Origin of the sequence: Streptomyces scopuliridis RB72, from assembly GCF_000718095.1 — a bacterium.
Taxonomy (GTDB): Bacteria; Actinomycetota; Actinomycetes; order Streptomycetales; family Streptomycetaceae; genus Streptomyces; species Streptomyces scopuliridis.
This window is the reverse complement of sequence record NZ_JOEI01000013.1, coordinates 226473-279341: the sequence shown is the minus strand read 5'-3', so window position 1 is coordinate 279341 and position 52869 is coordinate 226473. Positions and strand designations below refer to the sequence as shown.

The following is a 52869-nucleotide window of genomic DNA, read 5'->3' as shown; positions in this document are numbered from 1 at the left end:
CGTGTCCGGACGTAAAGCGTCGCAGCTCGCGCGAAGCGCGGTGAGGAAAGCAGTCCGGACACGGACCTCCGGAGGCCCCGGCCCCCGGCACCAGCGACGCACCCGCACACGAAAACCGGCCCGGACACCCGCCCCACGCACACGCACCCGCACCCGCACCCGGAAACCGGCCCCAGGCCAAAGACGACCGCTCCCCGCCGGACGGTACTGTCAGCGAATGAGCTCGCTTAATCTCGATGACTTCTCCGATCTGATCGAGCGCCCCGACAGCGGTACGCGGCGGGACGCCGAGGAGCGGCGGGAGCGGCTGGTCGTGCCGAGTGGGGCGCTGGGGCGCCTGGATGAGCTCGGTGAGTGGCTCTCCGCCGCGCAGGGGTCCGTACCCGTCAAGGCCGTCCGGCAGCCCCGCGTCGTGCTGTTCGCGGGTGATCACGGCGTCGCCGCGCTCGACGTCTCGGGGCGGCCCGCCGGCAGCGCGCACGTGCTGGTGCGCGCGGTGCTGGAGGGCGAGAGCCCCGTCGCCGTGCTGGCCCGGCTCGCGGAGGTGCCGGTGCGGATCGTGGACGCCGGGCTCGACTGCGATCCCGCGCTGCTGCCCGACGAGGTCGTACGGCACCGGGTGCGGCGGGGCAGCGGCCGGATCGATATTGAGGACGCGCTGACCGTCGAGGAGGCCGAGCGGGCCGTACGGCTCGGGATGGCGATCGCGGACGAGGAGGCGGACTCGGGCACGGATCTCGTCGTGCTGGGCGATCTGAGCGTCGGCGGTACGACACCCGCGGCCACGTTGATCGCCGCGCTGTGCGGTACGGACGCGTCCGTGGTGACCGGGCGCGGTGGCGCCGGGATCGATGATCTGGCGTGGATGCGCAAGTGCGCGGCGGTCCGGGACGCGCTGCGCCGGGCGCGGCCGGTGCTCGGGGATCAGCTGGAGCTGCTGGCGACGGTCGGGGGCGCGGATCTGGCCGCGACGACCGGGTTCCTGTTGCAGAGCGCGGTACGGCGGATGCCGGTGATCCTGGACGGTGTGGTCTCGGCGGCCTGCGCGCTGGTCGGGCAGCGGGCGGCGTTCCGCGCCCCCGACTGGTGGCTGGCGGGCCAGTTGAGCGGGGAGCCCGCGCAGGCGAAGGCGCTGGACAGGATGGCGCTCAACCCGCTGCTGGACCAGGGCGTCACCGTAGGGGAAGGATCCGGGGCGCTGCTCGCGCTGCCGCTCGTCCGGGCCGCTGCCGCACTCGCGGCGGAGCTGCCGGAGCGGGCCGCGGCGGAGCCGGCGGAGGACGCCGCGGAGTACGTCACCGGGTGAGGCATCGGTGCGGTCGCTACCACGGGCGGCCGTATCAGTCGGCATGAAGCACGATGCCCCATATGATCGTGTTTTATGGGAGAAGTCCGCATGGCTGTCTATCCATTGGGCCGGGCGACCGGGGCGAGCCGGGCCACCGAACGTTCGCGGCGCGGCGCGGCGTTCGCGGTCTGGTATCTGCGCGCCGTCACCTTCGTCAATTTCCTGAGCGCCGTGTGGGTCTCGCTCGGACAGGATCTGCGCCGGCACAACGTCGACAATTACTTCACCCCGTATCTGCTCACCGCGGGCTTCGCGTCCGGTGTCTTCACGCTCTTCCTGGCGATCACCATGCGCCGCCGCAAGCGGGCCGCCTGGATTCTCAATCTCGTGCTCGCCGGGTCCTTCCTGCTGCTGTTCGCGTTCGTGATGGTCTTTCCGGAGATCAGGCGGTATCCGCAGAACTGGGTCTCGCTGGGGCTGACCGGCGCCTTCGTCGGCGCACTGCTGCTGGGGCGGCGGGAGTTCTACGCGAAGGGCGACCGCTCCAACCCGAAGCTGGCGGCGGCCGTGGCGGTCGGCGGGCTGCTGGCCGCCTCGCTGCTGGCGGCGCTGCTCGTCACCGTCACCAACACCGCCGGGGGGACCTCGTCCTTCAGCGAGCGCTGGCGGTACGGCACGGCGCGGCTCGTCTCGCTGATGGCCGACGACTCCCGTTTCCCCGGGATCGCGACGCCCGGCTGGGTCAATGTCACCATCAACGTGCTGTCCACGCTGCTGCTGCTCGCCGTGCTGTACGCGGCGTTCCGCTCGCGCCGCGCCGTCGATCCGATCACCGAGGACGACGAGGCGAGGCTGCGGGTGCTCCTGGACAAGTTCGGGGAGCGCGATTCGCTCGGCTACTTCGCGCTGCGCCGTGAGAAGAGCGTGATGTGGTCGCCGACCGGCAAGGCCGCCATCACGTATCGCGTGGTGGGCGGGGTGTCGCTGGCCTCCGGCGATCCGATCGGTGATCCGGAGGCATGGCCCGGGGCGATCGAACCCTGGCTGGCCGAGGCGCGGGAGCACGGCTGGCTGCCGGCGGTGATGGGCGCGAGCGAGGAGGCCGGCACGATCTACGCCCGGCATGGTCTGGACGCGCTGGAACTGGGTGACGAGGCGCTGGTCGAGACCGCCGACTTCACCCTGGAGGGGCGGGCCATGCGGACCGTGCGCCAGGCGTACAACCGGGTCGCGCGGGCCGGCTACCGGGTCACGGTCAGACGCCACGAGGACATCCCGGCCGACGAGATGGCCGAGCTGCTGCGCCGCGCGGACGACTGGCGCGACGGCGCGACCGAGCGCGGCTTCTCGATGGCGCTCGGCCGGCTGGGCGACCCGGGCGACGGCCGGTGCGTGATGCTCGAATGCCATGACGGGAACGGCGAGCTGAGGGCGGTGCTCAGCTTTGTGCCCTGGGGGCCCAAGGGACTCTCGCTCGATCTGATGCGCCGTGACCGGGACAGCGAGAACGGACTGATGGAGTTCATGGTCATCGAACTCCTCCGGCGTGCGGGGGAGATCGGGATCACACAGGTCTCGCTGAACTTCGCGATGTTCCGGTCGGTCTTCGAGCGGGGAGCGAAGCTGGGCGCGGGGCCCGTGCTCCGGCTGTGGCGCTCGCTGCTCAGCTTCTTCTCGCGCTGGTGGCAGATCGAGTCGCTGTACCGCGCCAACGCCAAGTACCGGCCCATCTGGGAGCCGCGTTTCATGCTCTTCGAGAAGAGCGCCGATCTGCTGCGCATCGGTATCGCGGCGGGCCGCGCCGAAGGCTTCCTGGAGGCGCCGGGGCTGCCGGGGTGGCTGCACCGCAGAAGGCTGGCGACGCGTCGCTGACCGTCGGGGGCTAGTCTCGCGCGATGACCCCCATGGACGGCGAACGCGTGGACGCCGCACGCGCCCCGGTGGCCGACGGCATACGGTTCGCCTTCGGCACCCTCACCGTGCTCCCGGTCCGGCTGACACGCTGGGACCGCGGCGCGGCCCGTACCGGAATGCTGAGCGCGCCGGCCGCCGGGCTGGTCGTGGGGGCGGCCGCGGCGGGCGCCGGCGCGCTACTGCTGCTCGCGGGCGCGCCCCCGCTGCTCGCGGCGGTGGCGGCGGTGGCCGTACCCGCCGTCCTCACCCGCGCTCTCCATCTTGACGGTCTCGCCGACACCGCGGACGGCCTCGGCAGCGGCAGGCCCGCCGAGGACGCGCTGCGGATCATGAAGCGGTCGGACATCGGCCCGTTCGGGGTGGTCACGCTGGTGCTGGTGCTGCTGGGGCAGGTCGCGGCGGTGGCCGGGCTGTACGCGGGGAGCGCGGCGCGCGGCGCGGTGGCGGTGGTCGTCGCCGGGGTGACGGCGCGGCTCGCGCTCACCCTGGCCTGCCGTACGGGCGTGCCGCCGGCCCGGCCCGACGGTCTGGGCGCGGCGGTGGCTGGGGCGGTGCCGGTACGGTCCGCCGCGGTCGCCGCGCTGCTCGTCATGGCGGCCTGCGCGGCGGCGGGCGCGCTGTTCGGTCCCTACGGCGCCGTACAGCACGCGCTGGCGGCCGTGGCCGGGCTGATCGCGGCCCAACTGCTGCTGCGGCACTGCGTACGGCGCTTCGGCGGGGTCACCGGCGATGTCTTCGGCGCCCTCGCGGAGACGGCCGCGACCGTGGCGCTGGTCGCGCTGACGCTGGGCTCGTGACGCCCGCGGTCCTGGACGCGTTCCGGCCCGTCGCAAAGGTGGGAAAGCCGCCCACAGCCGAAGGAACCGCCGCCCCCGTGAGCGACGGATATCACTGAGCGTAGGCTCGTTCCCGCCGTGCCCAGGGCCTGTCGCCCGCTTACGATGCGGCGGGCACGGTCGGCCCACCCCTCGACCGCCAACGAACCTAACGAAAGCGAGATTTCACCACCGTGACTGCTCTCACTCTCAGCACTGCCGGGGCGGCGACGCTGCGCGCCGACGCGATTGTCGTCGGTGTCGCGAAGGGCGCCAAGGGGCCGGTCGTGGCGCCGGGCGCCGAGGCCGTGGACAAGGCGTTCGACGGAAAGCTCGCCTCCGTCCTGGAGACCCTCGGCGCCTCGGGTGCCGAGGGTGAGGTGACCAAGCTGCCCGTGCTGTCGGGCCTGAAGGCGCCGGTCCTCCTCGCGGTCGGGCTCGGCCCCGTCCCGGAGAAGGACGCGACGTACGGCGCCGAGCCGCTGCGCCGTGCCGCCGGGGTCGCCGCGCGCGCTCTGTCCGGCGTGAAGAAGGCCGCGTTCGCGCTGCCCGTCGAGGCGTCCGAGGACGTCGAGGCCATCGCCGAGGGCGCGCTGCTCGGCGCGTACGCCTTCACCGCGTACCAGGGCGGCGAGAAGAACGCCAAGAAGGGCGACGGCCCGAAGCAGCCGCTCGGCGAGGTCGCCCTGCTGGGCGCCAAGCCGCGCGACAAGGCGCACAAGGCCGCGGCCGAGCGTGCGATCGCGCTGACCGAAGAGGTCAACCGCGCCCGCGATCTGGTGAACACCCCGCCGAACGACCTCACCCCCGAGTCCTTCGCCGCCGTGGCCACCGCCGCCGGCAAGGAGAACGGCATCAAGGTGCAGGTCCTCGACGAGAAGGCGCTCGCCAAGGGCGGCTACGGCGGCATCCTCGGGGTCGGCCAGGGTTCGGCCAACCCGCCGCGGCTGGTGAAGCTCGCCTACACGCACCCCGACGCGGAGAAGACCCTCGCGCTCGTCGGCAAGGGCATCACGTACGACTCGGGCGGCATCTCGCTGAAGCCGGCCGGTCACAACGAGACCATGAAGTGCGACATGAGCGGCGCCGCCGCCGTGTTCGCCGCCGTCGTCACGGCCGCCCGGCTCGGTCTCGCCGTCAACGTCACCGGCTGGCTCGCCCTCGCGGAGAACATGCCGTCCGGCACCGCCACCCGCCCGGGTGACGTGCTGCGCATGTACAGCGGCAAGACCGTCGAGGTCCTCAACACCGACGCCGAGGGCCGGCTCGTGCTGGCCGACGCGCTGACCCGGGCCTCCGAGGAGAGCCCGGACGCGATCGTCGACGTGGCGACGCTGACCGGCGCGATGGTGCTGGCGCTGGGCAACCGGACGTTCGGGATCATGGCGAACGACGAGGCGTTCCGTACCTCGATCCACGAGATCGCTGAGGAGGCGGGCGAGGCGTCCTGGCCGATGCCGCTCCCCGCGGACCTGCGCAAGGGCATGGACTCCCCCACCGCCGACATCGCGAACATGGGCGAGCGCATGGGCGGCGGCCTGGTCGCCGGGCTCTTCCTGAAGGAGTTCGTCGGCGAGGGCATCACCTGGGCCCACCTGGACATCGCGGGCCCGGCGTTCCACGAGGGGGCACCGTACGGCTACACGCCCAAGGGCGGTACGGGCGCCTCGATCCGTACGCTCGTGAAGCTGGCGGAGCGCACCGCCGCGGGCGACCTGGGCTGAGTCACGGTCCACGCGCGGAGGCCGGCGGACCGGGGCTCCGGAGGCGGGCGGGGGCGGCAGAACTATGTCGCCCGTCTCACCTCCGGGGCCCCGCGTCCCGTCTTGCTTCGACAAGTGCGAAGATGGGTTCTCGGCAGGACAGGGCCCCCACCACAGGGCCGAAGACATAGCGGCCGAAGACCAGCCGCCGCCCGGTCACCGGACCGCGCCCGGCGCACATGCATGGAGGACGTGACGTGGCGAACGACGCCAGCACCGTTTTCGACCTAGTGATCCTCGGCGGCGGTAGCGGCGGTTACGCCGCGGCGCTGCGCGGAGCGCAGCTGGGCCTGGACGTCGCACTGATCGAGAAGAACAAGCTGGGCGGCACCTGCCTGCACAACGGCTGCATCCCCACGAAGGCTCTGCTGCACGCCGGCGAGATCGCCGACCAGGCGCGCGAGAGCGAGCAGTTCGGTATCAAGACCACCTTCGACGGTGTCGACATCGCGGGTGTACACAAGTACAAGGACGAGGTCGTCTCGGGCCTGTACAAGGGCCTTCAGGGTCTGGTCGCCTCCCGCAAGGTGACCTACATCGAGGGCGCGGGCCGGCTCTCCTCCCCCACCTCCGTCGATGTGAACGGGCAGCGCGTCCAGGGCCGTCATGTCCTCCTCGCGACCGGTTCCGTACCGAAGTCGCTGCCGGGTCTGGTGATCGACGGCGACCGCATCATCTCCTCGGACCACGCGCTGACGCTGGACCGCGTCCCGAAGTCCGCGATCATCCTGGGCGGCGGCGTCATCGGCGTCGAGTTCGCCTCCGCGTGGAAGTCCTTCGGCACGGACGTCACGGTCGTCGAGGGCCTCAAGCACCTCGTCCCGGTCGAGGACGAGAACAGCTCCAAGCTGCTGGAGCGCGCCTTCCGCAAGCGCGGCATCAAGTTCAACCTCGGTACGTTCTTCGAGAAGGCCGAGTACACCCCGGACGGTGTCCGGGTGACGCTGGCCGACGGCAAGACCTTCGAGGCGGAGATACTGCTCGTCGCGATCGGCCGCGGTCCGGTCTCCGAGGGTCTCGGCTACGAGGAGCAGGGCGTCGCGACCGACCGCGGCTATGTCGTCGTCGACGAGTACATGCGCACGAACGTGGAGACCATCTCGGCGGTCGGCGACCTCGTCCCGACCCTCCAGCTCGCGCATGTCGGCTTCGCCGAGGGCATCCTGGTGGCCGAGCGGCTGGCCGGTCTGAAGACCGTTCCGATCGACTACGACGGCGTGCCGCGGGTGACGTACTGCCACCCCGAGGTCGCCTCCGTCGGTATCACCGAGGCCAAGGCCAAGGAGATCTACGGCGCGGACAAGGTCGTCGCTCTCAAGTACAACCTCGCGGGCAACGGAAAGAGCAAGATCCTCAAGACCGCGGGCGAGATCAAGCTCGTCCAGGTCAAGGACGGCGCCGTGGTCGGCGTCCACATGGTCGGTGACCGTATGGGCGAGCAGGTCGGCGAAGCTCAGCTGATCTACAACTGGGAGGCCCTGCCGGCCGAGGTCGCGCAGCTCATCCACGCGCACCCGACCCAGAACGAGGCTCTCGGCGAGGCCCACCTCGCCCTGGCCGGCAAGCCCCTCCACTCCCACGACTGATGCTTCAGTCCGGGCGCGACGACCACCACCGCACCTCCCCTCGCTCGGCGCTGCGCGCCAGCTGGGGAGACCCCACCGTTAGGAGCAACTGAAACCATGGCGGTTTCCGTAACCCTGCCGGCGCTCGGCGAGAGCGTCACCGAGGGCACTGTCACCCGCTGGCTGAAGGCCGAGGGCGAGCGCGTCGAGGCCGACGAGCCTTTGCTTGAGGTCTCCACCGACAAGGTCGACACCGAGATCCCGGCTCCGGCCGGCGGTGTGCTGGCCTCCATCAAGGTGGCCGAGGACGAGACCGTGGAGGTCGGCGCCGAGCTGGCCATCATCGACGACGGTACGGGCGGCCTCGCGGCGGCCCAGCCGACGGAGACTGTCCCCGCTCCGCCCGCCGAGCCCGCCCCGGCCCCGGTGGCCGAGGCTCCCGCGGTCCCCGCTCCGGCTCCGGCCGCCGCGCCCGCGCCCGCCGCCGCCCCGGCCGGTGGCGCCTCCGGCACCGACGTCACGCTGCCCGCCCTGGGCGAGTCGGTCACCGAGGGCACCGTCACCCGCTGGCTGAAGGAGGTCGGCGAGGAGGTCGCGGAGGACGAGCCGCTGCTTGAGGTCTCCACCGACAAGGTCGACACCGAGATCCCCGCCCCGGTCGCCGGTGTGCTGCTGGAGATCGTGGTCGGCGAGGACGAGACCGCCGAGGTCGGCGCCAAGCTCGCCGTGATCGGTGCTCCGGGGGCTGCCCCGGCCGCCGCTCCGGCTCCGGCCGCTCCGGCGCCGGCACCGGTCCAGGAGGCTCCGGCCCCCGCGCCGGCCCCCGCCCCCGTCGCTCCTCCGGCTCCGGCCGCTGTCCCGGCTCCGGTGCCCGCGCCGGTCCAGGCCGCCCCCGCGGCTCCGGCTCCGGCCGCCCCGGCACCCGTGGCCCCGGCCCCGGTCACCCCGGCGCCCGCCACGACCACCGGCGACGACGGCGCGTATGTCACCCCGCTGGTGCGCAAGCTCGCCGCCGAGAACGGTGTCGACCTGGGCGCGGTCAAGGGCACCGGCGTCGGTGGCCGTATCCGCAAGCAGGACGTCATCGCCGCCGCGGAGGCCGCCAAGGCCGCCGCACTGGCTGCCGCGAAGGCCCCGGCCGCCGCTCCCGCCGCCGCGTCGAAGGCGCCCACGCTGGAGGTATCCCCGCTGCGTGGTCAGACCGTCAAGATGCCCCGCATGCGCAAGGTCATCGGCGACAACCTGTGGAAGGCGCTGCACACGCAGGCCCAGCTGACCTCCGTGGTCGAGGTGGACATCACCAAGCTGATGCGCCTGCGCGCCCAGGCCAAGGACGCGTTCGCGGCCCGCGAGGGCGTCAAGCTCTCCCCGATGCCGTTCTTCGTCAAGGCGGCGGCCCAGGCGCTGAAGGCCCACCCGGTCATCAACGCCCGGATCAACGAGGACGAGGGCACGATCACGTACTTCGACTCGGAGAACATCGGCATCGCCGTGGACTCCGAGAAGGGTCTGATGACCCCGGTCATCAAGGGTGCGGGCGATCTGAACATCGCCGGTATCTCCAAGAAGACCGCGGAGCTGGCGGCGGCGGTCCGGGCGAGCAAGATCACCCCGGACGACCTGGCCGGCGCGACCTTCACCGTCAGCAACACCGGTTCGCGCGGTGCGCTGTTCGACACGATCATCGTGCCGCCGAGCCAGGTCGCCATCCTGGGCATCGGCGCCACCGTCCGGCGTCCCGTGGTCATCAACCACCCGGACCTCGGCGAGACGATCGCGGTGCGCGACATGACCTACGTCGCGCTCTCCTACGACCACCGGCTGGTGGACGGCGCCGACGCCGCCCGCTACCTGACGGCGGTCAAGGCGATTCTGGAAGCCGGCGAGTTCGAGGTCGAGCTCGGCCTGTAGGCCCGAGGCACATCCAAAAACACGTACGGCAACGGCGCCCCCGCCCGGATCTTTCTCCGGGCGGGGGCGCCGCCGTATGGTGCACGCCGCCGTATCGTTCATCCATCGACCGCTGCCCCCAGGAGCGCTTCATGACCCCGCCCGTCATCCACTCGCTGCGCGAACAGATCCGCGAGCACATCGTGGAGGGGATCGTCAGCGGCCGCTGGAAGCCGGGTGAGCGGATCGTGGAGCGGCGCATCGCGACCGAGCTGCGGGTCAGCCAGACCCCCGTACGCGAGGCGCTGCGCGAGCTGGAGAGTCTGCGGCTGATCGAGTCGGCGCCCAACAAGGGCGTACGGGTGCGCAATCTGACCGCGGCCGATCTGGAGGAGAGCTACCCGGTACGGGCGGGGCTTGAGCAGATCGCCGCGGAGCTGGCCGCCGAGCGCCTCGCGCGGGACTGCTCGGCGCTGGAGCCGCACGTACTGGCGCTGTACGAGGCGGACCGAAGAGCCGACGGGACCGCGCAGGTGCGGCACACCGTGGCCTTCCACCGGGAGCTGGTGCGGGCCGCCGGTAACAGTGTGTTGCTGCACACCTGGGAGGGGCTGGGCATCGAGGTCTTCACCGCGCTGTCGATCCGCTGGCTGGGGACGGTGCAGAAGTCGTACGCCGAGGAGCACGAGGAGCTGGTCGAGGCGTTCCGCAGAAGGGATCCGGGCATTGGCGCACTGGTGAAGGACCATGTGCTCGGATGTGCGCCGCGCGCCTGATACGCCCCTTCTGCCATGACTTACTCTCCGTCACTCGGTGCCCCCTTCTATGGCACGGAATGCCAATTCCTCCAGATCGAGAAGTTTTGCCCTTCAACCCTTTGATCGATCATCGATCAGCGACTTACAGTCTTAGACGGACTGCACCCAGTCCTCCGCCCTGTCCTGCCAGACAAGGCTTTCTCCACCCCCCTCCTGTCCGGAAGGCGGCGACCATGCCCGACCCCGTAGGCAAACTTCCGAGCGAGCTTGACCAGCTCCCGGACCGTGATGCCGAGGAGACCGCCGAGTGGGCGGCCTCGCTCGATGCCGTGACCGAGCACGCCGGCCCGCACCGCGCCGCGTATCTGATGCGGCGCACCCTCCAGCACGCGGGAACGGCCGGGGTCCCGGTGCCCGCCCTGCTGGAGACCGATTATGTGAACACCATCCCCACCGCCTCCGAGCCCGCCTTCGACGGCGACGAGGCGATGGAGTCCCGGATCACCGCCTGGAACCGCTGGAACGCGGCGGCCATGGTCACCCGCGGCGCCCGCTTCGGCGTCGGCGGCCATATCGCCACCTTCGCGTCCGCGGCCTGGCTGTACGAGACCGGCTTCAACCACTTCTTCCGCGGCAAGGAGGGGGACGGCTCCGGCGACCAGCTCTACATCCAGGGCCACGCCTCCCCCGGCATATACGCCCGCGCCTTCCTCGACGGCCGGCTGACCGAGGAGCACCTGGACAACTTCCGCCAGGAGGCGGGCGGCCAGGGCCTGCCCTCGTACCCGCATCCGCGCCGGCTGCCCTGGCTGTGGGAGTTCCCCACCGTCTCGATGGGCCTCGGCCCGCTCTCCGCGATCTACCAGGCGCGTTTCAACCGCTATCTGACCAACCGCGGTATCAAGGACACCTCCGCCTCGCACGTCTGGGCGTTCCTCGGCGACGGCGAGATGGACGAGCCCGAGTCGACGGCGGCCCTGGCGCTCGCGTCCCGTGAGCAGCTGGACAATCTGACCTTCGTCATCAACTGCAACCTCCAGCGGCTCGACGGCCCCGTCCGCGCCAACTTCAAGATCGTGCAGGAGCTGGAGGCCCAGTTCCGCGGCGCCGGCTGGAATGTCATCAAGTCGCTGTGGGGCTCGGCCTGGGACGAGCTGTTCGCCCTGGACACCACGGGCGCGCTGGTACGCCGGCTGCGCCAGGTGCCGGACGCGCAGTTCCAGACGTACGCGACCCGCGATGTGGCGTACATCCGCGAGCACTTCTTCGGCGTGGACCCGGCCCTCATCGCGCTCTCGAAGCTGCTGCCCGACGCGAAGATCGCCGAGTGCTTCTACACCTCGCGCGGTGGCCACGAGGCCCGGAAGGTGTACGCGGCCTACCGCGCCGCCCTGGCGCACAAGGGCGCTCCGACCGTGATCCTGGCGCAGACCGTGAAGGGCTACACGCTCGGCGCCGGCTTCGAGTCGCGCAACGCCAACCACCAGATGAAGAAGCTCTCGGGCGACCAGTTCCGCGCCATGCGCGACCTGCTCGACCTACCCATCCCGGACGCGAAGCTGGACGACAGCCTCGTACCGTACGGCCACCCCGGCGCCGACTCCCCCGAGGTGCGCTACCTCCAGGAGCGCCGCGCGGAGCTGGGCGGCCCCGCCCCGGCCCGCCGGGTGCACACCGTGGCCCTTCCCGAGCCGTCCGAGAAGCCGTTCCAGGCGGTCTACAAGGGCTCGGGCAAGCAGTCGGTGGCGACCACCATGGCGTTCGTCCGGCTGATGAAGGACCTGATGCGGGACAAGGAGACCGGCAAACGCTGGGTCCCGATCGTCCCGGACGAGGCCCGCACCTTCGGTATGGAGGCGCTGTTCCCGTCGGCCGGCATCTACTCGCCGCTGGGCCAGACGTACGACCCGGTCGACCGCGACCAGATCATGTACTACAAGGAAGCCAAGGACGGCCAGATCCTCAACGAGGGGATCACCGAGGCCGGTTCGATGGCGGACTTCATCGCCGCTGCGACGTCGTACGCGACGCACGGCGAGACGATGATCCCGTTCTACATCTTCTACTCGATGTTCGGCTGGCAGCGCACGGGCGACCAGATGTGGCAGCTCGCCGACCAGTTGGGCAAGGGCTTCATCGTCGGCGCCACGGCGGGCCGTACGACCCTGACCGGCGAGGGCCTCCAGCACGCCGACGGCCACTCGCATCTGATCGCGTCCACCAACCCGGCCGCGCTCAACTACGACCCGGCGTTCGCGTACGAGATCGCCGTGATCGTCAAGGAGGGCCTGCGGCGGATGTACGGCCCCGAGGCCGAGAACGTCTTCTACTACCTGACGGTCTACAACGAGCCGATGCCGCAGCCCGCGATGCCGGAAGGCGTCGAGGAGGGCATCCTCAAGGGCCTGTACCGCTTCAAGGAGGGCACCCCGGCCGCGGCCGACGCCCCCCGTACCCAGCTGCTGGCGTCCGGTACGGCGATCCACTGGGCCCTGGAGGCACAGGAACTGCTCGCCGCCGACTGGGGCGTCACCGCCGATGTCTGGTCCGCCACGTCCTGGGGCGAGCTGCGCCGGGACGCGATGGAGGCCGACGAGGCCCTGCTGCTGCACGGCGAGGAGCGGGTGCCGTATGTGACGCGCGCGCTGTCCGGCGCGCCGGGTCCGGTCCTCGCGGTCAGCGACTGGATGCGTCAGGTCCCCGACCAGATCAGCCAGTGGGTCGAGCAGGACTACACCTCGCTCGGTACGGACGGCTTCGGGCTCTCCGACACCCGCGAGGCGGCCCGCCGCCACTTCGGTGTGGACGCCCGGTCGATCGTGGTCGCGGCGCTGGCGCAGCTGGCCCGCCGGGGCGAGGTCAAGCCGGAGCGGGTCGTGGAGGCCCGCGAGCGCTACGGGCTCTGAAGTCCGGTCACGCCCTGGGAGCCCCTGTCACTTTGTGGCGGGGGCTCCCTGCATCATGGATCCATGCGCGCTGCTCGGCTGATCAAGATGGTGCTCCTGCTCCAGTCCCGGCCCTCCATGACCGCGGGCGAACTGGCCCGCGAGCTCGAAGTATCCGAGCGGACCATCACCCGGGACGCCCAGGCGCTCTCCGAGGCCGGGGTCCCGGTCTACGCGGACCGGGGCAGAAGCGGCGGCTACCGGCTGGTCGGCGGCTATCGCACCCGGCTGACCGGACTGGCGCGCGGCGAGGCCGAGGCGCTGTTCCTCTCCGGAGTGCCGGGCGCGCTGCGGGAGATGGGGCTCGACGACGTCTCGTCGGCGGCCCGGCTGAAGGTATCGGCGGCGCTGCTGCCGTCCCTGCGGGACGCCTCGGACTCGGCGGCGCAGCGTTTCCATCTGGACGCGCCGGGCTGGTACCAGGAGCCGGAGACGCCCGAGCTGCTGCCGGTCCTCGCCGAGGCGGTCTGGGGCGACCGGCTGGTCGCGGCGCGCTACCGGCGCCAGGACACCGAGGTGGAGCGGGAGCTGGCGCCGTACGGTCTCGTGCTCAAGGCCGGTGTCTGGTACGTCTGCGCCTGTTCCCAGGGGGCGTTCCGCGTCTACCGGGTGGACCGGTTCGCTTCGGTGGAGACCTTGCAGGAACGTTTTTCCAGGGATGAGTCCTTCGATCTGCCCGGGTTCTGGGAGGAGCGCGCCGCGGAGTTCGCGCGCTCGCTGCTGCGTACGGAGGTCGTGATCCGGCTCTCGCCGGACGGCGCCCGCCTGCTGCCGTACGCCGTCGACCGCGCGGCCGCCCGCGAGGCGCTCGCCACGGCGGACCCGCCGGACGACCGGGGCCTGCTCACGCTCGCGCTGCCGGTGGAGTCGGAGGACGTGGCGTACTCCCAACTGCTCACGCTCGGCCCGGACGTGGAGGTCCTGCGACCGGCCACCCTGCGCGACCGCTTCGCCGAGGCTTCGCGGCGGATGCGGACGCTGTACGAGTGACCGGGCCGCCGCCCTGCGCCGGCCCACCCGAACACCCGGCAACGAAACGGCTCACAAACCGTGGCTCCGCGTGCGCCGCCCTCCCGTAAGCACGATGCTTGACCCGTGATGGACGAGACGGAGTTCTGGGAGATCGTCGACAGCACCCGCGAGGCCGCCGAGGGCGACCCCGAGGACCAGGCCGATCAGCTGGTCGAGCGGCTGCTACAGCTCGACCCCGACTCCGTACTGGACTTCTCGCGCCACTTCGAGTCGCGTTACAACCGCGCGTACCGCTGGGACCTGTGGGGCGCCGCCGCCGTGCTGCTCGGCGGCGTCAGCGACGACGCCTTCGACTACTTCCGCTGCTGGCTCATCGGCCAGGGCCGCGAGATCTTCGAGGGCGCGCTGCACGAACCGGACGCGCTGGCCGAGCTGCTGGACGAGTTCGACCCGGACATCGACGGGGACGGCGAGGAGCTGGGATACGCGGCGGACGAGGCGTACGAACAGCTGACCGGCGTGGTGGCCCCTGCCCTGGGCATCGCCTCGCAGCCGGCCGAGCCGGAGGGCACCCCCCTGGACTTCGAGGACGAGACGGCGCTCGCGGAGCGCTTCCCCCGGCTCTCGGAGCGCTTCGGCGGCGAGTAGCCGCGCTCAGTCCGTCAGCGAGATCCCCATCAGCACGTCGTCCACGTACACGCCGTCGAGAAGGAACTCCCCGGGCAGGACCCCCTCGACGGCATAGCCCTCCGCCTCGTACAGCGCGCGGGCCGGCGCGTTGTGCCCCAGCACGCGCAGCGTCAGCCGCCGTGCGCCCTGGTTGCGCGCGTGCAGCGCCGCCGCGCGCAGCAGTGCGCGGCCCACACCGCGCCCGCGCGCCCACTCATGGACCGCGAGCCCCTGGATCTGCCGTACATGCCCGTTGCTGGCGAGCGGCGTGGGCCGCGCCACCCGTATGTAGCCGGCGATCCGCTCGTCATCGACCTCGGCGACCAGAAAATCCTCGGGCCGGTGCCGCTCGTCGAAGAACGGACCGTACGGCGGCTCAGGCCGCGGCGACACGGCGTGCAGCGACGACCAGGTCGCCCGGTCGAGCTCGCCCAGGACTCCGTCGTCGGAAGGGAGTGCGGGACGTATCTGTGCGTCGGACATGGCGCAACTGTGCCATGGGGCGTTCCGGGGGCAGGATGGGGCCCATGAGGATCGCGATCACCGGTTCCACCGGGCTCATCGGTACGGCACTCGCACGCTCCCTGCGCGCCGACGGCCACGAGGTGGTCCGCCTGGTGCGGCGCCCCGCCCGGACGGCCGACGAGGTCGAGTGGGACCCGCTGCGGCAACGGGTCGACGGCCACCGCCTCAACGGCTGCGAGGCCGTCGTCCATCTCGCCGGAGCCGGCATCGGCGACCGCCGCTGGACCGAGGCGTACAAGAAGGAACTCCGCGACAGCCGGATCCTCGGCACCGCCGCGATCGCGGAGGCCGTCGCCACGCTCGACCGGCCGCCCCGGGTTCTGGTGTGCGGCTCCGCCATCGGCTTCTACGGCGACACCGGCGACCGGAAGGTGGACGAGAGCGCGCCGCCGGGCGACGGGTTCCTGCCCTCGCTCTGCGTCGACTGGGAGGAAGCGGCCCTGGCGGCGGAAGAGGCGGGCGTACGAACGGTGTTCGCGCGCACGGGCCTCGTGGTCGCACGCGCGGGCGGGTCCTGGGGCCGGCTCTTCCCGCTGTTCCGCGCGGGCCTGGGCGGCCGGCTCGGCTCGGGGCGCCAGTACTGGAGCTTCATCGCGCTCCACGACGAGGTGGCGGCGCTGCGGCATCTGATCGACACGGAATCCCTGGAGGGCCCGGTGAACCTCACCGCGCCGGAACCGGTCACGAACCGCGAGATCACGGCGGCGATGGGCCGAGTCCTGCACCGCCCGACACCGTTCCCGGTCCCGGCGGTGGCGCTGCGGGTGGCGCTGGGCGAGCTGTCGGCGGAGGTCCTGGGCAGCCAACGGGTTCTGCCGAAGCGGCTGCTGGAGTCGGGCTTCAGGTTCGCGTTCCCGACGATCGAGGAAGCGATTCGTGTGGCGTAGTGGCAGGGGCCGCTGGACGGGTGCGGTGCGCCTCCGGCGGGGGCCTTGTCCGGGGTGCGTTCGTCTTTGCCCGGGGCCGGTGGACGGGTGCGGTGCGCCTCCGGCGGGGGGCGTTGTCCGGGTGCGTTTCGGCTGGGGCCGGTGGTCGGGTGCGGGTTGTCGCCGGGCGGCGCTCCGGGGCGGTGCGCCTCCGGCGGACGCTTTAGTGTCCCGGACACGACCCCTGCGCGCCCCCCTTCACCGCCCGCACAAGCAACGGGTCCGTGCGCGAGGGCGGGCGGGGGAGGCGGCGGCACCCTCCCGCACCCACCGGGTCGCACCCGCCCCCGATCCCCTGCGTGTCCGGACGTAAAGCGTCGCAGCTCGCGCGAAGCGCGGTGAGGAAAGCAGTCCGGACACGCACCTCCGGAGACCCCGGCACCCGGCACCACGACCACGCACCCGCACCCCCGCCGGACGGCGCACCGCCCCGGCACCCGGCACGAGACACCACGACCCCCCGCCGGGAGGCGCACCGCACCCCCCGACCGCCCCCCATGCACCCGTGACCCCCAACACGCGCGGACACCCCCCGCCCCCTCCCTCCCTACTCTCAACCCAACCGCGCCGACCTCGGGGAGGGGCACGTGCTCAGCACCGCACTCAGCACCGCGCACCACGCAGACGTCGTCATCATCGGAGCCGGCCTCGCGGGTCTGGCCGCGGCTCATCATCTGACCAGTGCCGGGGTGAGAGTCAGCGTCCTGGAGGCCGCCCCCCACGTCGGCGGTCGCATGGCCACCGACCGGGTCGACGGCTTCCGGCTCGACCGGGGCGGACGGCTGCTCACCACCTCGTATCCGGAGCTGCTCCGCACACCCGGCCTGGAGGGCGCCGCGTTGCGGATGTTCTCGCCGGGGGTGGTCGTGCACAGCGACGGGCGGAACTACCGGACCGGGGCCGTAGGGAGCGCGCGGAGCGCACTGACAGTGGCACGCGCCCTGGCAAGCGCCCCCCGCCCACCGCTCGGCGGCGCGGTCGACCAGGCCCGGCTGGGCGCGGCCCTCGGCCGCCTCGCGGCGACGCCGACCTCCCGGCTGCTCGCCCGCCCCGAACGCACCGCGCTGGAGGCCCTGTCGGTCCGCGGTCTGCCCGTACGTACGGTCAACGGCTTTGTCCGCCCGCTGCTGTCCGCGCTGCTCTGCGACCCGGAGCTGACCACGTCGAGCCGCTGCGCGGACCTCGCGCTGCGCGCGTTCGCCCGGGGCCGGCTGTGTGTCACCGCGGGCGGCGCCTCCGTACTGCCCGAACTGCTGGCGCGGACGCTGCCGGAGGGCACGGTCCGTACGGATGTGTGTGTGACGGACGCGTCGATCTCCTGTGTCACCACCAAGGAGCACGGCGAGATCACCTGCCGCTCGCTCGTGCTGGCGACCGGCGCGCGGGCCGCGGCCGAGCTGCTGCCGGGGCTGCGGGTGCCGGACTTCCACGCGGTGACGGTGCTGCACCACACCGCGCCTGCCGCCCCGTTGACCGATCCGACGCTGCTGCTGGACGCCGACCGGAGCGGACCAGTGGCGCATACGGCCGTGATGAGCGCGGTCGATCCCTCGCGCGCGCCGGAGGGTCGTGTGCTGATCTCGTCGACGGTGCTCGGGACCCCTCCCCCGGCCGCCGTGCTCGACCGTACGGTCCGCGCGCAGCTCGCGCGGCTCTACGGGACGCCGACCGACGACTGGGAGCTGCTGGCCGTCCATCACGACCCGGAGGCGGTGCCCGCGATGCCCCCGCCGCACGATCTGCGGCGCCCGGTCCGGCTGTTGTCGGGGCTGTACGTGTGCGGCGACCACCGCGATACGAACACGGTCCAGGGCGCGCTGTTCTCGGGCCGCCGCGCCGCCCACGCGATCCTGCGCGACCTGGGCGTACGCCCCGCTTACGGGCCGGCGCAGCTGCCGGCGGTGGCGTAGCCCCACACGAACCGCCGCACAGACTCCGGTCCCGTCCGGGCGTCGACTCACCTCGGACGGGACCGGCTCAACTCCCGGCGGACGCGGACCTGTTCAGCCCAGCGCCGCGACCCGGTCGCGGTAGTTCCGTACGGCCGCCGCGTCCCGGTACGGCTCCAGCCGACGTTCGAAGTCGCGTACGTACTCCACCGCCCGCGCCGACCGCATCTCGGTGGCCTGCTGCGCCGCCTCCGCGCCCAGCAGGCACGCCTGGTCCAGCTCACCGAGGCCCAGACGTCCGCAGGCGAGCACGACACGGCAGAAGAGACGGCTGCGCGCGAACGCCGGCGAGCGCAGCTGGAGCGAGCGTTCGGCGTGCTGCACGGCGGCGCGGTACTGCTGGAGATCGCGGTGGCAGTGCCCGAACTCGTCGGCGAGCTGCGCCTCGTCGAAGAAGCGGGCCCAGTGCGGTACGTCGTCGCCGGGGCGTGCCGCCTCCAGGGCGCGTTCGGCCCGTACGAGCGAGGCCGTACAGGCCCGTACCTCACCGAGGCCGCCGTGTCCGCGGGCCTCGGCGGAGTGCAGCAGCGCCTGGACGACCGGGGGCGCGGACGCGCCGATGCCCTGCTGGGCGACGCGGGCCAGCTGGACGGCTTCCCGGCCGTGGCCGAGATAGACCGCCTGGCGGCTCATGGTGGTCAGTACGTACGAACCGTACGCCCGGTCGCCCGCCGCCTGGGAGAGCCGCAGCGCCTGGACGAAGTAGCGCTGGGCGAGGCCGTGCGCGGCGATGTCGTACGAGGTCCAGCCCGCGAGCCGGGTCAGATCGGCCGCCGCGGCGAAGAGCCTGCGCCCGGTGGTCTCCCCGTACTGCCCGCGCAGCATCGGCTCTGCCTCGTGCTCCAGATAGCGGACGAGCGCCTGCCGGGCGTGGCCGCCGCCGTAGGCGTGGTCGAGGGTGCGGAAGAGGTCACCGACCGAGCGCAGGGCCTCGATGTCGCCGACGGTGACCCGCTGGCCGACCGCGCGTTCGGTGCGCTGCCGGGGGACGGCGGGGGACGCGGGTCTCCCCTGGGTGGGCACGCGGGCGCCGTTCTGCGGGGCGGCGGGCGGGTGGGCGACCCGCTCGTCGGGGCGTCCGATGAGCCAGTCGCGGCTGGGGACGACCAGCCCGGCCGGGGTGAACGCGATCTTGCGCAGTTCGCTGTGGCTGCCGGAGTCCTTGCGCCAGAGTCCGCCGACGATATCGACGGCTTCCTCGGGAGTGGACGCGAATTCGAGGCCCGCGTAGACGGGAGCGCAGGCGTCCAGGCCGAGATCCTGGGCGGAGAGCCGGCGGCCGAGACGGCGGGTGAAGACCTCGGCGATCAGTGCGGGGGTGGTGCCGCGTGGTTGCTGTCCGCGCAGCCAGCGCGTCACCGACGTCTTGTCGTACCGCAGATCGAGGCCGTGCTCCAGACCGAGCTGATCCACCCGGCGGGCGAGACCTGCGTGGGAGAACCCGGCTTCTGAGATGAGCGCGGCGAGCTGGCGGTTGGGGATGCGCTGCGGAGGTCGTTCCGACATCAGCTGTACGGTCTCCTGCCTTCCGGGCCCGGGGAGCAGCCCTCATGGAACGGCGCGAATTTAGTAGCAGTGACCGGTTTCACCGGCACGTTCGCCCCATATTCATCCGTTCGTGTGAGGATCGATGGCGTTGCTGACAGGCGGGCGGCGGCTGTGTGGCAGTGGCCCGGCGGGAGGTGCCCGGAAGCACCTGCCCGGCTCGCCGCCGAGGGCCCGCCGTACAGTGGCGAGGGCGCGATACGTGCACGGTGAAGGTTCTGAAGGAGGCACTGCCGTGAGTGAGCTGCGGTACATCCGCCTGGGGTTCGGCGCGGAGTCCGTCGAGTACCAGGAGGCATGGCAGGAGCAGCGCCGGGTACACGCGGCCCGCTTCGCGGACGAGATCCCCGACACCTGTCTGCTGCTGGAGCACCCGCCGGTCTATACGGCCGGACGGCGTACGACGGACAGTGAACGCCCGCTGGACGGCACCCCCGTCGTCGATGTGGACCGCGGCGGGAAGATCACCTGGCACGGCCCCGGCCAGCTGGTGGGCTACCCGATCCTGAAGCTGCCGCGCCCGGTGGATGTCGTGGCGCATGTCCGCCGGCTCGAAGAGGCCCTGATCCGTACGGCCGCCGAATTCGGTCTGGAGACCTCGCGGGTCGAGGGCCGCAGCGGAGTGTGGGTGCTCGGGGATCCGGTGGCGGAGCGGCCGGCGGTGGGCGGGCTCTCGCTGGACTTCGATCCCCGGGTGGCGGACGAGGAGTTCGACCCGCGGCTGAACGGCCCGGAGTACGCGCCGTCCAACGCGGGCCAGCGCCGGGAGGACCGCAAGCTCGCGGCGATCGGTATCCGGGTCGCCAAGGGCGTGACCATGCACGGCTTCTCGTTCAATGTGAACCCGGACAACACCTGGTTCGACCGGATCGTGCCGTGCGGGATCCGGGACGCGGGCGTCACCTCGCTGGCGTACGAGCTGGGCCGGGAGATCACGGTCGAGGAGGTCGTCCCGGTCGTGGAGAGGCATCTGCGGGACGTACTGGAGCACGCGGAGCCGCAGCCGCGCGAGATCGAGCGCGCGACCGCTTAAGGGCCGCGAGCGCCTGGGGGTTGGTCTCGCTCCTGGGCCGACCGGGGGGAATGTGTCCCTCTGGCCACGGGTTGGCCAGACGTAATGCCACGCAAATATCGGGCGTAACCTGGTGTTCGCCGAAGAATCGAATGCCGCGCCAGCAGAGAGAGGTGCCGGACGTGTCCGCTGTCGCACCCGACGGACGCAAGATGCTGCGCCTGGAGGTCCGGAACAGCCAGACCCCCATCGAGCGCAAGCCCGAGTGGATCAAGACCCGGGCGAAAATGGGTCCCGAGTACAAGCAGCTGCAGAACCTCGTGAAGAGCGAGGGGCTGCACACGGTCTGCCAGGAGGCGGGCTGTCCGAACATCTTCGAGTGCTGGGAGGACCGCGAGGCGACCTTCCTCATCGGCGGTGACCAGTGCACCCGGCGTTGTGACTTCTGTCAGATCGACACGGGCAAGCCGGAGGCGCTGGACCGCGACGAGCCGCGCCGCGTCGGTGAGTCCGTCGTCACGATGGACCTGAACTACGCCACCATCACCGGCGTCGCGCGCGACGACCTGGAGGACGGCGGCGCCTGGCTGTACGCGGAGACCGTGCGCCAGATCCACGCGCAGACGGCGCCGCGCGAGGCGGGCGCCACCAAGGTCGAGCTGCTCGTCCCGGACTTCAACGCCGTACCGGAGCAGCTGGCCGAGGTCTTCTCCTCCCGGCCCGAGGTGCTCGCGCACAATGTCGAGACGGTGCCGCGGATCTTCAAGCGGATCCGCCCCGGATTCCGGTACGAGCGCTCCCTCGAAGTGATCACGCGCGCCCGTGAGGCGGGCCTGATCACCAAGTCCAATCTGATCCTGGGGATGGGCGAGGAGCGCGCCGAGGTCAGCGAGGCGCTCCGGCAGCTGCACGAGGCGGGCTGCGAGCTGATCACGATCACGCAGTACCTGCGCCCGTCCGTACGACACCATCCGGTCGAACGGTGGGTAAAGCCGCATGAGTTCGTGGAGCTGAAGGACGAGGCCGAGGAGATCGGCTTCTCGGGTGTGATGTCGGGACCGCTGGTGCGGTCGTCGTACCGCGCGGGCCGGCTGTACCAGCAGGCGATGGAGCGGCGCGGCGCGGCGGTCACCGCCCAGGCCGTATAAGGGATTCCGGCCCCCCGCCGGGTTGTGTGAATCCGAGCACAAGCGGCTACCCGGCAGTAGAGGCAAGGCGTCACGCGGTCCGTACTTCCCCGCAGGTCATGGGGGCGTACGGGCCGCGCCGGTGTTTCCGGAGGCGGTCCGGGGGCGTGTCTGGGCTTCATTCGCGTTTGACCGGTCGGTCACGCACTGGTAACACCAGTGAGTGACCCTGAATGCACGTTCCGCGTACAGGTGTCCGCGCTTTCGCCTCTACGTTCACGTTCACCTTCACCGCTCCTGAAGGGACCGCCGCCATGCAGGTCGCGCCGGTACGACCCATTACCGAAGTGGTGGCGGCAGCCACCCCCCGCACCGGCATGGTGCTGCCCTCCGTCTCCACCGCGCTGCGCGCCGTGGAGTCCCTGCTCCTGAGCGGCGGCCAGCGCACGGCCCGCCGCAACGCCTGGACGGCCGTGCTGGAGGACCGCCGCAGGGCCAAGGACCGGGTCGAGGCGGAGCATGTACTGGAGGCGGTGTCGGAGGCCACTTCCCACGCCACGTAAACTTCTGGGCATGGCGAGGAAGGAAAACGCAGACACTGCTGCGAACCCGGGGCGACTGAAGCAGATCGCCCTTACCTACAAGATGACCCGGCGGGCCGACTCGAAGGTCGGTCTTGTCGTCGCGGGTGTGGGAATCGTCACCTTCGGTGTCTTCCTCGCGGTCGGCTTCTTGATCAACCACCCCATCTATCTGGGCATCCTGGGCTTCATCCTGGCGTTCCTCGCGATGGCGATCATCTTCGGCCGCCGCGCCGAGCGGGCCGCCTTCGGACAGATGGAGGGCCAGCCGGGAGCGGCGGCGGCCGTCCTGGAGAACGTCGGACGCGGCTGGACCACCACGCCCGCGGTGGCGATGAACCGCAACCAGGACGTCGTCCACCGGGCCGTCGGCAAGGCGGGCATCGTGCTGGTGGGCGAGGGCAACCCGAACCGGGTGAAGGGGCTGCTGGCGGCCGAGAAGAAGCGGATGGCGCGCATCGTGGTGGATGTGCCGGTGCACGACATCATCGTCGGTGACGGCGAGGGCCAGGTGCCGCTGAAGAAGGTCCGTACGACGATGCTGAAGCTGCCCCGGGTGCTGGCGGGCCCGCAGGTGACGGCGGCCAACGACCGGCTGCGGGCGATGGGCGACCTGATGAGCAACATGCCGCTGCCGAAGGGGCCGATGCCGAAGGGCATGCGGATGCCGCGGGGTGGCGGAAAGCCTCGCTGATCACTGCGTACACGTTGAACACGTCAAGAGGGCGGTCCGGAACGCGAGTTCCGGACCGCCCTCTCTATTTCCCTCGTCTTCCGGCCTAGATCCGCACCTGCACGGCGCGGGCGAGGCGGTCGTGGAGGCCGCGTGCGTCGCGGTCCCAGATCAGCGCGGGGATGGCCAGGCAGAGCAGCACGCTGCGTACGAGGGCGCGGCCGAAGCCGATCCGCTCGCCGCTCTCGGTGATGACCCGCAGGCCGAAGAGGCGCTTGCCGGGGGTGAAGCCGACCGTACCGAGGGTGAGCACGCTGAGTACGAGAAGGACGCCGAGGGCCCAGTTCCCCGATGCCTGCCAGTCACGCCCGGCGAGCAGCCCGTATGCGATCAGCATGCAGAGGGCCCAGTCGACGAGGAGGGCGCCGAAGCGCCGGCCGAGCGGGGCGACGGAGCCCGGCCCGTGCTCCGGCAGACCGAGCCGCTCGCCCCGGTAGCCGAAGTCGACGCCCATGTCCTCGGCCGCCGCGCGCGGTCCGGAGAGCCACGATCCGATTGCTTGCCTGTTGTCCACCCGTCCACGGTACTGCGACCCGTTTCCGGCCCCGGGGACGGGGTACGCGGACGTCGGCGGAGGCGTCGTACGCCCCGGCGCGCACCCGGGCTGGTTAACTTCGGCGAAACAAATGGGTCATGCTGGAGAAATCCCGGAAACCTATGGTCGGGTCCAGCGTGTGCCACCGCACTGGCCGCACGACCGATAACCCCCGCCCCTCCCCGGGTCGGGAGGAGGAGGAGCTGGATGTTCCAGAACGCCGACGAGGCCAAGAAGTTCATCGCGGACGAGGACGTCAAGTTCGTCGACGTCCGCTTCTGCGACCTTCCTGGCGTGATGCAGCACTTCACGATCCCGGCGAAGGCGTTCGACCCGGCTGAGGAGCTGGCCTTCGACGGCTCGTCGATCCGCGGCTTCCAGGCCATCCACGAGTCGGACATGGCACTGCGCGCGGACCTGTCGACGGCCCGGCTGGACCCCTTCCGCCGTGACAAGACGCTGAACATCAACTTCTTCATCCACGACCCGATCACGGGCGAGCAGTACAGCCGCGACCCGCGCAACATCGCCAAGAAGGCCGAGGCGTACCTCGCCTCCACCGGCGTCGCGGACACCGCGTACTTCGGCCCCGAGGCCGAGTTCTACGTCTTCGACAGCGTGCGTTTCAACACCACCGCGAACGAGGGCTTCTACCACATTGACTCCGAGGCCGGCGCCTGGAACACCGGTGCGATCGAGGACAACCGCGGCTACAAGGTCCGCTACAAGGGCGGCTACTTCCCGGCCCCGCCGGTCGACCACTTCGCCGACCTGCGTGCCGAGATCTCCCTGGAGCTGGAGGCGTCCGGCCTCCAGGTCGAGCGCCAGCACCACGAGGTCGGCACGGCCGGCCAGGCGGAGATCAACTACAAGTTCAACACGCTGCTCGCCGCGGCCGACGACCTGATGCTCTTCAAGTACATCGTGAAGAACGTCGCCTGGCGCAACGGCAAGACCGCGACCTTCATGCCCAAGCCGATCTTCGGTGACAACGGCTCCGGCATGCACGTCCACCAGTCCCTGTGGCAGGGCGGCACCCCGCTCTTCTACGACGAGCAGGGCTACGCGGGCCTCTCGGACACCGCCCGCTACTACATCGGCGGCATCCTCAAGCACGCCCCGTCGCTGCTGGCCTTCACCAACCCGACGGTGAACTCGTACCACCGCCTGGTCCCCGGCTTCGAGGCCCCGGTCAACCTGGTCTACTCGCAGCGCAACCGCTCGGCGGCGATGCGTATCCCGATCACGGGCTCGAACCCGAAGGCCAAGCGCGTCGAATTCCGCGCCCCGGACCCGTCCTCCAACCCGTACCTGGCCTTCTCGGCCCTCCTCCTCGCGGGCCTGGACGGCATCAAGAACAAGATCGAGCCGGCCGAGCCGATCGACAAGGACCTCTACGAACTCGCCCCCGAAGAGCACGCGGGCGTCCCCCAGGTCCCGACATCCCTCCCCGCGGTCCTGGAGGCCCTGGAGGCGGACAACGAGTACCTTCAGGCCGGCGGCGTCTTCACGTCGGACCTGATCGAGACGTGGATCGACTACAAGCGCACGAAGGAAATCGCCCCGATCCAACTGCGCCCGCACCCGCACGAGTTCGAGCTGTACTTCGACATCTAAGAGGCGGGGTCGGGCGCCCTGGGCTGAAGCTCTGGGAATTGGCTGTGACCTGCAAGAACTCTTCTCAGCAGTTCTCACTGTCACCGCTTACTTTCCACCCCCTTGTGCACCGAGTGTGCACCGCCCGGCCAATACTCTGACTTGGTGTCAGAATCGCTGCGAGGGCCGTTACCCCATAGTCGGGGTAGCGGCCCTCGCCGGCTCGTCCAAGCTCTTTGTGCGGCGGCAGCCTTCTTACTCTTCCAGTAGTGCGGCGGGCCGTCGAGCTGCAGTGAGGGCCATTGCTACTGCCGCAGGATGCTCATGATTTCGCTTGCCTTGGCAATCGCAGCCCGGGGCCCGTACGCCACCATTGCGGCCAGCACGGCGGCGCTACCGGCCAGGACGACATCGACCCCCGCTGGAAGTCCCGACAGCACCCCAAGGCACAGCGCCCCCGCAGCAGCGACGACCACAGCCACCAGCCGAAGCCCTTCCCGATTAGCCACCGGGGTAGTGCCGCGCAGGCTCTGCTCAGGGAGGAGGGTGGTGACCCTTCCCACAGCGAAGGTGTTTCCGATCTTCGCCAGAAGTGCGGCCAGGCTGCGGAGGGCTCCATCGCCCTTGGCGTCGACTTGCGCCTCGACCAGTTGAAGCTTGGCTACTACGAGGGCGGCGTGGTTCTTTGCGTTCCGCTGCCGCGGAGACCCGCGGCCGACACTGTTCGTGATCCGGTGGACGCGCAGAAGTGAGCGCCGAACTGTGGAGCAGGTGTCGTCCAAATGCCGGAGGGCCTGGGGCCTGTCACTCGTGTCTGAGCGTGCCACGGCATCACATGCCTCGATGGCAGCCATGATCGAGAGCATCAACCTGTATCCCGCTATGGCTTTGTTGCGCCGGGCTGCCCACATCAGGAGGGGCAGGGTCACGGCAGCGAGCATAAGTGCTGATGGTTGCAGACTCGGCTGCACCTGCCGTGTCTCGATCGTTTTGATCACTGCCATCAGGAGGTCCCCGGTACCGAGACCGATCGGGAAGGTCAGTAGCCAGTAGCGAAGCTTGACGCTTCCGGCAGTCTTCCGACCTGCCTCACGGAACGCTTGGATCGGCAGGTCCACCAAGCCAAGACGCTGGAGAGCTGCCGTTGTTGGCGCCATATCCCTTTCCGCGACTCGGGCGTTCCAGGCCGCCCACCGCACCTGCAGTGGCTGAATCCGGCGGGCGATCCACGCGAGGACTCGGTAGATCGACACCACAATCGCGGCCAGGAGTACACCGCCAACCACCGACCGCTGAATCGCGGCTGCGCGCTCCCAGTCAATGTTCATGGGGGGAGATCCTGGCGCAGAGCACTGACAGTCGTGGCAGATCTCTTTGGCCAATAGAGCAGTTGGGCAGTGTTTGTTGTCACGCGTTACCTGACAGAGGTAGCGCTCGCCTACTTCCAGCCGTCAAGTGAGACCTGCGGCCCGCCATTGAGGTAGCGGAGAAGGGCGCTGGCGGTGGTCTCCACGAATTCCTCGGGGACGGCGTCGGCATCGACCCAGCGGACCTGGGAATGCTTGCGTGGCTCGCGGTTCTCGGCGGTGCCAGCCCACTCGTGCGTGACGAAGACGACGGTGAGGAAGCCGTTGGGGGCTTCCACGCCCCAGGCTCCGTGGATGATGTGGGCGACCTTCAAGGTTTCCGGCTTCACTGTCAGGCCGGTCTCCTCGTACAGCTCACGGACGGCGGTCTCGGTGATGGGTTCGCCAGGTTCGCTCTTGCCGACGGGCAGGTCCCACATGCCTTGGGCGAACTTGGCGTTCTCGCTGCGCTGGAGGAGGACGACGCGGTTGGTGGCCTTGTCGTGGACGATCACGGCAGCGACCAGCAGGGTCATTGATTCGAGCGCCGGCTTGAGGGCCTTCGTCTGGTCGTCGGTTGTCGGCTGAACCACGGTCATCCCTTCGTCGGACGGGTTGTTGGGCATGTTAGGCGAGGGCTTCGCGCGCGCGGCGGGCGAGATCGGCGGCGCCGGGCACCTTGCGCCGCTGGTAGACCGCGAGGGTGGAGCGGATCGAAGTGATCGCCTTGCGGGTGCGGTCGGAGGTCATGCCCTCCATGAGGACGAGGGCGTGGGTCCAGGCGGCGACGGCTTCGTCGGCGCGGGCCTGGGTGGCGAGGCTGTCGCCGAGGTCGGCGTGGGTGAGGGCGTGGACGCGCTTGTACTTCTGGGGGTCCCAGCGGGTGAGGGCATCACGGTGCTGCTGTTCGGTGCCGACGTGGTCGGCAAGGTCGGTCAGCGTGCGGGCGGTGTGGCTGGCTACGGTGCCGGCGGCGGGGCCGCTGACATGGGAGTAGCTGGGTTGAGGGCCATCCTCCCGTAGGAGCGCGTCTTCGGCGGCGAGCAGGGCACGTGCGGCCAGAGGGTTCTCGTTGATGGCGGCGTAAGCGCGGGCGTGGGTGATGTGGAGTAGCGCTTCAGTCTGGCCGTCGATGTGGCCGACGCCTTGGGCGAGGGCGGCTTCGGCGAGGTCGACGCAGTGGTGGGGCTGTTTGAGGCTGAGGGCCTGGTGGGCGAGGGCGCGCATCATCCAGGCGGCGTGGCCGTAGGGGTCGGCTTCGCAGGCGAGCTGGTAGCCGACCTGGTAGTAGCGCTGGGCGGCGCCTTCGTGGCCGAGATCGTGGTGTTTCCAGCCTGCGAGGTAGGCGAGTTCGGCTACGGCGCCGAAGGCTGCTCGGCGTAAGGCTTCGCTGGGGAAGCGTCCGCGCAGCGTGGGTGCTGCGGTGTCGGCGAGGTACGCGGTGACTGTCGTCAGGCCGTGGCCTCCGCCGAGGCGTTCGTCGGCGGCGCTGAAGGCCGCGGTGATCTGGCGTACGACGTCCACGTCATCCGCCCCGACCACGGACGTGCCGGTGCGGGCGCGGAGCATACGGGCGGTGGCCTCGTGGTCGTGGCTGAGAGGCATGGCGACGCCGGCGGTGGTGAAGGCCGCGATAGCGAGGAAGCGGCGGCGCTCGACGTCGGCGCGACCCAGGTCGGTGACGGCGAGGACGGGATCGGATTCCGCCGACTCTTCAGCATCACCGGCATGGAGGCCGATCTCGGTCTGGGTGATCGTGCGTCCGGCTCGGCGGGACAGCGCTTCGGCGAGGTACTGACCTGCCCGGCCCGAAGGGGTACGGGTGCCATTCACCCAGTGCGAGATGGCCGACTTGTTGGTCTGGAGGATCTCGCCGTTCTCAGCGGCGATACGTCGCACGTCTCTGGCGAGAGCCTCGTAGGTGCAGTCGGCCGCGCCGATGACGTCGCGCAGACGGGAGTTGGTGTCCCTCTGCGCTGCCACGATCGCCTCCACTCCGGAGCTGTAAACCGCGTATACCGCTTCAACTGCCTTCCACCGTACCCACTGAGCGTGACCAACGGTTCACTTATCAGCAGCCGCCCGGAACGGCACGACCGTGATCCAGGCTCCCCCTTGGTCTGGGCGGCACCCCGAAGTTCCGTACGCCCAAACCGGGTTCGGGCACTCCTGTGCCAGAACCCGGCCGAACAGAGACGGAGACACGGTGACCACCATCGACACCACGGCCATCACGGTCGAGCTGCCCGAGGCGTTCGACCCGCGCTGGAGCCGCCTGCCCGGCATCCAGGTCGACGGCCGACGCATCACCATCGACCCGGCCGAGTACTTCTTCCGCTTCGAGTCCAACACCTGGCTCGTCGCCGACTGGGAGCTGGTCAAGTCCCAGCTCCTCGGTGTGGACGAGACGACCGAGAGCGCGGTCGAGCAGCTCGCGCTCGACTTCATCAAAAACCACGGCGAGTCCACCTCGGACGCCGCCCGCGTGCTGACCACCGCGTACGAGGTGTACGCGTACCTCTTCCGCGACGGGCACCTCGCCAGCCTTGCCCTCGCCCAGATCACCGCCGACCACCTGCGGATGCTCCGCGAGGCGGCCACGCTCATGGCGCTCAACAAGGTCGAGCCGGACGGGCACATCTCCAACGTCGGCCCGTGCTGGTTCTTCCCCGCCGCCACCTCCGTCGTCTTCGACCTGGACGACAAGATGGGCGGGATGCTCGACGAGGTTTACCACGGCGGCTGGTTCAACGAGCATCGCCGCATCGAGTCGGTCAAGGCCCACGCCGCGCTCGGCGGGCGGCTCGTGCACGGCTGCCAGTCCGTGCCGGACCAGTCCGGCGGCGTCGTCGCGCCCTACGGTGCCTCGATGGCGAACTTCCGTGACGACCTCGCCGCGTTCAAGGCGGGCTGGATCGAGCAGGTCTACGCCCACCGTGTGAACCCTGCCGCGTAACTCACCTCCCGATCAGGCTCCGGGGCGGGCCGGTATCTCTCGCCCACCCCGGACGCCTCCAACCGACCGGAGCCCCCATGAGCCCGAATCCCAGCGCCGAACTCCTCGACAACCTGCTCACCGTGGCCGGCCAGTCCACCGCCGTACGGGAGGAGGTGCGTGTGTGGTCCATGTCCGGAGTCGAGCGTGTGACGTTCCCCGACGGCACCACGGCCATCTTCAAGTACGCCAAGAGGCCGTTCGACAGCGAGGACCAGGCCCTCCGCCTGGCCCACACCCTCGGCGTTCCCGTCCCCCAGGTCCACGCCTCCGCTGTTCTGGACGGCTGGCTCGGCATGCTCATGGAGGACCTCGGGCCATCTGTCCGCGAGGCCGATGACCTGGACGGTGTCGCCGCGGCTGTGGTCCTGCACGGCACCCGTACGGCTTCCCCCTTGCCCGTCCTCGACCAGGAGCGGCTACGCATGCTGCCGGCCCGGGCGCTGGAGCATCTCGAACGGCTGCGCAAGGCCGACCGGTGGCAGGACGCCGACGACATCGAGGATGGGCTCGACCGGATCGCCCAGGCCGCCGAAGCCCGCTCGGCCGGAGCGACGATGGCACCCTTCGGCTGGGTGCACTCCGAGTTCCACCCCACCAGCCTCCACATCGGTAAGCACGGCTGGCGGCTGCTCGACTTCGCCCGCGCCTTCACTGGTCCCGGCCTGCTCGACCTCGCCAGCTGGCACGGCACCATCGAGCCTCCCCACCCCGTGCGCCTGCGCGTCTTCCTGGAGCAGTACGTCACCGCCGGAGGCACCCCCGACGCCCTCGCCCCGCGCGGCGGGCTCACCGCCGAGAACTGGGCCCTGGGCTGGCACCGCATGTGGGCCGTCGAGTGGTTCGTGGAGCAGTCCATCCGCTGGATCAACGACCCGGCCACCGACCCCGCCTACCTCAAGGCCGTCCGCCGCCACCTCACTGACGTCCTCCACCTCCTGGAGATCTGACGTGCTCGCCCAGGCTTCCCCGTGGCACGCGCACGCCCTCCAGCGCACCGCCGCCGGACTCGCCGAACCCCTCGCCGTACCCGCCCGGATGGAGTGGACCACGAGGCCCGGCCAAGGGCCCGGCGCCGACGTTCTCGGGCCCGACCTGCGCGGCAAAAGGCTCCTGGAACTCGGCTGCGGCCCCGGTCACAACGCCGCCCACCTCGCCACCCGCCACGGCGTCCACGCCACTGGGGTCGACCTCGTCGGCCTGCAGGTCCGCCGCGCCCGCTCCCACTACGGACGGCTGAACAATCTCACCTTTGTGGCCGGCCACGCCCTGCACTACCTGCACGCCTCCGACGAGCAGTTCGACGCGATCTACTCCGTCTTCGGAGCCATCGGCCTCGTCGCCCCCGAGCTCCTCCTCCCGGCCATCGCCCAACGCCTCACGCCCGGGCGAGTGCTGGCCTTCTCTGTCCCCCACCCGCAGCGTGGCGGCCGAAGCCCCTCGGGTGACGACCGTCCCCGCCGCGACCACGTCACTCTTCCCGACCGCACCCGGCTCCCTGTCGCCCGCTGGGAGTTCTCCAGCGACCGGTGGGAGAAGCACCTCAACCAGGCGGGTTTCTGGCTCATCTCGGCCCAGGAGTTCTACGACCCCCGCATGGGTCGCTGGCCCACCACCCTGCTGATCCGCGCTCGCAAGCTCTGACAGCCATCCGCCCCGGCTTCGCCTGGAGGAACCGATGCGCCTGCCCTACCTGCTCCTCGACATCGACGGCGTCCTCATCCCCTTCCCCGACACGGACGGCTCGACCCCGGCCACCCACGCCCGCCACGACGTCGTCCCCACCGGGCGCAGCGCCGACAACCCGGTCACCGTCTGGCTCGACCCCGCCCACGGCTGCCTGCTCATGGACGTGATCCGTACCGGCCTGGTCACCCCCGTCTGGTGCACCAGCTGGCGTCAGGACGCCACCACCCTGATCGGGCCCCTCCTCGACCTCCCGCCCCTGCCGCACATCGACCTGCCGCGTCCCCAAATCACCACCAGCCACCCCAACGGCTACCTGTGGAAGCGCGACCACGTCGACGCCTGGCTGGGCGACGCCCCCGCTGTGTGGATCGACGACGACTTCACCAGCCTCGACCATGCTTGGGCCGCGGAGCGCACCACCCGTGGCGCGGCGACCCTCCTGATCCAACCTGACCCCCGTGTCGGGCTCCAGTCTGAACACCTGGCCGAGGCCCAGGCGTGGGCGAAGGCGGCCCTTGAGGCGATCGGCGTCATCAAGGCGGTGAACGACAAGCCGGTCGGCAAGGGCCGTAGGTAGGAGGCGTGCCGCGACAGGATGATGCACGCCCTCCGGCATCTCTTCGCCTCGGAGGCGATCAACGAGGGCGTGGACGTATACACGCTCGCCGACCTGCTCGGGCACGAAGACCCGTCCTTTCCCCTGCGCCGGTACATGCATTGTGTAACGGGGGCAGTCGACAAAGCGCTCAAGGCAATAGGACAGCGATACCGTTCGGTGGCCTAGTCTTCCACTGGTTGTCAGGCCGCTCTGATGTAGCTCCGGCGACTGCTCGATACCCACGAGGACCGTCAGACGACTACTTGGTTGGCGTGCATTTTGGCGATGTCGTCGGCGTCGTAGCCGAGTTCGGTGAGGACTTCGTCGGTGTGTTCGCCGAGGAGTGGGGCACTGGTGATCGTGGGGGTGAAAGTGGAGAACTTGATCGGGCTGCCGACCGTCAGGTACGTGCCGCGCTGTGGCTGGTCGACCTCGACGATGGTGCCGCTGCGGCGCAGCGCGGGGTCGTAGGCGATTTCCTTCATGCTGAGTACCGGTGCGCAGGGGACGCCGAAGCGGCGGAGGATGTCGACCGCCTCGTACTTGGTCTTGCCGGCCAGCCATTTCTCGATCTCGGCGAAGATGTCGAAGAGGTGCGGCTGGCGGGCCTCGGCGGTGTTGTACGCCGGGTCGTTGATCCACTCGGGCCGGTCGAGCGCCCGGCAGGTCTGCTCCCAGTCCTGTTCCTGGATGGTGAAGTAGACGTAGGCGTTGGGGTCGGTCTGCCAGCCCTTGCACTTGAGTACCCAGCCGGGCTGGCCGCCGCCGCCGGCGTTGCCGCCGCGCGGGACCACGTCGGTGAACGTGCCGTTCGGGTACTGCGGGTACTCCTCCAGGTAGCCGGCCTTCTCCAGGCGCTGCTGGTCGCGCAGTTTGACCCGGCACAGGTTGAGCACCGCGTCCTGCATCGACACCGACACCTTCTGGCCCTCTCCGGTTCTCTCCCGGGCGAGCAGTGCGGTGAGGATGCCGATCAGCAGGTGCATCCCGGTGTTGCTGTCACCGAGGGCCGCGGCGCTGACTGTCGGCGGGCCGTCCCAGAATCCGGTGGTGGAGGCGGCGCCGCCGGCCGCCTGTGCCACGTTCTCGTAGACCTTGATGTCGGACCACGGCGAGTCGTCGTTGAAGCCCTTGACGGAGCCGTAGACCAGGCGCGGGTTGAGCTCGTGGATGTGCTCCCAGGGCAGGCCCATGCGGTCCATGGCGCCGGGTGCGAAGTTCTCGACCAGGACATCGGCCTCGCCGATCAGTTTCTCCATGACCTCCTTGCCTTCCGGGGTCTTGGTGTTGATCGCGAGGGAGCGCTTGTTGCTGTTGAGCATGGTGAAGTACAGCGCGTCGGCGTCGGGGATGTCGCGCAGTTGGTGACGGGTGACGTCGCCGCCGTTGACACGCTCGACCTTCAGCAGGTCGGCCCCGAACCAGGCGAGCATCTGGGAGCACGCCGGGCCGGCCTGGACGCCGGAGAAGTCGATCACCTTGATCCCGGTGAGCGGCAGGTCAGTGGTGAGCGGCCGGTCAGTCATGATGCGTTCCCTTCCGGGTGGTGGGCGGTGTGCCGGGTGGTGGGCGGTATGGACGGGCCGCCGCCGGGCGTGCTCACCGCTTCGCCGGGGCGTCGGCGGCCGCGGCCGTGACTCCCCGCGGGTTGAGGTCGGCGAGGTGGCCGCTCTCGGTACCGGCGGTGGGGTCGATCACGCAGTCGATGAGGGCCGGGCGGCCGGAGGCCAGCGCGTCGGTGAGGGCGGTGGCGAGCTGGGCGGGCGTGGTCGCGCGGTAGCCCTTGCCGCCGAATGCCTCGATCAGGCGGTCGTGGTGGGCGTGGAGCATCAAGGTGGTGGGTGACGGGTCGGCGGAGGCGGTGTTGGTCCCATCGCCGCGGTAGACGCCGCCGTTGTTGAGGATGATGACGACGACGGGCAGCTGGTAGCGGCATATGGTCTCCAGCTCCATGCCGCCGAAGCCGAAGGCGCTGTCGCCTTCGACCGCCACGACGGGGTCGCCGCTCTCTACGGCGGCGGCGATCGCGTAGCCCATGCCGACCCCCATGACGCCCCAGGTGCCGCTGTCGAGCCGGTGGCGCGGCAGTTGCATGTCGATCACGTTGCGGGCGAAGTCGAGCGCGTTCGCTCCTTCGTTGACGACGTAGGCCCGGGGGTGCTCGTGCAGGACGTCACGTATCGCCCGCAGCGCTCCGTAGAACCGCATCGGGTGCGGGTCGGCCTTGAGGTGGTCCGCCATCTTGGCGGCGTTGTGCGCCGAGCGCTCGGCGAGCTCTTGGCGCCACGGCGAGGCGACCTTCACCTGGCCGGGCTTGGACCGCTCGGTGAGTACCTCCATCACCGACCCGATGTCTCCGACCAGCGGGGCGGCGATGGGCTGGTTGCTGTCCAGCTCGGTGGGCTCGATGTCGACCTGGATGAACCGCGCGTCGGGGTTCCAGTGAGGTGGTTCGCCGTGGCCCAGGAGCCAGTTCAGCCGCGCGCCGACGAGCATCACGACGTCGGCCCGGCGCAGCGCCAGCGAGCGAGCGGCAGCGGCCGACTGCGGGTGGTCGTCGGGCAGCAGGCCCTTGGCCATCGACATGGGCAGGAACGGCAGGCCGGTGGTCTCGATGAACTCCCGGGTCCGCTGGTCCGCCTGCGCGTACGCGGCGCCCTTGCCGAGTACGACCAGCGGCCGTTCGGCGGCGGCCAGCAGCTCGATCGCGCGGTCCACCGCCTCGGGCGCGGGCAGTTGGCGCGGCGCCGGGTCGACGACGCGCCACAGCGAGGCCGCGCCCGTCGCGGCGTCGATGACTTCGCCGAGCACCGCGGCGGGGAGGTCGAGGTACACCCCGCCGGGGCGGCCGGAGACCGCGGTGCGGATCGCCCGGGCGACGCCGCGGCCGATGTCCTCGACCCGGTCCACCCGGTAGGCGGCCTTGGCGAACGGCTTGGCCGCGGCCAGCTGGTCGAGTTCCTCGTAGTCGCCCTGCTTGAGGTCGACGATGTGCCGCTCGCTGGACCCGGAGATCTGCACCATCGGGAAGCAGTTCGTGGTGGCCTCCGCGAGCGCGACCAGCCCGTTGAGGAAGCCGGGGGCGGACACCGTCAGGCAGATGCCCGGCCGTTTGGTCAGGAAGCCGGCCGCGGCGGCCGCGTGGCCCGCGTCGCTCTCGTGCCGGAAGCCGATATAGCGGATGCCCGACGCCTGCGCGACCCGGGCCAGGTCGGTGACCGGGATGCCGACCACCCCGTAGATGACCTGGACATCGTTGAGTCTGAGTGCGTCGACGGCCAGGTGGAACCCGTCGGTGAGGGGCAGGGCGTCGGCGGTCGCCGTGCCGCCCGGTGCGGAAACGGTTGCCATGATCCAATTCCCCTATGTCGGGATTGCTCCTTTTGGCCCTATCCTTCCACTATCGGCGGGACGTCGCCTGGTGCGAGGAGGTGGTGGCCGTGTCCGTACCGACCACGGCGTCCGTGTCCGGCGCGGAACCGTACCGGCCCCCGGGGCTCACCGGTCTGGCCGACCTGCTGGACGAGGGGCTGCGGGAGCGGCCCGAGGCCCGGGCCCTGGTCATCGGCGGGGACCGGGTGCCGCTGACGTACCGCTCCCTGGCCGGCCTGGTCGGGCGGGTGGCCACCCGGCTGGGCGCCGAAGGGCTGCGGCGTGGTGACGCGGTTGCCTTGACGGGCGCCAACACCGTGGAGTTCGTCGTCGCGCTGCTCGCCGCGGCGCGGGCCGGGCTGGTCGTCGCTCCGCTGGACCCCGCGCTGCCCGAGCCCGAGGTGTCCGCCCGACTGCGGGCACTGGGGGCGCGGGTCGTCGTGGCCGGCGCTCCGGCGCCGGAAGCCGTGCCGGTCGGGCGAGGGTCGGTGCCGGGCTGGATCCTGCGGATCGACGCCCCCCGCGCCGGGCGCGTGAACGCCACCCTGGATACGGTGCACGCCACCCTGGATGCCGAGGGCCGCGCGGCGCACCGCGTGCCGGGCGCTGCGCCGGGACTGACGGCGCGGGACGCCCTGGTGCTCTTCACCGCCGGCACCACCGACCGGGCCAAGATGGTGCCACTGACGCACGCCAATGTCGCGGCGTCGGTACGCGGCATCTGCACCGGCTACGAGCTGGGGCCCGCGGACGCGACGGTCGCCGTGATGCCCCTCTTCCACGGTCACGGCCTGCTTGCGGGGCTGCTGGCACCTCTGGCGGCCGGCGGGTGCGTGCTCCTTCCGGCGCGCGGGCGGTTCTCGGCGCACACCTTCTGGGACGACGTACGGGCGGCGGGCGCCACCTGGTTCACCGCCGTCCCGACCATCCACGAGATCCTCCTGGAGCGGGCGGCACGTGAGTACCCCGGGCCTCAGGTGGCGCCGCTGCGCTTCGTCCGCAGTTGCAGCGCGCCGCTCACCATCGCGACCGGCCGGGCACTGGAGCGCACGCTCGGGGTGCCGGTCCTGTCCGCGTACGGGATGACCGAGTCCACGCACCAGGCGACCAGCCAGCCGCTGCCGGGGCGCGGGGTGCCGAAGCGCGGATCGGTCGGCCGGACCACCGGGGTGGACCTGAGGATCGTCGGCCCGGTCGGGAAGGACTGCGCGCCCGGCACGGTGGGGGAGGTATGGGTGCGCGGCCCCACGGTCACCCGCGGCTACCTCGGCGATCCGGCGGAGACGGCACGCGGCTTCACCGACGGGTGGTTCCACACCGGCGACCTCGGCTCCCTGGACAGGGACGATGACCTTTTCCTCACGGGCCGGATCAAGGACCTCATCAACCGCGGCGGCGAGAAGATCTCCCCCGAGCATGTCGAGGACGTGCTGAGCGGCTGCCCCGGCGTGACCGAGGCGGCGGTCTACCCGGTTCCGGACGCCACGTACGGACAGCGGGTCGGCGCGGCCGTGGTCACCCGCGACGGCGCCGACACCGGTCGGATCCTGGCGTACTGCCGGGCCCGGCTGGCGCCGTACGAGGTGCCAGACCGGCTGGAGATCGCCCACGCGCTGCCGCACACCGCCAAGGGCGCGCTGGACCGGCAGGCGGTAGTGGAGCAGTACGCGCGCTGAGCGCCGAACCCCCGGGAACCGACGGCCTCGCCACCCCTTCAAGCCCCGACACTCCCGCACAAGTCATGCCGGATTGCGGCGAATCGGTAGAAGATACGGCGATGGTGACCGAGTTCCCCCGTATGAACACCCATCAGTTCGCCATGAACACATGTCAGTTCATCCTGTCCGGCTCGTGTGGCCTCAAGCTTCGCGAGCATGACACGCACCCCCCAAAGAGAGACCGTCATGCGCTCATTCTCCAAGGTGGCCGGGTTCCTCGTCGGCCTGGCTCTCGCCGTGACCTGGCTGTCCGGCTGTAACGGACCGCCGTCCGAACAGGCGGCGTCCGGCGCGTTGTCGGCGGGTCTGCAGGCCAGAGGCACGGATCTCCAGGACCCGCCGGAGGTGGTGAGCCACCATGGGGTGCTGCGGACCACCGTCGTGGTGGAGCGGCGCAAGGTGTGGGTGGGCGACCGCCGGCTGTGGGCGCTGACCTACAACGGACGCTATATGCCGCCCACACTCCGCGCCCGGCCGGGCGACCGCATCGAGCTCGCCATGGTGAACCGCGTCGGGGCGAAGTGGCAGGGCATCGGGGCGGACACCAACGTGCACGTGCACGGACTCCACGTCTCGCCGCGTCAACCCGCCGATGACATCTTCATCTCCATCAAGCCCGGTACGACCTACCACTACTCGTACCGGCTGCCGCGGGACCTCACGCCGGGCACGTACTGGTACCACTCGCACATGGACATGTACTCGGCCGGGCAGGTCGCCGGCGGCGAGTCGGGCCTCATCGTCATCGACGGTCTACGGAAGTACCTGCCACCGTCCCTGCGCCATATCACCGAGCACGTGGTCGCCTTGAAGGACAATCAGATCCAGGGCGACGAGATCAAGATCAATCCGCTGTCCATCCAGGCGAAGACCAACCGCACGGTCAACGGCCAGCAGAATCCGGTGATCCGCATCCGTCCCGGCGAGACCCAGCTGTGGCGGCTCGCCAACATCGGCGCCAATATCTACTACAAGCTGCACCTCAAGGGCTTCACCTTCCATGTGATCGCCCAGGACGGGTATCCCGTCCACCGCGTCTACTCCGCGAAGACGCTGATCGTCTCGGCCGCCGCCCGGTACGACGTGCTGGTGCAGGCCGACCGGGCGGGCACCGCCCAGTTGGAGACGCAGCCGTTCAACACCGGGCCGGCCGGCAACACCTTCCCGCAGGTGAACCTGGCGACGGTCGTCACCGGCGGCGACCCCGTGGACCGGGCCCGCATCCCGTCCCACTTCGGACCCCTCGTCGACCTCACCCACGCCAACGTCGCGGGCCGCAAGACGATGGTGTACACGGAGCAGGCCAGCCCGGCAAAGTACTTCATCAACGGCAAGTATTTCGACCCGAACCGCGTCGACTTCGTCTCCCGGCTCAACACCGTCGAGGAGTGGACGGTTCGCAACGACACGCAGGAGGACCACTCCTTCCACGTCCACACCAACCATTTCCAGGTGATGTCCCTGAACGGGAAGGCCGTGGACCCCGCCAACTCCTGGCACGAGACGGTCAACATCCTTCGCGGGCAGAAGCTCGTCCTGCGGATCCGCTTCTCGGACTTCACCGGGCGGACCGTGGTGCACTGCCACATCCTCAACCACGAGGACATGGGCATGATGTCCGTCCTGAACATCGTTGACGGACACACGGGCCACGGGAAGGGCGCCGAACACTGACCACGCCCCGGGTACTGTCCGGTCGGTCCTCGCCGCCCGCGAAGACCGACCGGACAGTACCCAGTCCTCGACACCGGCCCCTTCGACGCCGGACGCGGCCCGAGACCGCGGATGTCGAAGACCGTCCTGGCCGCCCGATACGTCGAACGGGTGCGCCGCGGGGGCACCGTCGCACTCAACGGTCTGCTGCCCCCCCGGCGAGGTGCCCCTGCTGGGCAACATCGACGAAAGGCTCGGCCTCCCGGGTTCGGCGCCCTCCGAGCGCCGGGGGGCCGGTCACCTAGACTCGGCGAATGGCGAAGTATTTCGACGTGCACCCCGAGAATCCTCAGCGCCGCACCATCAGCAGCGTGGCTGACATCATCCGATCCGGCGCGCTCGTCGCGTACCCGACAGACTCCTGTTATGCGCTGGGATGCCGGCTGGGCAATCGTGAGGGCATCGACCGGATCCGGTCGATCCGGAACCTCGACGATCGTCATCACTTCACCCTTGTGTGCCAGACCTTCGCGCAGCTGGGTCAGTTCGTGCACGTCGACAACGACGTGTTCCGCACGATCAAGGCAGCGACGCCCGGCAGTTACACCTTCATCCTCCCCGCGACGAAGGAGGTGCCGCGCCAGTTGTTGCACCCGAAGAAGAAGACGGTCGGAGTCCGGATTCCGGACCATGTCGTCGCTCAGGCTCTGCTCGCCGAACTCGGTGAGCCGCTGGTCTCCAGCACCCTGCTCCTGCCCGACGAGGAGGAGCCGCTGACCCAGGGCTGGGAGATCAAGGAACGGCTCGACCACGTGGTGGACGCCGTGCTCGACTCGGGCGACTGCGGCACCGAGCCGACCACGGTCATCGACTTCTCCGGCGGCGAACTTGAGATCGTACGTCGGGGGGCGGGCGACACCTCGCGGTTCGAGTAGCACCGTCGATGGCATCACCACGCGTGGGACGCGTCGTGCAGGGTCGGACCGGGCGGGCCCGGGCGCTCGTGACCCGTCACGTCGGTCTCCGTCTTCTCAGAGGCCGTGCCGGGAGCCGCCGCGCATGCGGTGCTCTGCGGCCTCCCGTTCCCTCCTCGGCGAGAACGGATCACGGCGGGCGGCCACGGCCCGGCGCGTGTCCTCGGCGATCAGGTCGGCGTTGATCGCCGCGGCGGCACGTAGGCCCGCGGCGGCGGCGCCGACGACCTGCTCCATCAAATCGGTGACATTGCCGGCCACCCACACCCCGGGCACGTCCGTCGCGCCGACCGGGTCGGAGGCGATGTACGTACCGATCACCTCGCCGCCCCTCTCCTGCTCGACGGGGGCCAGGCCCAGGCTCGTGAGGAGGTCCGCGCGGGCGGTGAAGCGCGGCGCGACCACCAGGGCCCGGGTGGGGATCGTCCGTCCGCCGGCCAGGGTGACGCCGGTGAGCCGGTCGCCCGTCACCTCCAGGCCGGTCACCTCGCCGTCCACCACAGCGATGCCGCGGGCGGCGAGCTGCTCGTACTCCTCCTCGCCCGGATCGGGCGCGGTGTGCAGGAACAGCGTCACCTCACTGCTCCACTGCCGCCACATCAGTGCCTGGTGCGCGGCGAGCGGCCCGGTGGCAAGGACGCCGATCGGCTGGTCCCGTACCTCCCAGCCATGGCAGTACGGGCAGTGCGGCACCTCGCGTCCCCACCGCTCGGCCAGGCCGGGCACCGGCGGCAGTTCGTCCACCAGGCCGGTGGTCACCAGCAGCCGCCGCGCCAGGACCGTCGTCCCGTCCGCCAGAGCGACACGGAAGCCGCCGGTGTCCAGGCGCTCGGCCGCCACGGCGTCGCCCGCCATGATCTCGCCGCCGTAACCGGTCACCTCCGCACGGCCCGCGGCCAGCAGCTCCGAAGGGGGTGTGCCGTCACGCGTCAGGAAGTTGTGGACGTGGGACGCCGGGGCGTTGCGCGGCCGGCCCCCGTCGATCACCAGTACCGACCGCCGTGCCCGCGCCAGGGCCAGCGCCCCGCTCAGCCCGGCGGCTCCCCCGCCCACGACCACGACGTCATGGCGGCGCTCCCCGGGCCGGGGGGCGATGGTTCCGTTCTGCCTTGTTTGATCACCCATGCGCACTATTACCTCCGTTCACTGGAGATAGTCCGCCCACCCCTCGCCATTCGACAAAGCGGTTTGCGGATTCGGCAAAGAGGGAGGGTGGGTCCGGTGTCCCTGTGGAGACAGGTGTCCGTTGTCAGTGGGCGCTGGCACCATGACCGCATGAAGACCTACAACTGGCGCCCCTTCCTTGAACGGTGGAGTGCGGACTGGCTCGACTCGCCCGGCGCGCGGGGGCGGGGGGATGTGGACGAGACGGTCCTCCGGGACCGGTGGCTGGGGTTCCCGGCCGCCGGGGAGGACCGGATCAGCGAGCTGGAGGAGCGGTTGGGGGTGCCGCTGCCGCCCACGTACCGGTCGTTTCTGGCGACCACCGACGGGTGGCGGCCCGCGGGGACGGCTGTCAGCCGGGTGGGCGCGGCGGAGGGCGTCCACTGGTACGGGGATCCCGACGGCCTTCAGGCGGTCCACGAGGGCGCGTTGGACGAGTACGCCTCCGAGGAGGAGGTGCTGAGGGCCGGTATGTGGGGCAGGGCGCTGCGGCTGTCCGCAGCCCTGGACACGGCCGCCCCGGACACGGCCGAGGTCCTGCTCGACCCCGGCGATCCGGACGCCAACGGGGAGTGGGCCGCCTATCTCCACCGGGGCGGGGCGGGCGGCGAACGGCCGGAGCGCTACGGGTCGTTCATGGATCTCATGCAGGCCCTGTTCCGGGAGTTCCACCGCGCTCACGGGGACACGCCCGGGTTCGTGAACGAGACGACGCGCGAGCTCGACGCCGACATCGAAGAGGCGCGGCTGGCCTGTCTGGACGGTGAGGACATCGACGGCGCGCTCGAACTGCTCACCGAGGCGGACGAGTGCGGCCGGCCCCGCGCCCGTGGGCTGCGCGTCCAGATGGAGGCGATGCTGCGCGGCGGAAGCGGGGGCGGTAGCGGAAGCGGCGGATCAGCGGATCTGTGTGTCGTCGGGCGGATGGACGATCCGTTGTACGCGCGGGAACTGCTGCCGCTGGCCGCGCTGGAGCACCTCCGGGCGGGCCATGACGAGGCGGAGTTCCTCCGGTCCCCCGACGAGCGTGATCATGACGGGGACGACGAAGACGACCGAAAGCCGGCGCTAGCCCTGCTGCGGGAGATCGATGAGCGTACGTTCCGGTACGAGGCTCCCGGGCCCTTCGGCGACGCGGTCGCCTCGGCGCGTGAACAGGCGCGGTGGGGCGACACGGACAGCGCGTGGCGCACGGTAGCGGCGGCCGTGGCCGGCTGGGAGCCGTACGGCGAGGAGCACATAGCCCCCGTCGGGCTGCTCGCCGACCCCCTCCTCGGGCCGGTGATCACGGCGGAGCGCGGGCGGTACCTCCTGGAGACTCCCCGGGCCGGTGGGCAGAGCGCGGCGGACGACGGTGAAGTGGAGGCTCCCCGGGCGAGGGCGGACGGGCTCGGCTGGCTCGCCGAGGACACCCGGCCACCGGCGCCGGACGCCTATCGTTTCGTCCTCGTGCACGGCGTCTCGCCGCAGGAGTTGGCCGAACGGATCGGCCAGGGACCGCTGTTGGCGCCGTGCGACGAGTCGGAGGCCGGGCAGGCGATACGTATCGGATCATGCAGAGTCGGGGACGGGGACAGGGACGGATCCGGGGCCGGGGGCGGAGACCGGGGAACGGGCGGAGGGAGCTGGAGTTTCGCGTTCGGGAGCGGGCGGAACGGTACGGAGCCGCCGAGTGAGGCGGTGTCGCGGGGCACGAAGTCGGTGACGGTGTGGTGCGAGCGCGGCGGCCGGTCAGCGGCGCTCCCCGGCATCTTCCACTTCTCCTACGCGGAGGACGGGGAGCGCGTGTACGGATTCACCGTGCGCGACGGCGAGACCGAGGAATGGGGGGCGATTCCCGACGCCCTCGACCCCGGGCATCTCTTCCCGGACGCGGTTCTCGACTGGGAGGAGGACGCGGACGACGACTCGGACTCTGGCTCGGACTCTGGCTCGGAAGGCAGTTGGGCGCTGGATCCCGATGACGAGTACGAGAGTCTCGACGCCATCGCGGAGGTGTTCGGGGTCTCCTTGCCGCGCTTCGCGATCCGGCACGGACGGCTGCACGCGGTCGCGACCTCATGACCTCGATCAGTACCGCGGTCATCGATACGGAGCGGCTGGCGCTGCTGCCGCTCCGTGTCGCGTACGCCGAGGAGATGGCCGCCGTACTCGCCGACCGGGCGCTGTACGCGTATACCGGCGGGACACCCCCGACGGTCGAGGAGTTGCGCTCGCGCTATGCCCGTCAGGTCGCGGGCTCGCCCGACCCGGAGGTCGTCTGGTGCAACTGGATGATCGGCATCCGCGAGGAGGCACACGCCACTCGGCGCTCGGCGGATTCCGCGGAGCCTTTCGCGGGCTCGTTGGCCGGCTACGTACAGGCCACCATCGGCCCGGACGGTGACGGGCAGGTCGCCGAGATCGCCTGGGTGGTGGGGACGGCCCGGCAGGGGCGCGGTATCGCCACGGAAGCGGCGCGGGGGCTCGTACGGTGGCTGAAGGAGCAGGGCGTGCGGACCCTTGTCGCCCATATCCATCCGGACCATGGTGCATCTGCCGCCGTCGCCAAGGCCGTTGGGCTGGCGCCCACCGGTGAACGGCACGACGGCGAGGTGCGGTGGCGGTGGACCGCTGATCAGCGACCGGCGGTCGGCGGTCGGGGCACGAGCTGACCGCGTATGAGCGACGATGCCCCGCTCGACTCCTCCCCCGGACGCGGAAGAGAAGCCGAACGGGGCACAACGTCAGCCCGGCCCCGGCCCCGGCCGCCCCGGACAGGCTTTAACCGATCAGGGCTCGCACCATGCGGCAGGTGGTGTCCGACGGCGGATGGATCCCGATGCGGGCCGCCGTCCTCCGTATCCTGCCGTTGTTCGCGTTCGCCGGGTGGTACACGCCCGAGTCGAGCAGGGCGATGGCGAGGCGCATGGCCTTGAGCCGGCGGTTATGGGTCTCGTACCACTCACGGGGCTGACCCGCGGGCAGTGGCTTGCGCTTGAGGGTTGGGTGACTCTCGAAGGGTTTCGTCGGCATGGTGGCAACGGCCATCGGCGACCTCCCGGCGCGGTGGTTGTTCCCTCACGAACTACCTCCATTTTACCGCCCCCCACTGACAATCGCCCCTGGCCAGAGGCCATTTGACGACTAGTTCTCCCGCCACCCGGCCGTCATGTGCGGGCGCTCTTGACGCCTGCGGCGTGCGCGGGACGCGTGAGGGTTGTTGCCGACGTCACGGCGGTGACCGTTGAGACGAACGGCCGCGCCGCTCGTACGTAATGACACACGGAACCCGACCGGCCGCCCTACAAGGCGCCGGGGACAGGAGCCCCCACACGTGTCCCGAAAGAAGACCTTCAGCGGCCGGAAGAAGCTCGCCCTGCTCGTCGGCGCGGCAGCGTTGGTGGGCGGTACGGCGGTGGTGATGACCGGTACCAGTCAGGCGTCGGTGGTCTGCGACGGACTGGCCACGGCCCTGGGCAACAACGAGAGCTTCATCGCCGGGCAGCGGGCCGCCCCGGACGCGCAGTCCGAGGCGCGGATCGCCAACCGGGTAGCCGTCATCGAGGAGATCAAGCGGAAGCAGGCGGCGTCCGGCTGCGAAGTCGGACAGGGCGGTCAGGTCAGCCAGGTCGGTGAGGCCGGTCAGGGCGGTCAGGGCGGAGACGGCAGCGGTGGTGCGGACGACGGGGCCGGGGCCGACGATGGGGCCGGGGCCGGGGCGCAACCACCGGCCGGTGCGGAGGCCGAGGGCAATGTCGTCTGCGCCGGTTCCACCGTCACCCTCTCCGGCGAGGCGGGCGCACCGGCCGCTTCGAGCAATCAGTTCCCCGTCGGCACCACGCTCCGCGTGACGAACCTCGACAACGACAAGTCCACCACGGTGCGGGTGACGTCGGTGTCCGGTAGCTGCGCCCTGCTGAACGACGCGGCGTTCGAGCAGGTCCGCGAGCGGGGCAAGTTCCTGATTCTCCCCAGTACTGGACGTACTGGGGTGATCCCGACAACGCGGCGAGCGTGCGTGCCAGGCGTCGCGGGCCCGCGAAGATCGGCCGGACAGGACCTAGGCGTTCAGCTGCTGCTCCGCCCCCGCCAGGATCTCCGTCAGCCGGAGCCCGAACCGTACGTCGCAGGCGTGCGGCTGGCCCGTACGGACCGACTCCAGCAGCGCGTCGATCGCCGCCCCGAACGAGGTCACCGGGTCTCCCCAGTCCTCCGGCAGCACCGCCGTGCCGTGCTCGCCCCGGAGCTCGATCCCGGTACCCGCGCCCGCCTTCGGCGCGCTCAGGCTCAGCGCCACCGAGCTGGCCGCCCCGGAGACATGCCGCAGTACGAGGTGGGTGAGGTCCGGCTCGGTGCGTACGGCCGTCACGTCGCTCACCTCGCCGAGCAGCGGGATCAGCGCGGACAGCGCGTGCGGGCCGACGTCCCAGAGGCCGCCCTTCTCGCGGCGCCAGGGGGATTCGGCGTACGGGCTGGTCTCGCCCGGCGCGTAGAGGGCGCCGAGCCAGTACGCGTGGGCGGTGAACCAGCCGCCCTTCGCGGCCTGCTCACCGAGCCAGCCCGCGGTGCCCGCCGCGAAGCGCAGCGTGCAGAAGACGACGGACGCGACCCCGGCGGCCGCCGCCGCGTCCGCCACCTCACGGGCCCCCGCCACGCTCGTCGCGACCGGTTTATCCATGAGGAGATGGCAGCCCGCCGCGGCGGCGCGCGCCGCGAGCGGTGCCTGGATGTCGGGCGGCAGGGCGAACGCGACGGCGTCGCTCTCGGCGAAGAGCGCGTCGAGGCCGACCTCGCCCGAATGGGCTGTGGTGTCATGGGCGGCGGCGAGAGCCGCGGCGGCCTCGGGGCGCCGCCCCCAGACGCCGCTGAGTTCGAGTCCGGGATGGGCGGCGAGGGCGGGGGCGTGGGTGCGCTCCGCCCAGGGGCCGGTGCCGAGGAGTCCGATACGTGGCTTGCTCATGACGGCCAGTGTGCCGTGTCGGTACCCGCGACCGAAGTCGCGGACGGGGACGGCTCCGGCTCGACCGGGAGGGGAGGACGAGCGCGGTTCATCCGAATCCCCGTATACGACCGCTATATCTCGTACATCCCGCACGGATTCGTCGTTAACTGGTCGGGCAACGGCGGCACCCTCGCCGAGCTGGTCCGCAGGATTCACGCCGCCGGATTCGACACGCTGCTGAAACACAGGAAACCTGGGTAACGCGTGGTTCACAGAAGGGCAACAGCCGGGAAATCACAGATTGCGAAGCTTCGGGGCATACCTGCTGCACCCGCAAAGGATGAGGCCCGTGACCTTCAAGGCTGAGTACATCTGGATCGACGGCACCGAGCCGACCGCCAAGCTGCGCTCGAAGACGAAGATCCTCAACGATGGCGCGGAGCTGCCCATCTGGGGCTTCGACGGGTCGAGCACCAACCAGGCCGAGGGCCACGCCTCCGACCGGGTGCTCAAGCCGGTCTTCTCCTGCCCCGACCCGATCCGGGGTGGCGACGACGTGCTCGTCATGTGCGAGGTCCTGAACATCGACATGACGCCGCACGAGTCCAACACGCGTGCGGCGCTGACCGAGGTCGCGGAGAGGTTCGCGGGCCAGGAGCCGATCTTCGGCATCGAGCAGGAGTACACCTTCTTCAAGGGCGCCCGTCCGCTGGGCTTCCCCGAGGGCGGCTTCCCGGCCGCTCAGGGCGGCTACTACTGCGGTGTCGGCTCGGACGAGATCTTCGGCCGTGACATCGTCGAGGCGCACCTCGACAACTGCCTGAAGGCGGGTCTGGGCATCTCCGGCATCAACGCCGAGGTCATGCCGGGACAGTGGGAGTTCCAGGTCGGACCGCTGGCACCGCTGGAGGTGGCGGACCAGCTGTGGATCGCCCGCTGGCTGCTCTACCGCACCGCCGAGGACTTCGACGTCTCCGCGACGCTCGACCCGAAGCCGGTGAAGGGCGACTGGAACGGCGCGGGCGCGCACACCAACTTCTCGACCAAGGCGATGCGCGAGGGGTACGACGCGATCATCACCGCGTGCGAGTCGCTCGGCGAGGGCTCGAAGCCGCTCGACCACGTCAAGAACTACGGCGCGGGCATCGACGACCGGCTGACCGGTCTGCACGAGACCGCCCCGTGGAACGAGTACAGCTACGGCGTCTCCAACCGCGGCGCCTCGGTCCGTATCCCGTGGCAGGTCGAGCAGGAGGGCAAGGGGTACATCGAGGACCGCCGCCCGAACGCCAACGTCGACCCGTACGTGGTGACGCGGCTGATCGTCGACACCTGCTGCACCGCGCTGGAGAAGGCCGGCCAGGTCTGACCCGTCCGACCCATCGGTTCGGTTCAGCTCACCGCACTCCACGAGGGGGGCGGCCGCCACACGGCGGCCGCCCCCCTCGTCGCGTCCCCCCGCCACGCACTGCGTCGGCCCGCCGCGCACTGTGTCGGCCGTCACGGGACCGCGCCGTATCGACAGCCGAAAGGGGCCTGCTGCGCCCGACCCGTATCTGCTTCAATGGGGACATGGCCAGCTTCCAGCACCCCGCGACAGGTCGTTCCGACCTTGAGCCGTTCTGGCCGTCCCGGCAGCATCACGACTTCGACCGGGTGTGTTGCCGCGCGAGGAACGCGTCGGCCCTCTAAAGCCTTTTTCGGCCTTCGGCCGCCGCGCATGACGTACGTCCCCGTCCGTCCGTCGATTCGACGACTCCTCCGCGCGAAAGAGCTGACCTCCCATGGCGAATCCCCGCCCTTTCTCCTCCGCGTCCGCGTCGGCGACCGCCACCGCGAGCGCGACCGCGACCGCAGCCGCACTGAACCAGAAGCGGCCCGCGCCGGGCCGGCACCGGCTCCGGGCCGTCGACCGTGACGAGACCGCCCCGGTCGCCCGCCCGGCTCCCGTGACGCTCCCGGCTCTCCCGGCGGGGGTCACCGCCGGACAGGTCGTGGACTTCCTGCCGCCCGGCGCGACCTGGCTGCCCGCGCCCCAGCACACCCTGCCCTCGCTGCCGGGACAGCCGCCGATGGTCGGCTATCTCGTCCTCGTACCGGCCGATCAGCACGCGGCGGTGCTGGCGGCGGCCTCGGCACCGTCCCTCGCCACCGCGGAGACCGCGGGCAGCGGCGCCGGCGCGGGCACCGACGGCGCCGGATCCGGGGCACGGGGCGCCGACAGCGGCCCTGTGTCGATCGACAGCGTCCAGCGGACCGCCGTCGTGGACGGACATCAGCTGGATCTCACGTATCTCGAATTCGAGCTGCTCGCGCATCTGGTGGCCCATCCCCACCGGGTGCACACCCGCGACCAGTTGGTGACCACGGTCTGGGGTTACGGGCATGTGGGCGACGGACGCACCGTCGATGTCCATGTGGCCCGGCTGCGCCGCAAGCTGGGGGCCGCCCACCGCCACAGCATCCAGACGGTACGGCGGGTCGGGTACAAGTACACGCCCTGAGAGGGGCGAGGCGGAGGCCCCGCCGGTGTCGGCAGGGCCTCCGCGATTTTCGATCCAGTCAGGTACGGGCGCGAACGCGGGCCCGCAGGGCGAGCAGGCCGTCCAGTACGAGGAAGACCAGCAGGCTGATGCCCAGCAGCGGCAGGAACCAGCCGATCAGCGCCACGGCCGCCGCAAGCGGCAGCAGAGCGGTCAGTGGCACCTTGCGCCAGGCGCCGCGCGGTATCGCCCTGCCCGCGCTCAGCTTCCGCTCCTTGGTGGGTCTGCGCAGCCACCACATCCGGTAGCCCCAGCAGATGATCAGAATCAGCGAGAGGGCGAGCGCCGCGAGGGCCAGTTGGTTGGTGACCCCGAGGAAGAGGCCCATATGGGCGTCGATGCCGAAGCGGGTGAGCTTGGCGAGCAACGGGTAGTCGGCGAACCGCAGTTCGTCCATGACCATGCCGTTGGCGGGATCGATGGCGACCGAGTCGAGCCGTACCGGGAACTGCTTGTCGGTCTGCGCGACCACATAGCCGGTGCCCTCCGTCGGCAGGGTCACCGAGACCGGTCCGTCGAGACCAGCCTGACGGGCGGCGACGACCGCCAGATCGATACCGACGTCCCCGCCTGCCATGCCCTCCATCCCCGGCATGTTCTCCATACCGGGCATGTTCTCCATACCGGGCATCGACTCGTGGCCCTCATGTCCCTCGTGGGCGCCGCCGCCCGCTCCGCCGGTGCCCCCTTCGAGCGCGGCGGAGACCGCGGGAGTGGCGCCGCCCAGCTGGTCCTGGATCGAGCCGATGTTCTCGCCCGCGTACTTCGACCAGGTCAGCCCCGTGGCGGAGAGCAGCACCAGCCCGGTCACGGCCCACAACCCGAGTGAGCCGTGCAGGGAGAGCGTTCTGCGCCGGCCGGTGGCTCCGCGCTCGGGGGTGAGCAGCGCGCGCTTCGAGGCGCGCTTGCGCCCGATCCAGAGCAGTACGCCGCCGAGGGCCACCACCCACAGCCAGCTGGCGGCGAGTTCGCTGTAGACGCGCCCCGGCTCGCCGAGCAGCAGATGGCGATGCAGCTCGGATATCCAGGCGCGCAGCGGGAGGGCGCCCGAACTGCCGTAGCTGGTCAGCTCTCCCCGTACCTCCGCGGTGTACGGATCGACGAAGACGGCGAGGGACTTGCTCTCCTCTGCGTCGGGCGTGCTCATCAGGACGCGGGTGGTCGCGCCGTCCTCGGACGACGGGCTTACGGAGGTGACCGTGCCGTCCGGGCGGGCGGCACGGGCGGCGTCGAGCTGTTCGGAGAGCGGGAGGGTACGGTCGCCGACCGGGACCCGCAGCTCGTGGCGGTAGAGGACCTTCTCCGCCTGGAAGGAGAGCGCGTAGAGGAATCCGCTGGTGGCGGCGATCAGCAGCAGCGGGGCGATGAGCAGGCCCGCGTAGAAGTGGAGCCGCAGCACGAGGGGGCGCAGGGAACTCCAGAGGGAGGGGGTGCCGGAGCCGGCCGGGGCGGTCGGCGGGACGTCGGTCTCGGGCCCCTGTACGGGGTCGTCAATGGCCATGGCTGTCCTAGGTGTTGGCGTGGGCAGGGGGAAGCGGACCCCGGGTCCGCCCTGCCTGCCTGTCCGCCTGTCTGCCTGTTTACCTAAGCTCGGACAGTTCGGACAGTGGTGATGAGGGCCGTTGCCGGGGCCGTCGCGCGAGAGGTACGGCGCGCGGGCGGGCCCCGCCGCGACAGGGTGTGCGCGAGCACGACGCCACGGAAGCGGTGCGCCGCGGGAGCGCGTCGTATCGTTCCTGTCGGACGTGGCGCGAGGGGCGGCCGGGCCGCGGTCAGCAGCAGCCGGAGCGGGGAGAAGGCCAGGACGCCGAGGGCGCTCGCGAGCCGGAAGAGCGCGGCCTCGCCCCGGGCCAGCCAGAGCGCGCAGACGGCCGCGGCGAGGAGATGGGCGGCGAGCATCCCCGCCGTGCCGTCCAGGCCGAAGGGGACAGCGGCGTCGACGGGGAGAATGGCGGCCCCGGAGCCCTCCCTCATGTCCATGCCCGTACCGGTGCCGGTGGCAGCGCCATGAGGCAGGTGACTCGGTGCCTCGGCCCCGGCGAACGGCAGCGCTCCGGCGAAGATCAGATGCAGTCCGCCCTGGACGGTGAGCAGCCCGGCCCCGATCGAGCGGAACCCGCGCCGCCGGCCGCCCGCGAGCCAGGCCACGCCCGCGGTCACCCCGAACGCCGTCCACAGCGCGCCGAGCGGGATCTCATGCCCGGATGTGAACGAATGCCCCACCGCCGCCAACGTCACACATACCGCCGCGAAGGCGGCGGCCCGCAGGGCGCGTATCGGTGACGTGGCGTCTGTCATGGTGGCCACATGCTGCCATCCGCACGGCGCGTACGGCAGATCCCTGGGTTCCGTGATTCTTCCGGCAGCGAATTCGGCCCGGCCGTCGCGGACGTGCCCTCCACCAGCGGGCCGTCCTCCGGGAGCCCGGCCGGGGCGGGGTTCGCGTACACCGAGCGGCTGGAGATGTACCGCGTACCCGCAGGACAAGCGCGGCGGCGAGCTGGCCGCCGAGGCGGTCTTCGGCGACCGGGCGCTGCTGGTGCGTGCCGGGCTGATCCTCGGGCCCGGGGAGAACATCGGCCGGCTGCCGTGGTGGCTGGGGCGGATCGCCCGGGGCGGCCCCGTACTGGCGCCGGGGCCGCGCGACAACCCCTTGCAGTACATCGACGCGCGTGACCTCGCCGAATGGACGCTGTACGCCGTACGGGACGGGCTGGGCGGCCCGTACAACCTGGTGAGCCCGGCCGGGCACACCAGCATGGGTGAACTGCTCGACGCCTGCGTACGGGTCACCGGGTCCGGCGCCGAACTGCGCTGGACTGGCAATCCGCCTTCGGCTTCAACCAGGAGCCCGAGCACGACAGCATCGTGTTCTTCCGGGTCACCGCCTGGCATGAGGTACGGCCGGTCAACTGCCCCAGCAAGCAGCACGCGGACAGCCGCTTCGCCATCAACGGCTGGCTGTGCGGCCCTGACCCCGCGAACCGGGGGCATGGCGTGAGCCGGTGAGACTCGTCGTCGGTCCATGGAGTTTCCGGTAGGCGGTCGGCGTCACTCCCACCTCTCTTCGGAAGATCGTCCGGAAATTCGCGGCCGTGCCGAAACCCGTCGCTCCGGCGATCCTCTCGACAGACCAGTCGGAGGCCTCAAGGAGCCGGCGCGCACCGAGAATCCTCTGCAGCGCGACCCACTGCATGGGAGGCATTCCTGTCTCACGCGCGAAACGGCGAATGAAGGTTCGCCGCGAAAGCAGACTGTGGTCCGCCATCCGCTGCACGGTGATCGACGACCCCATGTTCTCGATCACCCACTCCCGCGTCGCACGCAGACTGTCGCGAGGAGGGGTGAGCACGTCCATGTGCTGTGGCTCGTTCGCACCACGGACAGAAGAGAAGACGACATCCTTCGCCACGCCGTCCGCGACAGTGGTCCCGAAATCCGTCTGGACGACATGGAGACATGCGTCAATCCCCGCGCCCCCGCCCGCGGCTGTAAGAATTGCCCCGTCCTCGACGAACAGTCGATTCTCGACGACGTCGACTCCGGGATACATCACCCGAAGCTGCTCCGTATGGCGCCAATGTGTCGTCGCCGCCTTTCCGTTCAGTATTCCGCCGGCCGCGAGCGCGAATACACCTGTGCAGATGGCGACGACACGGGCACCCCGCTCGACGGCGATCCGCAGCGCCTTCAGATAATCCTCCGGTACGGGGAGATGCGGATCTGCGTAGCCCGGAACCACGACAATATCGGCGTCCTCCACATCGGAGAGCGAGTGCGTCGGCCTGATGTCCGCTGCCACATCGACGTGCGACGATTCGTCGCTCGAATCGGCGGCCGGGTCGAGATCGTGATTCCCGCACACAAAGACTCGATAACCCGGATGCTGACCAAACACATGCGCCGGAATGCTGACGTCCAGCGCGTATACGCGCGGCACCGCGAGTATCGCGACAACCATCTCGCCATCTCTGGATCGCAATGACGCTCCCTTGTCTCCCGTGGTGCCCGGTTCTGGCACGATCCTTGCTGCAAGTGGCACAACCACCTCTGGTTCCCCCCGACCTGGCTCCCCTATCGTCTGAGCGGTCTTGACGGAACGCACTTTGGACGATCGGAACACCATGAGCAACGCACATCAGGTCGAAAGCTTCGGAGTCCCCTGGGAAGAAAGTTACGGATACGTCCAAGCGGTCAAGCGCGGCGATACCATCTACCTCTCCGGCCAGGTGGCACACAACGGGACGGAACTCGTTGCCCCCGCTCCGGTCAATGATGCCGGACTGGTCACCGATTTCGCCAACACGGGCGAGCAGCTGCGCCAGTGCTATGCCAACGCGGCGGAGTTGCTCCAGCGTTTCGGCGCATCGCTGGACGATGTCGTCGAGGAAGTCATCTACGCCGTCGATGTCGATGCGGCCGACGCCGCGGCCGGGCCGGTGCGCAAGGAAGCCTACGGCCGGCCGGACCCTCAGGTGGCGAGCACCATGATCGGCACCCCTCGGCTCGCCTTCCGCGAGCTTCTGGTCGAGGTCAAGTTCATCGCCCGAGTCTGACGGGCTGCCCGGCCGGCAGTGGTACGGCAGTTGGCCCGGGGCGAGTCGACCCGGCTCGCTGACTCCGTGAGTTTCCGGATCAGTCACTGCCCCCCGGACCCGTTATCGCCGCCGTCAGCGCCGCGCGCAGCTCGGCCATTCCGTGGTGCCACGCGCCGTTCTCGCCGTCCGCCTTGACCCAGCGGTCGCGCACCTCGGACCCCGCCAGGCTCACCCGGTCCAGGGCCAG

46 protein-coding genes and 2 pseudogenes (1 of these 48 cut by a window edge) are annotated in these 52869 nt (G+C 70.6%); 33 read left to right on the top strand and 15 right to left on the bottom strand.

Going from position 1 to position 52869, the window contains the following annotated elements:
- Positions 1-217 precede the first annotated feature (217 nt).
- From cobT to IF11_RS0118660, 10 genes are all read left to right on the top strand, one after another.
- Entirely contained in the window at positions 218-1306 is a 1089-nt protein-coding gene (gene cobT, locus IF11_RS0118705; RefSeq protein ID WP_030352775.1) for a nicotinate-nucleotide--dimethylbenzimidazole phosphoribosyltransferase, read from the top strand.
- Positions 1307-1381: 75 nt separating this feature from the next.
- A complete protein-coding gene (locus tag IF11_RS0118700; RefSeq protein ID WP_030352774.1) occupies positions 1382-3160 on the top strand; it encodes a phosphatidylglycerol lysyltransferase domain-containing protein in 1779 nt (592 codons plus the stop codon).
- Positions 3161-3183: 23 nt separating this feature from the next.
- Positions 3184-3999, top strand: a complete 816-nt coding sequence (locus tag IF11_RS0118695) for an adenosylcobinamide-GDP ribazoletransferase (protein ID WP_244888238.1) — start codon at positions 3184-3186, stop codon at positions 3997-3999.
- Positions 4000-4211: 212 nt separating this feature from the next.
- Entirely contained in the window at positions 4212-5741 is a 1530-nt protein-coding gene (locus IF11_RS0118690; RefSeq protein WP_030352772.1) for a leucyl aminopeptidase, read from the top strand.
- 236 nt (positions 5742-5977) lie between these two features.
- Complete coding sequence (gene lpdA / locus IF11_RS0118685) at positions 5978-7366, top strand: dihydrolipoyl dehydrogenase (protein ID WP_030352771.1); 1389 nt, start codon at positions 5978-5980, stop codon at positions 7364-7366.
- Between the two features lie 96 nt (positions 7367-7462).
- Complete coding sequence (gene sucB / locus IF11_RS0118680) at positions 7463-9256, top strand: 2-oxoglutarate dehydrogenase, E2 component, dihydrolipoamide succinyltransferase (protein WP_030352770.1); 1794 nt, start codon at positions 7463-7465, stop codon at positions 9254-9256.
- Positions 9257-9387: 131 nt separating this feature from the next.
- On the top strand, positions 9388-10011 hold the full coding sequence (locus IF11_RS0118675; RefSeq protein WP_030352769.1) for a GntR family transcriptional regulator: 624 nt from the start codon (positions 9388-9390) through the stop codon (positions 10009-10011).
- A 215-nt stretch (positions 10012-10226) separates the two neighbouring features.
- Positions 10227-12899: a pyruvate dehydrogenase (acetyl-transferring), homodimeric type gene (gene aceE, locus IF11_RS0118670; protein WP_030352768.1), complete on the top strand. Its 2673-nt coding sequence runs from the start codon at positions 10227-10229 to the stop codon at positions 12897-12899.
- Positions 12900-12962: 63 nt separating this feature from the next.
- The gene (locus IF11_RS0118665) at positions 12963-13928 is read left to right on the top strand and encodes a helix-turn-helix transcriptional regulator (protein ID WP_030352767.1); all 966 of its coding nucleotides are present in this window, start codon (positions 12963-12965) and stop codon (positions 13926-13928) included.
- Positions 13929-14036: 108 nt separating this feature from the next.
- Positions 14037-14558: a DUF4240 domain-containing protein gene (locus IF11_RS0118660; RefSeq protein ID WP_030352766.1), complete on the top strand. Its 522-nt coding sequence runs from the start codon at positions 14037-14039 to the stop codon at positions 14556-14558.
- A gap of 6 nt (positions 14559-14564) precedes the next feature.
- Here IF11_RS0118660 and IF11_RS0118655 read toward each other — a convergent pair whose 3' ends face one another.
- Positions 14565-15062, bottom strand: a complete 498-nt coding sequence (locus IF11_RS0118655) for a GNAT family N-acetyltransferase (protein WP_030352765.1) — start codon at positions 15060-15062, stop codon at positions 14565-14567.
- 35 nt (positions 15063-15097) lie between these two features.
- On the opposite strand from IF11_RS0118655, the gene IF11_RS0118650 reads away from it, so the two are divergent.
- Together IF11_RS0118650 and IF11_RS0118645 are read left to right on the top strand one after the other, a co-directional pair.
- Positions 15098-15991 carry a TIGR01777 family oxidoreductase gene (locus IF11_RS0118650; protein WP_030352764.1) on the top strand — a complete coding sequence of 298 codons (894 nt, stop codon included), beginning with the start codon at positions 15098-15100 and terminating at the stop codon, positions 15989-15991.
- Between the two features lie 626 nt (positions 15992-16617).
- The gene (locus tag IF11_RS0118645; protein ID WP_030352763.1) at positions 16618-17940 is read left to right on the top strand and encodes an NAD(P)/FAD-dependent oxidoreductase; all 1323 of its coding nucleotides are present in this window, start codon (positions 16618-16620) and stop codon (positions 17938-17940) included.
- Between the two features lie 93 nt (positions 17941-18033).
- Here IF11_RS0118645 and IF11_RS0118640 read toward each other — a convergent pair whose 3' ends face one another.
- Positions 18034-19485, bottom strand: a complete 1452-nt coding sequence (locus IF11_RS0118640) for an NsdA family TPR-like regulatory protein (protein ID WP_030352762.1) — start codon at positions 19483-19485, stop codon at positions 18034-18036.
- Positions 19486-19759: 274 nt separating this feature from the next.
- Between IF11_RS0118640 and lipB the strand changes: the two genes are divergently transcribed.
- The 4 genes from lipB (at position 19760) to IF11_RS0118620 (ending at position 22938) form a co-directional block, all read left to right on the top strand.
- Entirely contained in the window at positions 19760-20557 is a 798-nt protein-coding gene (lipB, locus tag IF11_RS0118635) for a lipoyl(octanoyl) transferase LipB (protein ID WP_030352761.1), read from the top strand.
- Positions 20558-20718: 161 nt separating this feature from the next.
- Complete coding sequence (lipA, locus tag IF11_RS0118630; protein ID WP_030352760.1) at positions 20719-21684, top strand: lipoyl synthase; 966 nt, start codon at positions 20719-20721, stop codon at positions 21682-21684.
- Positions 21685-21977: 293 nt separating this feature from the next.
- The gene (locus IF11_RS0118625) at positions 21978-22226 is read left to right on the top strand and encodes an SCO2195 family GlnR-regulated protein (RefSeq protein WP_456115228.1); all 249 of its coding nucleotides are present in this window, start codon (positions 21978-21980) and stop codon (positions 22224-22226) included.
- 10 nt (positions 22227-22236) lie between these two features.
- Complete coding sequence (locus tag IF11_RS0118620; protein ID WP_030352758.1) at positions 22237-22938, top strand: DUF4191 domain-containing protein; 702 nt, start codon at positions 22237-22239, stop codon at positions 22936-22938.
- An 85-nt stretch (positions 22939-23023) separates the two neighbouring features.
- Here the strand turns inward: IF11_RS0118620 and IF11_RS0118615 are convergent, their stop codons facing one another.
- Positions 23024-23491, bottom strand: a complete 468-nt coding sequence (locus IF11_RS0118615; RefSeq protein ID WP_037728005.1) for an RDD family protein — start codon at positions 23489-23491, stop codon at positions 23024-23026.
- Between the two features lie 228 nt (positions 23492-23719).
- Here IF11_RS0118615 and glnA point away from each other — a divergent pair, with 228 nt between their 5' ends.
- Entirely contained in the window at positions 23720-25129 is a 1410-nt protein-coding gene (gene glnA, locus IF11_RS0118610; RefSeq protein ID WP_030352756.1) for a type I glutamate--ammonia ligase, read from the top strand.
- 284 nt (positions 25130-25413) lie between these two features.
- On the opposite strand, the gene IF11_RS0118605 is transcribed toward glnA, so the two are convergent.
- The 3 genes from IF11_RS0118605 to IF11_RS0118595 all read right to left on the bottom strand — a co-directional run bounded on the left by IF11_RS0118605 (position 25414) and on the right by IF11_RS0118595 (position 28437).
- Positions 25414-26436: a hypothetical protein gene (locus IF11_RS0118605; RefSeq protein WP_030352755.1), complete on the bottom strand. Its 1023-nt coding sequence runs from the start codon at positions 26434-26436 to the stop codon at positions 25414-25416.
- 110 nt (positions 26437-26546) lie between these two features.
- The gene (locus IF11_RS0118600) at positions 26547-27080 is read right to left on the bottom strand and encodes an NUDIX domain-containing protein (protein ID WP_030352754.1); all 534 of its coding nucleotides are present in this window, start codon (positions 27078-27080) and stop codon (positions 26547-26549) included.
- Position 27081: 1 nt separating this feature from the next.
- Positions 27082-28437 carry an NsdA family TPR-like regulatory protein gene (locus IF11_RS0118595; RefSeq protein ID WP_030352753.1) on the bottom strand — a complete coding sequence of 452 codons (1356 nt, stop codon included), beginning with the start codon at positions 28435-28437 and terminating at the stop codon, positions 27082-27084.
- A gap of 223 nt (positions 28438-28660) precedes the next feature.
- On the opposite strand from IF11_RS0118595, the gene IF11_RS0118590 reads away from it, so the two are divergent.
- The 5 genes from IF11_RS0118590 to IF11_RS0118570 all read left to right on the top strand — a co-directional run bounded on the left by IF11_RS0118590 (position 28661) and on the right by IF11_RS0118570 (position 31922).
- Positions 28661-29410 carry a hypothetical protein gene (locus IF11_RS0118590; RefSeq protein ID WP_030352752.1) on the top strand — a complete coding sequence of 250 codons (750 nt, stop codon included), beginning with the start codon at positions 28661-28663 and terminating at the stop codon, positions 29408-29410.
- Positions 29411-29487: 77 nt separating this feature from the next.
- On the top strand, positions 29488-30399 hold the full coding sequence (locus IF11_RS0118585; RefSeq protein WP_030352751.1) for a phosphotransferase family protein: 912 nt from the start codon (positions 29488-29490) through the stop codon (positions 30397-30399).
- Position 30400: 1 nt separating this feature from the next.
- Entirely contained in the window at positions 30401-31093 is a 693-nt protein-coding gene (locus tag IF11_RS0118580; RefSeq protein ID WP_030352750.1) for a class I SAM-dependent methyltransferase, read from the top strand.
- A gap of 34 nt (positions 31094-31127) precedes the next feature.
- A complete protein-coding gene (locus IF11_RS0118575; protein WP_030352749.1) occupies positions 31128-31715 on the top strand; it encodes an HAD domain-containing protein in 588 nt (195 codons plus the stop codon).
- Positions 31716-31733: 18 nt separating this feature from the next.
- Entirely contained in the window at positions 31734-31922 is a 189-nt protein-coding gene (locus IF11_RS0118570; RefSeq protein ID WP_051746040.1) for a tyrosine-type recombinase/integrase, read from the top strand.
- Between the two features lie 65 nt (positions 31923-31987).
- On the opposite strand, the gene frc is transcribed toward IF11_RS0118570, so the two are convergent.
- Positions 31988-33262, bottom strand: coding sequence for a formyl-CoA transferase (gene frc, locus IF11_RS0118565; RefSeq protein ID WP_030352747.1), 1275 nt, complete (start codon positions 33260-33262; stop codon positions 31988-31990).
- A 73-nt stretch (positions 33263-33335) separates the two neighbouring features.
- Positions 33336-35087 (bottom strand): oxalyl-CoA decarboxylase, encoded by a 1752-nt coding sequence (gene oxc / locus IF11_RS0118560; protein WP_030352746.1) that lies wholly within the window; start codon positions 35085-35087, stop codon positions 33336-33338.
- A gap of 89 nt (positions 35088-35176) precedes the next feature.
- Between oxc and IF11_RS0118555 the strand changes: the two genes are divergently transcribed.
- From IF11_RS0118555 to IF11_RS0118545, 3 genes are all read left to right on the top strand, one after another.
- Positions 35177-36784 (top strand): FadD7 family fatty acid--CoA ligase, encoded by a 1608-nt coding sequence (locus IF11_RS0118555; protein WP_030352745.1) that lies wholly within the window; start codon positions 35177-35179, stop codon positions 36782-36784.
- Between the two features lie 228 nt (positions 36785-37012).
- Positions 37013-38500, top strand: coding sequence for a multicopper oxidase family protein (locus IF11_RS0118550; protein WP_051746039.1), 1488 nt, complete (start codon positions 37013-37015; stop codon positions 38498-38500).
- A 293-nt stretch (positions 38501-38793) separates the two neighbouring features.
- Positions 38794-39414, top strand: coding sequence for an L-threonylcarbamoyladenylate synthase (locus IF11_RS0118545; protein WP_030352743.1), 621 nt, complete (start codon positions 38794-38796; stop codon positions 39412-39414).
- A gap of 96 nt (positions 39415-39510) precedes the next feature.
- Here IF11_RS0118545 and IF11_RS0118540 read toward each other — a convergent pair whose 3' ends face one another.
- Positions 39511-40578: an NAD(P)/FAD-dependent oxidoreductase gene (locus tag IF11_RS0118540; protein ID WP_051746038.1), complete on the bottom strand. Its 1068-nt coding sequence runs from the start codon at positions 40576-40578 to the stop codon at positions 39511-39513.
- A 150-nt stretch (positions 40579-40728) separates the two neighbouring features.
- Between IF11_RS0118540 and IF11_RS0118535 the strand changes: the two genes are divergently transcribed.
- Both IF11_RS0118535 and IF11_RS0118530 read left to right on the top strand, forming a co-directional pair.
- Complete coding sequence (locus tag IF11_RS0118535) at positions 40729-42681, top strand: SMI1/KNR4 family protein (RefSeq protein WP_051746037.1); 1953 nt, start codon at positions 40729-40731, stop codon at positions 42679-42681.
- Complete coding sequence (locus IF11_RS0118530) at positions 42678-43271, top strand: GNAT family N-acetyltransferase (protein WP_051746036.1); 594 nt, start codon at positions 42678-42680, stop codon at positions 43269-43271. The genes IF11_RS0118535 and IF11_RS0118530 overlap by 4 nt, the downstream gene beginning before the upstream one ends.
- 109 nt (positions 43272-43380) lie before the next feature.
- Here IF11_RS0118530 and IF11_RS0118525 read toward each other — a convergent pair whose 3' ends face one another.
- Entirely contained in the window at positions 43381-43647 is a 267-nt protein-coding gene (locus IF11_RS0118525; RefSeq protein WP_030352739.1) for a hypothetical protein, read from the bottom strand.
- A 286-nt stretch (positions 43648-43933) separates the two neighbouring features.
- On the opposite strand from IF11_RS0118525, the pseudogene IF11_RS42135 reads away from it, so the two are divergent.
- A pseudogene (locus IF11_RS42135) lies at positions 43934-44566 on the top strand (hypothetical protein); the annotation flags it as partial.
- A gap of 93 nt (positions 44567-44659) precedes the next feature.
- Here IF11_RS42135 and IF11_RS0118510 read toward each other — a convergent pair.
- Entirely contained in the window at positions 44660-45559 is a 900-nt protein-coding gene (locus IF11_RS0118510; RefSeq protein WP_030352738.1) for a Gfo/Idh/MocA family protein, read from the bottom strand.
- 15 nt (positions 45560-45574) lie between these two features.
- Here IF11_RS0118510 and IF11_RS40935 point away from each other — a divergent pair, with 15 nt between their 5' ends.
- From IF11_RS40935 to IF11_RS0118495, 3 genes are all read left to right on the top strand, one after another.
- Positions 45575-45802 carry a hypothetical protein gene (locus IF11_RS40935; protein ID WP_030352737.1) on the top strand — a complete coding sequence of 76 codons (228 nt, stop codon included), beginning with the start codon at positions 45575-45577 and terminating at the stop codon, positions 45800-45802.
- Between the two features lie 88 nt (positions 45803-45890).
- Positions 45891-46910, top strand: a complete 1020-nt coding sequence (gene glnII / locus IF11_RS0118500) for a glutamine synthetase (protein ID WP_030352736.1) — start codon at positions 45891-45893, stop codon at positions 46908-46910.
- Between the two features lie 415 nt (positions 46911-47325).
- Entirely contained in the window at positions 47326-48045 is a 720-nt protein-coding gene (locus tag IF11_RS0118495) for a winged helix-turn-helix domain-containing protein (protein WP_030352735.1), read from the top strand.
- Positions 48046-48103: 58 nt separating this feature from the next.
- On the opposite strand, the gene IF11_RS0118490 is transcribed toward IF11_RS0118495, so the two are convergent.
- Positions 48104-49585 (bottom strand): PepSY-associated TM helix domain-containing protein, encoded by a 1482-nt coding sequence (locus tag IF11_RS0118490; RefSeq protein ID WP_030352734.1) that lies wholly within the window; start codon positions 49583-49585, stop codon positions 48104-48106.
- Positions 49586-49668: 83 nt separating this feature from the next.
- Positions 49669-50382 (bottom strand): hypothetical protein, encoded by a 714-nt coding sequence (locus IF11_RS0118485; RefSeq protein WP_051746047.1) that lies wholly within the window; start codon positions 50380-50382, stop codon positions 49669-49671.
- Positions 50383-50557: 175 nt separating this feature from the next.
- On the opposite strand from IF11_RS0118485, the pseudogene IF11_RS42130 reads away from it, so the two are divergent.
- A pseudogene (locus IF11_RS42130) lies at positions 50558-50905 on the top strand (Rossmann-fold NAD(P)-binding domain-containing protein); the annotation flags it as partial.
- Between the two features lie 129 nt (positions 50906-51034).
- Here IF11_RS42130 and IF11_RS0118480 read toward each other — a convergent pair.
- Entirely contained in the window at positions 51035-52045 is a 1011-nt protein-coding gene (locus IF11_RS0118480) for a GlxA family transcriptional regulator (protein WP_051746035.1), read from the bottom strand.
- Positions 52046-52208: 163 nt separating this feature from the next.
- Here IF11_RS0118480 and IF11_RS0118475 point away from each other — a divergent pair, with 163 nt between their 5' ends.
- Positions 52209-52640, top strand: a complete 432-nt coding sequence (locus IF11_RS0118475; RefSeq protein WP_030352731.1) for a Rid family hydrolase — start codon at positions 52209-52211, stop codon at positions 52638-52640.
- Between the two features lie 79 nt (positions 52641-52719).
- On the opposite strand, the gene IF11_RS0118470 is transcribed toward IF11_RS0118475, so the two are convergent.
- Positions 52720-52869 carry the final stretch of a DUF4259 domain-containing protein gene (locus IF11_RS0118470; RefSeq protein ID WP_030352730.1) on the bottom strand. Its footprint extends 309 nt past the window's final position, so the window shows 150 of its 459 coding nt (coding positions 310-459); its start codon lies off the right edge, out of view; it ends in the stop codon at positions 52720-52722.

Excerpts from the sequence above, each read along its gene's own strand:
- IF11_RS0118660 (WP_030352766.1), top strand. The coding sequence starts at position 14,037 with ATGGACGAGACGGAGTTCTGGGAGATCGTCGACAGCACCCGCGAGGCC.
- sucB (WP_030352770.1), top strand. The coding sequence starts at position 7,463 with ATGGCGGTTTCCGTAACCCTGCCGGCGCTCGGCGAGAGCGTCACCGAG.
- glnA (WP_030352756.1), top strand. The coding sequence starts at position 23,720 with ATGTTCCAGAACGCCGACGAGGCCAAGAAGTTCATCGCGGACGAGGAC.
- IF11_RS0118700 (WP_030352774.1), top strand. The coding sequence starts at position 1,382 with ATGGGAGAAGTCCGCATGGCTGTCTATCCATTGGGCCGGGCGACCGGG.
- IF11_RS0118525 (WP_030352739.1), bottom strand. The coding sequence starts at position 43,647 with ATGGCCGTTGCCACCATGCCGACGAAACCCTTCGAGAGTCACCCAACC.
- cobT (WP_030352775.1), top strand. The coding sequence starts at position 218 with ATGAGCTCGCTTAATCTCGATGACTTCTCCGATCTGATCGAGCGCCCC.
- IF11_RS0118620 (WP_030352758.1), top strand. The coding sequence starts at position 22,237 with ATGGCGAGGAAGGAAAACGCAGACACTGCTGCGAACCCGGGGCGACTG.
- IF11_RS0118480 (WP_051746035.1), bottom strand. The coding sequence starts at position 52,045 with ATGGTTGTCGCGATACTCGCGGTGCCGCGCGTATACGCGCTGGACGTC.
- oxc (WP_030352746.1), bottom strand. The coding sequence starts at position 35,087 with ATGGCAACCGTTTCCGCACCGGGCGGCACGGCGACCGCCGACGCCCTG.
- IF11_RS0118625 (WP_456115228.1), top strand. The coding sequence starts at position 21,978 with ATGCAGGTCGCGCCGGTACGACCCATTACCGAAGTGGTGGCGGCAGCC.
- IF11_RS0118600 (WP_030352754.1), bottom strand. The coding sequence starts at position 27,080 with ATGCCCAACAACCCGTCCGACGAAGGGATGACCGTGGTTCAGCCGACA.
- IF11_RS0118530 (WP_051746036.1), top strand. The coding sequence starts at position 42,678 with ATGACCTCGATCAGTACCGCGGTCATCGATACGGAGCGGCTGGCGCTG.
- IF11_RS0118475 (WP_030352731.1), top strand. The coding sequence starts at position 52,209 with ATGAGCAACGCACATCAGGTCGAAAGCTTCGGAGTCCCCTGGGAAGAA.
- IF11_RS0118545 (WP_030352743.1), top strand. The coding sequence starts at position 38,794 with ATGGCGAAGTATTTCGACGTGCACCCCGAGAATCCTCAGCGCCGCACC.
- IF11_RS0118655 (WP_030352765.1), bottom strand. The coding sequence starts at position 15,062 with ATGTCCGACGCACAGATACGTCCCGCACTCCCTTCCGACGACGGAGTC.
- IF11_RS0118570 (WP_051746040.1), top strand. The coding sequence starts at position 31,734 with ATGATGCACGCCCTCCGGCATCTCTTCGCCTCGGAGGCGATCAACGAG.
- IF11_RS0118550 (WP_051746039.1), top strand. The coding sequence starts at position 37,013 with ATGCGCTCATTCTCCAAGGTGGCCGGGTTCCTCGTCGGCCTGGCTCTC.
- IF11_RS0118640 (WP_030352762.1), bottom strand. The coding sequence starts at position 19,485 with ATGTCGGAACGACCTCCGCAGCGCATCCCCAACCGCCAGCTCGCCGCG.
- IF11_RS0118665 (WP_030352767.1), top strand. The coding sequence starts at position 12,963 with ATGCGCGCTGCTCGGCTGATCAAGATGGTGCTCCTGCTCCAGTCCCGG.
- IF11_RS0118605 (WP_030352755.1), bottom strand. The coding sequence starts at position 26,436 with ATGAACATTGACTGGGAGCGCGCAGCCGCGATTCAGCGGTCGGTGGTT.
- aceE (WP_030352768.1), top strand. The coding sequence starts at position 10,227 with ATGCCCGACCCCGTAGGCAAACTTCCGAGCGAGCTTGACCAGCTCCCG.
- IF11_RS0118485 (WP_051746047.1), bottom strand. The coding sequence starts at position 50,382 with ATGACAGACGCCACGTCACCGATACGCGCCCTGCGGGCCGCCGCCTTC.
- IF11_RS0118695 (WP_244888238.1), top strand. The coding sequence starts at position 3,184 with ATGACCCCCATGGACGGCGAACGCGTGGACGCCGCACGCGCCCCGGTG.
- IF11_RS0118585 (WP_030352751.1), top strand. The coding sequence starts at position 29,488 with ATGAGCCCGAATCCCAGCGCCGAACTCCTCGACAACCTGCTCACCGTG.
- IF11_RS0118575 (WP_030352749.1), top strand. The coding sequence starts at position 31,128 with ATGCGCCTGCCCTACCTGCTCCTCGACATCGACGGCGTCCTCATCCCC.
- IF11_RS0118535 (WP_051746037.1), top strand. The coding sequence starts at position 40,729 with ATGAAGACCTACAACTGGCGCCCCTTCCTTGAACGGTGGAGTGCGGAC.
- IF11_RS0118490 (WP_030352734.1), bottom strand. The coding sequence starts at position 49,585 with ATGGCCATTGACGACCCCGTACAGGGGCCCGAGACCGACGTCCCGCCG.
- IF11_RS0118650 (WP_030352764.1), top strand. The coding sequence starts at position 15,098 with ATGGGGCCCATGAGGATCGCGATCACCGGTTCCACCGGGCTCATCGGT.
- IF11_RS0118675 (WP_030352769.1), top strand. The coding sequence starts at position 9,388 with ATGACCCCGCCCGTCATCCACTCGCTGCGCGAACAGATCCGCGAGCAC.
- IF11_RS0118510 (WP_030352738.1), bottom strand. The coding sequence starts at position 45,559 with ATGAGCAAGCCACGTATCGGACTCCTCGGCACCGGCCCCTGGGCGGAG.
- IF11_RS0118495 (WP_030352735.1), top strand. The coding sequence starts at position 47,326 with ATGGCGAATCCCCGCCCTTTCTCCTCCGCGTCCGCGTCGGCGACCGCC.
- frc (WP_030352747.1), bottom strand. The coding sequence starts at position 33,262 with ATGACTGACCGGCCGCTCACCACTGACCTGCCGCTCACCGGGATCAAG.
- IF11_RS0118540 (WP_051746038.1), bottom strand. The coding sequence starts at position 40,578 with ATGGGTGATCAAACAAGGCAGAACGGAACCATCGCCCCCCGGCCCGGG.